57 protein-coding genes and 6 tRNA genes (1 of these 63 running past the window's edge) are annotated in these 56,264 nt (G+C 49.4%); 19 read left to right on the top strand and 44 right to left on the bottom strand.

The features are described from left to right. The 3 genes in view from CLFS41_RS05375 to CLFS41_RS05365 are tightly spaced (at most 42 nt apart) and all read right to left on the bottom strand, a layout consistent with a single transcriptional unit that may run on beyond the window. Positions 1-588, bottom strand: partial view of a guanylate kinase gene (locus CLFS41_RS05375; RefSeq protein ID WP_045091680.1) — the 5' portion only. It extends 9 nt beyond the left edge of the window; 588 of the gene's 597 nt are visible here — the first part of the coding sequence; it begins with the start codon at positions 586-588; its stop codon lies beyond the left edge, outside the window. Positions 589-630: 42 nt separating this feature from the next. Further along, positions 631-2,256 (bottom strand): decarboxylase, encoded by a 1,626-nt coding sequence (locus CLFS41_RS05370; RefSeq protein WP_347467679.1) that lies wholly within the window; start codon positions 2,254-2,256, stop codon positions 631-633. Next, a complete protein-coding gene (locus tag CLFS41_RS05365) occupies positions 2,247-2,789 on the bottom strand; it encodes a DNA topology modulation protein FlaR (protein WP_045091679.1) in 543 nt (180 codons plus the stop codon). Before CLFS41_RS05365 ends, CLFS41_RS05370 begins: the two co-directional genes overlap by 10 nt. A gap of 233 nt (positions 2,790-3,022) precedes the next feature. Here CLFS41_RS05365 and CLFS41_RS30035 point away from each other — a divergent pair, with 233 nt between their 5' ends. Next, positions 3,023-3,172, top strand: a complete 150-nt coding sequence (locus CLFS41_RS30035) for a hypothetical protein (protein WP_161797478.1) — start codon at positions 3,023-3,025, stop codon at positions 3,170-3,172. A gap of 57 nt (positions 3,173-3,229) precedes the next feature. Here CLFS41_RS30035 and CLFS41_RS05360 read toward each other — a convergent pair whose 3' ends face one another. The 3 genes from CLFS41_RS05360 to CLFS41_RS05350 are packed head-to-tail and all read right to left on the bottom strand — an operon-like array spanning position 3,230 to position 5,474. Continuing rightward, positions 3,230-4,792 carry a DUF4173 domain-containing protein gene (locus CLFS41_RS05360; protein ID WP_052665633.1) on the bottom strand — a complete coding sequence of 521 codons (1,563 nt, stop codon included), beginning with the start codon at positions 4,790-4,792 and terminating at the stop codon, positions 3,230-3,232. Beyond that, positions 4,785-5,012, bottom strand: a complete 228-nt coding sequence (locus CLFS41_RS05355) for a helix-turn-helix transcriptional regulator (RefSeq protein ID WP_007870602.1) — start codon at positions 5,010-5,012, stop codon at positions 4,785-4,787. Before CLFS41_RS05355 ends, CLFS41_RS05360 begins: the two co-directional genes overlap by 8 nt. A 15-nt stretch (positions 5,013-5,027) precedes the next feature. Next, a complete protein-coding gene (locus tag CLFS41_RS05350) occupies positions 5,028-5,474 on the bottom strand; it encodes a DUF2975 domain-containing protein (protein ID WP_007870603.1) in 447 nt (148 codons plus the stop codon). Between the two features lie 265 nt (positions 5,475-5,739). On the opposite strand from CLFS41_RS05350, the gene CLFS41_RS05345 reads away from it, so the two are divergent. The 5 genes from CLFS41_RS05345 to CLFS41_RS05330 all read left to right on the top strand — a co-directional run bounded on the left by CLFS41_RS05345 (position 5,740) and on the right by CLFS41_RS05330 (position 9,807). Next, complete coding sequence (locus CLFS41_RS05345) at positions 5,740-6,492, top strand: 4Fe-4S binding protein (protein WP_007870605.1); 753 nt, start codon at positions 5,740-5,742, stop codon at positions 6,490-6,492. Positions 6,493-6,750: 258 nt separating this feature from the next. Then, the gene (locus tag CLFS41_RS05340; protein ID WP_007870607.1) at positions 6,751-7,776 is read left to right on the top strand and encodes a uroporphyrinogen decarboxylase family protein; all 1,026 of its coding nucleotides are present in this window, start codon (positions 6,751-6,753) and stop codon (positions 7,774-7,776) included. A gap of 101 nt (positions 7,777-7,877) precedes the next feature. Then, positions 7,878-8,621 (top strand): GntR family transcriptional regulator, encoded by a 744-nt coding sequence (locus CLFS41_RS05335; protein ID WP_045091678.1) that lies wholly within the window; start codon positions 7,878-7,880, stop codon positions 8,619-8,621. A gap of 390 nt (positions 8,622-9,011) precedes the next feature. Further along, a complete protein-coding gene (locus CLFS41_RS30030; RefSeq protein WP_156200215.1) occupies positions 9,012-9,152 on the top strand; it encodes a hypothetical protein in 141 nt (46 codons plus the stop codon). Between the two features lie 157 nt (positions 9,153-9,309). Further along, complete coding sequence (locus CLFS41_RS05330; protein WP_007870611.1) at positions 9,310-9,807, top strand: L-2-amino-thiazoline-4-carboxylic acid hydrolase; 498 nt, start codon at positions 9,310-9,312, stop codon at positions 9,805-9,807. 122 nt (positions 9,808-9,929) lie between these two features. On the opposite strand, the gene CLFS41_RS05325 is transcribed toward CLFS41_RS05330, so the two are convergent. The 9 genes from CLFS41_RS05325 to CLFS41_RS05285 form a co-directional block, all read right to left on the bottom strand. Beyond that, on the bottom strand, positions 9,930-10,538 hold the full coding sequence (locus tag CLFS41_RS05325; protein ID WP_045091677.1) for a dihydroxyacetone kinase subunit L: 609 nt from the start codon (positions 10,536-10,538) through the stop codon (positions 9,930-9,932). Between the two features lie 23 nt (positions 10,539-10,561). Continuing rightward, positions 10,562-11,569 carry a dihydroxyacetone kinase subunit DhaK gene (locus tag CLFS41_RS05320; RefSeq protein ID WP_045091676.1) on the bottom strand — a complete coding sequence of 336 codons (1,008 nt, stop codon included), beginning with the start codon at positions 11,567-11,569 and terminating at the stop codon, positions 10,562-10,564. Continuing rightward, on the bottom strand, positions 11,566-12,360 hold the full coding sequence (locus CLFS41_RS05315) for an SDR family oxidoreductase (RefSeq protein ID WP_007870615.1): 795 nt from the start codon (positions 12,358-12,360) through the stop codon (positions 11,566-11,568). Before CLFS41_RS05315 ends, CLFS41_RS05320 begins: the two co-directional genes overlap by 4 nt. A gap of 33 nt (positions 12,361-12,393) precedes the next feature. Further along, positions 12,394-13,104, bottom strand: coding sequence for an ABC transporter ATP-binding protein (locus CLFS41_RS05310; RefSeq protein WP_007870620.1), 711 nt, complete (start codon positions 13,102-13,104; stop codon positions 12,394-12,396). Then, positions 13,097-13,918: an ABC transporter ATP-binding protein gene (locus tag CLFS41_RS05305; RefSeq protein ID WP_007870622.1), complete on the bottom strand. Its 822-nt coding sequence runs from the start codon at positions 13,916-13,918 to the stop codon at positions 13,097-13,099. Before CLFS41_RS05305 ends, CLFS41_RS05310 begins: the two co-directional genes overlap by 8 nt. Beyond that, positions 13,915-14,931 carry a branched-chain amino acid ABC transporter permease gene (locus tag CLFS41_RS05300; protein ID WP_085952490.1) on the bottom strand — a complete coding sequence of 339 codons (1,017 nt, stop codon included), beginning with the start codon at positions 14,929-14,931 and terminating at the stop codon, positions 13,915-13,917. Before CLFS41_RS05300 ends, CLFS41_RS05305 begins: the two co-directional genes overlap by 4 nt. Next, on the bottom strand, positions 14,928-15,815 hold the full coding sequence (locus tag CLFS41_RS05295; protein ID WP_007870632.1) for a branched-chain amino acid ABC transporter permease: 888 nt from the start codon (positions 15,813-15,815) through the stop codon (positions 14,928-14,930). Before CLFS41_RS05295 ends, CLFS41_RS05300 begins: the two co-directional genes overlap by 4 nt. Positions 15,816-15,941: 126 nt before the next feature. Then, on the bottom strand, positions 15,942-17,120 hold the full coding sequence (locus CLFS41_RS05290) for an ABC transporter substrate-binding protein (protein ID WP_007870635.1): 1,179 nt from the start codon (positions 17,118-17,120) through the stop codon (positions 15,942-15,944). 27 nt (positions 17,121-17,147) lie between these two features. Then, entirely contained in the window at positions 17,148-17,645 is a 498-nt protein-coding gene (locus tag CLFS41_RS05285) for an L-2-amino-thiazoline-4-carboxylic acid hydrolase (protein WP_007870638.1), read from the bottom strand. A 349-nt stretch (positions 17,646-17,994) separates the two neighbouring features. Here CLFS41_RS05285 and CLFS41_RS05280 point away from each other — a divergent pair, with 349 nt between their 5' ends. Further along, entirely contained in the window at positions 17,995-18,633 is a 639-nt protein-coding gene (locus CLFS41_RS05280; protein WP_007870640.1) for a GntR family transcriptional regulator, read from the top strand. 75 nt (positions 18,634-18,708) lie between these two features. Here CLFS41_RS05280 and CLFS41_RS05275 read toward each other — a convergent pair whose 3' ends face one another. The 11 genes from CLFS41_RS05275 to CLFS41_RS05225 all read right to left on the bottom strand — a co-directional run bounded on the left by CLFS41_RS05275 (position 18,709) and on the right by CLFS41_RS05225 (position 30,175). Further along, on the bottom strand, positions 18,709-19,824 hold the full coding sequence (locus CLFS41_RS05275; protein WP_200895080.1) for an extracellular solute-binding protein: 1,116 nt from the start codon (positions 19,822-19,824) through the stop codon (positions 18,709-18,711). Positions 19,825-19,932: 108 nt separating this feature from the next. Continuing rightward, positions 19,933-20,433, bottom strand: coding sequence for a hypothetical protein (locus tag CLFS41_RS05270; protein ID WP_052665632.1), 501 nt, complete (start codon positions 20,431-20,433; stop codon positions 19,933-19,935). Between the two features lie 15 nt (positions 20,434-20,448). Continuing rightward, a complete protein-coding gene (gene deoC, locus CLFS41_RS05265) occupies positions 20,449-21,120 on the bottom strand; it encodes a deoxyribose-phosphate aldolase (protein ID WP_045091675.1) in 672 nt (223 codons plus the stop codon). Further along, positions 21,083-21,967, bottom strand: coding sequence for a response regulator (locus tag CLFS41_RS05260; RefSeq protein ID WP_082082500.1), 885 nt, complete (start codon positions 21,965-21,967; stop codon positions 21,083-21,085). Before CLFS41_RS05260 ends, deoC (CLFS41_RS05265) begins: the two co-directional genes overlap by 38 nt. Positions 21,968-22,001: 34 nt before the next feature. Then, positions 22,002-23,687 (bottom strand): histidine kinase, encoded by a 1,686-nt coding sequence (locus CLFS41_RS05255; RefSeq protein WP_045091674.1) that lies wholly within the window; start codon positions 23,685-23,687, stop codon positions 22,002-22,004. Positions 23,688-23,710: 23 nt separating this feature from the next. Continuing rightward, positions 23,711-25,375 (bottom strand): iron ABC transporter permease, encoded by a 1,665-nt coding sequence (locus CLFS41_RS05250; RefSeq protein WP_045091673.1) that lies wholly within the window; start codon positions 25,373-25,375, stop codon positions 23,711-23,713. A 23-nt stretch (positions 25,376-25,398) separates the two neighbouring features. Then, positions 25,399-26,505 (bottom strand): ABC transporter ATP-binding protein, encoded by a 1,107-nt coding sequence (locus CLFS41_RS05245; RefSeq protein WP_045091672.1) that lies wholly within the window; start codon positions 26,503-26,505, stop codon positions 25,399-25,401. A gap of 21 nt (positions 26,506-26,526) precedes the next feature. Then, entirely contained in the window at positions 26,527-27,291 is a 765-nt protein-coding gene (deoC, locus tag CLFS41_RS05240; RefSeq protein WP_045091671.1) for a deoxyribose-phosphate aldolase, read from the bottom strand. A gap of 159 nt (positions 27,292-27,450) precedes the next feature. Next, positions 27,451-28,581 (bottom strand): iron-containing alcohol dehydrogenase, encoded by a 1,131-nt coding sequence (locus CLFS41_RS05235; RefSeq protein ID WP_052665630.1) that lies wholly within the window; start codon positions 28,579-28,581, stop codon positions 27,451-27,453. Then, entirely contained in the window at positions 28,574-29,239 is a 666-nt protein-coding gene (gene deoC / locus CLFS41_RS05230) for a deoxyribose-phosphate aldolase (protein WP_045091670.1), read from the bottom strand. The genes CLFS41_RS05235 and deoC (CLFS41_RS05230) overlap by 8 nt, the downstream gene beginning before the upstream one ends. Positions 29,240-29,278: 39 nt before the next feature. Continuing rightward, positions 29,279-30,175, bottom strand: a complete 897-nt coding sequence (locus CLFS41_RS05225; protein ID WP_045091669.1) for a dihydrodipicolinate synthase family protein — start codon at positions 30,173-30,175, stop codon at positions 29,279-29,281. Positions 30,176-30,404: 229 nt separating this feature from the next. On the opposite strand from CLFS41_RS05225, the gene CLFS41_RS28915 reads away from it, so the two are divergent. Further along, positions 30,405-31,352 (top strand): sugar-binding domain-containing protein, encoded by a 948-nt coding sequence (locus CLFS41_RS28915; RefSeq protein WP_048931074.1) that lies wholly within the window; start codon positions 30,405-30,407, stop codon positions 31,350-31,352. A gap of 68 nt (positions 31,353-31,420) precedes the next feature. Here CLFS41_RS28915 and CLFS41_RS05215 read toward each other — a convergent pair whose 3' ends face one another. Continuing rightward, entirely contained in the window at positions 31,421-32,614 is a 1,194-nt protein-coding gene (locus CLFS41_RS05215; protein ID WP_007870644.1) for a phosphopentomutase, read from the bottom strand. Between the two features lie 37 nt (positions 32,615-32,651). Next, a complete protein-coding gene (gene deoD, locus CLFS41_RS05210) occupies positions 32,652-33,374 on the bottom strand; it encodes a purine-nucleoside phosphorylase (RefSeq protein WP_007870645.1) in 723 nt (240 codons plus the stop codon). Between the two features lie 169 nt (positions 33,375-33,543). Between deoD and CLFS41_RS28910 the strand changes: the two genes are divergently transcribed. Continuing rightward, positions 33,544-34,251 carry a Crp/Fnr family transcriptional regulator gene (locus CLFS41_RS28910; protein ID WP_007870648.1) on the top strand — a complete coding sequence of 236 codons (708 nt, stop codon included), beginning with the start codon at positions 33,544-33,546 and terminating at the stop codon, positions 34,249-34,251. 82 nt (positions 34,252-34,333) lie between these two features. On the opposite strand, the gene thrS is transcribed toward CLFS41_RS28910, so the two are convergent. Beyond that, positions 34,334-36,088, bottom strand: a complete 1,755-nt coding sequence (thrS, locus tag CLFS41_RS05200) for a threonine--tRNA ligase (RefSeq protein ID WP_007870650.1) — start codon at positions 36,086-36,088, stop codon at positions 34,334-34,336. A gap of 450 nt (positions 36,089-36,538) precedes the next feature. On the opposite strand from thrS, the gene CLFS41_RS05195 reads away from it, so the two are divergent. Continuing rightward, positions 36,539-37,534, top strand: a complete 996-nt coding sequence (locus tag CLFS41_RS05195) for an MBL fold metallo-hydrolase (RefSeq protein ID WP_045091668.1) — start codon at positions 36,539-36,541, stop codon at positions 37,532-37,534. Positions 37,535-37,588: 54 nt separating this feature from the next. Here the strand turns inward: CLFS41_RS05195 and CLFS41_RS05190 are convergent, their stop codons facing one another. Continuing rightward, positions 37,589-38,581, bottom strand: coding sequence for a rhodanese-like domain-containing protein (locus CLFS41_RS05190; RefSeq protein WP_045091667.1), 993 nt, complete (start codon positions 38,579-38,581; stop codon positions 37,589-37,591). Between the two features lie 66 nt (positions 38,582-38,647). After that, a complete protein-coding gene (locus tag CLFS41_RS05185) occupies positions 38,648-39,562 on the bottom strand; it encodes a rhodanese-like domain-containing protein (RefSeq protein ID WP_007870674.1) in 915 nt (304 codons plus the stop codon). Between the two features lie 264 nt (positions 39,563-39,826). On the opposite strand from CLFS41_RS05185, the gene CLFS41_RS05180 reads away from it, so the two are divergent. After that, positions 39,827-41,407: a glycosyltransferase family 39 protein gene (locus tag CLFS41_RS05180; RefSeq protein WP_045091666.1), complete on the top strand. Its 1,581-nt coding sequence runs from the start codon at positions 39,827-39,829 to the stop codon at positions 41,405-41,407. A gap of 5 nt (positions 41,408-41,412) precedes the next feature. Here the strand turns inward: CLFS41_RS05180 and CLFS41_RS05175 are convergent, their stop codons facing one another. The 5 genes from CLFS41_RS05175 to CLFS41_RS05155 are packed head-to-tail and all read right to left on the bottom strand — an operon-like array spanning position 41,413 to position 47,234. Further along, entirely contained in the window at positions 41,413-42,132 is a 720-nt protein-coding gene (locus CLFS41_RS05175) for an ATP-binding cassette domain-containing protein (RefSeq protein ID WP_007870676.1), read from the bottom strand. Positions 42,133-42,159: 27 nt separating this feature from the next. Further along, positions 42,160-42,936, bottom strand: a complete 777-nt coding sequence (locus tag CLFS41_RS05170; RefSeq protein WP_045091665.1) for an ABC transporter permease subunit — start codon at positions 42,934-42,936, stop codon at positions 42,160-42,162. A 28-nt stretch (positions 42,937-42,964) separates the two neighbouring features. Further along, positions 42,965-43,939, bottom strand: coding sequence for an ABC transporter substrate-binding protein (locus tag CLFS41_RS05165; protein WP_007870678.1), 975 nt, complete (start codon positions 43,937-43,939; stop codon positions 42,965-42,967). A 24-nt stretch (positions 43,940-43,963) separates the two neighbouring features. After that, a complete protein-coding gene (locus CLFS41_RS28905; protein WP_052665629.1) occupies positions 43,964-46,054 on the bottom strand; it encodes a glycosyltransferase in 2,091 nt (696 codons plus the stop codon). A gap of 31 nt (positions 46,055-46,085) precedes the next feature. Continuing rightward, the gene (locus CLFS41_RS05155; protein WP_045091664.1) at positions 46,086-47,234 is read right to left on the bottom strand and encodes an aminotransferase class V-fold PLP-dependent enzyme; all 1,149 of its coding nucleotides are present in this window, start codon (positions 47,232-47,234) and stop codon (positions 46,086-46,088) included. A gap of 139 nt (positions 47,235-47,373) precedes the next feature. Here CLFS41_RS05155 and CLFS41_RS05150 point away from each other — a divergent pair, with 139 nt between their 5' ends. Further along, on the top strand, positions 47,374-47,589 hold the full coding sequence (locus CLFS41_RS05150; RefSeq protein ID WP_007870692.1) for a sulfurtransferase TusA family protein: 216 nt from the start codon (positions 47,374-47,376) through the stop codon (positions 47,587-47,589). A gap of 6 nt (positions 47,590-47,595) precedes the next feature. On the opposite strand, the gene CLFS41_RS05145 is transcribed toward CLFS41_RS05150, so the two are convergent. Then, entirely contained in the window at positions 47,596-48,495 is a 900-nt protein-coding gene (locus tag CLFS41_RS05145; RefSeq protein WP_007870694.1) for a LysR family transcriptional regulator, read from the bottom strand. Positions 48,496-48,715: 220 nt separating this feature from the next. Here CLFS41_RS05145 and CLFS41_RS05140 point away from each other — a divergent pair, with 220 nt between their 5' ends. The 7 genes from CLFS41_RS05140 to CLFS41_RS05105 all read left to right on the top strand — a co-directional run bounded on the left by CLFS41_RS05140 (position 48,716) and on the right by CLFS41_RS05105 (position 53,562). Next, a complete protein-coding gene (locus CLFS41_RS05140) occupies positions 48,716-49,432 on the top strand; it encodes a YeeE/YedE thiosulfate transporter family protein (protein ID WP_045091663.1) in 717 nt (238 codons plus the stop codon). A 28-nt stretch (positions 49,433-49,460) separates the two neighbouring features. After that, positions 49,461-49,688, top strand: coding sequence for a sulfurtransferase TusA family protein (locus tag CLFS41_RS05135; RefSeq protein ID WP_007870707.1), 228 nt, complete (start codon positions 49,461-49,463; stop codon positions 49,686-49,688). Positions 49,689-49,707: 19 nt separating this feature from the next. Continuing rightward, positions 49,708-50,256: a YeeE/YedE thiosulfate transporter family protein gene (locus CLFS41_RS05130; protein ID WP_007870708.1), complete on the top strand. Its 549-nt coding sequence runs from the start codon at positions 49,708-49,710 to the stop codon at positions 50,254-50,256. Between the two features lie 171 nt (positions 50,257-50,427). Next, the gene (locus CLFS41_RS05125; RefSeq protein WP_007870709.1) at positions 50,428-51,651 is read left to right on the top strand and encodes an FAD-dependent oxidoreductase; all 1,224 of its coding nucleotides are present in this window, start codon (positions 50,428-50,430) and stop codon (positions 51,649-51,651) included. A gap of 217 nt (positions 51,652-51,868) precedes the next feature. Continuing rightward, positions 51,869-52,282, top strand: coding sequence for a DUF3842 family protein (locus CLFS41_RS05115; protein ID WP_045091661.1), 414 nt, complete (start codon positions 51,869-51,871; stop codon positions 52,280-52,282). Further along, positions 52,279-52,521, top strand: coding sequence for a hypothetical protein (locus CLFS41_RS05110; protein WP_007870724.1), 243 nt, complete (start codon positions 52,279-52,281; stop codon positions 52,519-52,521). The genes CLFS41_RS05115 and CLFS41_RS05110 overlap by 4 nt, the downstream gene beginning before the upstream one ends. Before the next feature lie 114 nt (positions 52,522-52,635). Beyond that, complete coding sequence (locus tag CLFS41_RS05105; RefSeq protein WP_045091660.1) at positions 52,636-53,562, top strand: alpha/beta hydrolase; 927 nt, start codon at positions 52,636-52,638, stop codon at positions 53,560-53,562. Between the two features lie 6 nt (positions 53,563-53,568). Here CLFS41_RS05105 and CLFS41_RS05100 read toward each other — a convergent pair whose 3' ends face one another. The 7 genes from CLFS41_RS05100 to CLFS41_RS05070 all read right to left on the bottom strand — a co-directional run bounded on the left by CLFS41_RS05100 (position 53,569) and on the right by CLFS41_RS05070 (position 56,153). Then, positions 53,569-55,368, bottom strand: a complete 1,800-nt coding sequence (locus CLFS41_RS05100) for a hypothetical protein (RefSeq protein WP_045091659.1) — start codon at positions 55,366-55,368, stop codon at positions 53,569-53,571. Positions 55,369-55,540: 172 nt separating this feature from the next. After that, positions 55,541-55,613 (bottom strand) — tRNA-Phe (locus tag CLFS41_RS05095). Between the two features lie 6 nt (positions 55,614-55,619). Then, positions 55,620-55,692: transfer RNA gene (locus CLFS41_RS05090), tRNA-Lys, on the bottom strand. 27 nt (positions 55,693-55,719) lie between these two features. Further along, positions 55,720-55,793, bottom strand: a tRNA-Met gene (locus CLFS41_RS05085). Positions 55,794-55,845: 52 nt separating this feature from the next. Next, positions 55,846-55,927, bottom strand: a tRNA-Tyr gene (locus CLFS41_RS05080). A 43-nt stretch (positions 55,928-55,970) separates the two neighbouring features. Beyond that, a tRNA-Val gene (locus CLFS41_RS05075) sits at positions 55,971-56,043 on the bottom strand. 36 nt (positions 56,044-56,079) lie between these two features. Beyond that, positions 56,080-56,153 (bottom strand) — tRNA-Asp (locus tag CLFS41_RS05070). Between the last annotated feature and the right edge of the window lie 111 nt (positions 56,154-56,264).

Raw genomic sequence — 56,264 nt, 5'->3', positions numbered from 1 at the left:
ACTCCCCATAAACATCCCAATATCATCAATGATCTCTTTCAGACAATCTTCCAACACCACGTTCTGGTACCATTTTTCAATTCCGCACCGCTCCAGGTTTTCCAGCTTAAAATCTTCCTCATCCGCCAGGAACCTGCGGCACATTTCCTTGTACCGCGGCACCTTCTGCTGTTCTTCCCGCTCCAGGGCCCGCCTCAGTCTCAGCCCGTCTTCCACGTGAATGTAGAGGGGGACCAGTGCCTCCGACCCGTAAAACAGGCGCATTTTTTCGTAGGACTCCAAAGTACCCATGACCAGGTAGAAACCATGTTCCAGATCGATCTGCCCGTCATCCACTGTAAAATAGTTCCATGGCCCACACACCGTATCATAGGTCCTGCACTCGATCAGAGTACCATTTTCCCGGCACTGCTCCAACCGACCGTCATCCACAAAGAAATATTCCACGCCATCTGTTTCCCCGTCCCGGATGGGGCGGGTGGTATACATACGCACGGTCTTAAGCTCCGGCATCCTGGCATGAAGCTGCTTGTATATGGTATCTTTTCCCGATGCGCTTTTTCCCATTACATAAAATATCTTTCCCATTTCATTCTCCGTCTTTATATTCAGTACTTTTACTGTCCCATATCAGTCTGTTGTTTTCACTGCCTTCAAATACGTCAGTTCCTGGTCCTCAGGCCCCTGCACCGGCAGCTTTTTATCCATATATTCCAATATGATATCCAATGCCCGCCTGCTGATCCATTCCCCCGGCGCCACAATGGGGATACCCGGCGGATAGATATAAATAAATTCCCCGGAAATGCATCCGGCACTGTCCTTCAGCTTTACGTCATGCAGTTCCCCGTCCATGGCATCTGCTATGGTCATGGCCGTGTCGCTCCGCATACTGTATACACTGCTGGCCGTAGTGTCCCAGGATACCGGTTTCAACCGGCTGTCAATCTCACACAGGGCGTCCCCCAGCCGGCTGAGCCCTTGGTCATTGTCCATGACCGTGCTGATGGCTGTCACATAATCCGCACCGCACATCTCCATCTCCAGCCTGTACACCCTTCTCAGTATATCATCCAGCATGGCGCCTGTAAAACAGGGAAGGGAATCGCTGCCCGGCCCGGCCCCTGACACGCTGCCTGGTCCTCTCCCTTGGCCGCTCCCCGGTCCGTTATCCCCCCTGTTTATTCCGCTGTTTATTCCGCTCTTTATTCCGCTCTTTTCCCAGCCGGTCGCATCCGCCAGCGAAGTCCCTCTGGTAGATAGTACGATCTTGGAACAGTCCAGGTCAAATATACCGCTGGTTCCCTTCAGGTCCAGACCCGCAAGGCGCAGGCATTTAAGGCCCGAAAGCCTCTGCCTCAGCGTTCCAAGCCTCTGGCTGTATGGTTCCAGGTCCATGTGCTCCATCTGATAGATACTGTTCTCAATACTGGCCATCAGCACATAGGAGGGACTGGTGGTCTGCACCATGTGAATATAGCGGTCGATCTTTTGTGCATTGGCATAGCAGCCTCCCTCCGGCCGGTTGTTCTTAATATGAAGCAGTGCGGTCTGGGTCAGGCTGGGCATGGTTTTGTGCACACTCTGGATCACCACATCCGCTCCCAGATCCAGGGCGGAACACGGGAACATTTCCCCATACCTGAAATGTGCGCCGTGGGCCTCGTCCACAATAAGCGGAAGCCCTGCCCGGTGGACCACCTGGGCAATTCCTCTGATATCCGACACCACGCCGTCATAGGTGGGTGAAACGATGAGAACCGCCTTGGTATCCATGTACCGCCTTAGCATCTGATCCACATCCTGGGGCGTAATCCCTCCCTGTATCCCCAATCCGGGAACCTCCTGTGGATAAACATAGGACGCTTTCAGCTGGTTTAAAAAGATTCCATGATACACGGCCTTATGGCAGTTCCTGCTCACCAGGATCCGGCCGCCTCTTGGAACCGTTCCGCATATGGCCGACAGAATACCGCTGCTGCTGCCGTTTACAAGGTAATACGTCCTGTCCGCACCGTATACACCGGCCGCCCATTCCATGGATCGTTTCAGTATTCCTTCCGGGTGGTGGAGATTATCAAATCCGTCAATCTCCGTTATATCCACTGTAAAGGGATCCGGGAATCCCATGCTTCCGGTCCGTTTATGGCCGGGCATGTGGAATGGGTACATATTGGTTTTCCCATACCTTACCAGGCGGTTGACCAGCAGGTCTTCCCTTTGCATTTCCCTTTGCGTTTTCTTTTTCATTTCCATGCTTTTAACCTGCTTCTGGGTGCCAGACGGATCAGGCTGTCCGACATCTCTTTATGATTCCTGATGACCAGTGTCTTTTCAGGATAACATTCCTGTATCTCCCTGTACCTATTCTTATATTTCCGGCTTCTTCCATTCCTCAGGATCCACATGAGGAATGGAAGATCCATCTTTTCCTCACATCCGTCCGCAATGGAATCCCTCACCCTGCCCCGGTACATTACATAGCGGTGCATGGCCTGCCACAGACAGATCCTTCTGGGAAAATCCATGAACACGATCAGATCCGCCTCCTTCAGTCTCCGCTCCTGGCACAGACCGGAATAATTTCCGTCAATGATCCATCCGTTCTCCTCGTTCTCATCCAAAAAACCGGAGATGGTCCGCCTGGCATCCTCAGGATCGCGCTCCCTCCATTCGTGTTCAAAATTGATCCTGTCCAGATGCAGGACCGGGCACTGGTAGATCCGGCCCAGTTTCTTGGCCAGTGTGGACTTGCCGGAACCGCTGTATCCTATAACTGCAACCTTCATTCCCATACCTCCCTGTGTGACATGATCCGATCAAGCGTTTATTACCATATCATAGTATACATGAAAACCCATTGGATTCAAAGAGTTTTAATCAATAAACAGCGCCGTCCACTGACGTTACCCTTAATAAACAAGGGAACGCAGGCAAACGGCATAATAAATATGGGCGTCACTGCTCACAAGTACGGGGACCCTGTATTTCTTGCACAATGACAGCATGGCCAAAAATTCCGATGACGGTATTTCCAGCAAATCAGACCACAAGATCATGGCTCCTGGATATCCTCATCTTAACCCTGATGCACCAGCAGACCGGAAGCGCTGACAGCAGCCGGTATCCGGAAAGCCTTCGGGCCAGGTATGCATCCCTTATAAAGCGTTAACGGTTCTGAAGGTTGAAAAAGGGAAAACCGTTTCTCTCCGGTTTTCCCCCTCGATCATTACTCCTGTACCTGCACCCACAGCTTTCTTGCCTTCAGCGCAGAGAAATTACAGGTTCTAAGCCCCATGGCTCCATTGTCAACATAATCATATATGCGGGCGTACCTGCGCAGGAGTTCATCCCTTTTTTCCAGGTCCTTAAGACCGGCCACCGCAGGCGCGGCATCCGATGACAGCGCGGCAAAGTATCCCAGACCTTCCTCCCCCTGGCACGCACCGTGCTCCACATTGTATCGTGCAATGACATAGTCTGGTTTTATCCATGCAAATCCCAGATAAAATACGCTTATGGCCACCAGGCAGAAACGGAACAGCGGGAATGCGCGGTTGAATATCAGCAGCACCACACCTGCCATCAGAACCACCAGCATGGCCAGAAACCACAGTACCAGCACCCGCAGAAACGTGAGATGGTACTGCTGTACATAAAGCATCATCCTGTATACCGCCGATGCGATCATCACGTAGGTACAAAGGCTGATCACCAGAAGTATGGCTTTTAGCAGGACATGTTCCCTGCAATATTTAATGCACATCAAAACCATGACCAGGTTTAGGACCGCCACAAACAAAAGCTGGAAAAATCCCTGTCTTGCATAGTCCGAATAGGTCATCCCCCAGGGCAGGCTCCCCCGCCCCATGAACAGATATACGATCTGAATGCCGCAGAATACCAGATAAACGGCTGCGATCATGGACATGAAGCTGATGGCAGCCACAGGGGAACAGCACTGCCTGTCAGCCGTATCATCGCTTATTTCCCCGGCCCATGCGCTGCATACCAGGCAGTACAGGGTAAGTGTCCATGCAACGGCCTGAAGCGTCACAAGAAACAGGGTGAACGGGTTTAAAAATTCCTCTATGACCGTATCCAGCATATTCTGGAATACCATATCCGCACTGGCAAGCAGAAGGCTGAGGATGATCATGGCAGGGACCGCCGCACACACGCCCGCCAGGAGCCTTAACACAGTCCTGTATTTCCTGCTTTTAATGGATCTGATAAAATGGATCAGATGGGTAAAGGGACAATATATCATACTCAGCGCCTGGGCCAGATAGATAAGGATGGACGTAACATATTTTCCCACATTCCATTTCCCGTCCTCATGGAACTGGTGGAGGATAAAGATACAGAACAGCAGCACCATGGCAAGACGGTTCATATGATACCCCACCACTACATTGGTGGTAAAACAGGTGGACAGCCCGATCAAGAAGGTTACTGCCCCCAGGAACAGGGATCCTTTTTTGATCTTCACCTTTATCCTTTTTAGCACAAGGAATATGACACCGTAGGAAACCGCGGCAAACACAGGAACGGCAATCCCCAGCGGGTTGTGATACAAGCAAAAGCTGGCCATGATTCCATAAGCAATACTGAGAATGCCCAAAAATCCAAAATCATTTCCCAGTTCCCTAAGCCTCACTTCCCGCCTGGACAGCGCACGCCGGTCCGCCATAGATACCTGCCCGCCTGCATATCCGCCCTCCCGCCCCTCTGCCGCATCTGCCTGCCCCTGCACCGGGGGCGTCTTTTGTATCAGAATCTCATCATACATCAGGGTCATCTCCTTTCTCAGGTTCATATATGAGTATATCCCCGGGCTGGCAGTCCAGCGCCCTGCAGATTGCCTCCAGGGTAGAAAAGCGGACCGCCTTTGCCTTGTTATTCTTAAGGATGGACAGGTTTGCCATGGTGATATCCACCTCTGCAGCCAATTCCTTAAGACCTTTTTTTCGTTTGGCCATCATAACGTCCAGATTAATCACAATTCCCATGATATCCCTACCTTCCTATATAGTCAGATCATTTTCCTCTTTTAACCGAACCGCCTGCTCAAATACCTGGCACAGCACAAAACAGAACAGTCCTGCAATGGAAAATACAATGATCACAACAGCCGTGGCCGGGGTGGTTGCCAAAGGAAGCCTGACCAGGGACAGGGCCGCCAGGAAAAAGCTTAACTTTCCTATACGCTTCAGGGAATCGGCATTTTCCATCACAAAAGCGCGGTCCGCCAGCACTGTGTCAAACATCTTCCTCAGCTCCAGCACGATCAGAAGACAGAGGATTCCGGAGCCAATATACAGGATACACTGGGGTATATAGTGGATCCGGAAGGACTCCATATACTTCCCCACATAACGAAAAATCACGGGAATCCCCAGGGTAACCCCAAAACCGCCATAAAACATTACGTCCAACAACCATTTGGTAAACCGAACAAGACGAGTATTCATACCACATCCACCTTCCTAATATCATTATCTACAGTATTCACTATAGCACCTAAATTATTAATTATCAATATTATTTTATCGTTTATCAATAAATTAATATTGATTGTAGATAAATATTAAGAATCTTGTAAAAAACCGCTGTATGTTGTTCCAACAACATACATACGCGGCCTTCCATGGTATACTTATGTCAGAAAAACAAACGATTATCTTACCCTCAGTGGTTAAGGGTACCATCATTAAATTAAAAACAGGAGGATCTATTATGATAAGAAGAATTATTAAGATAAATGAAGAACTCTGCAACGGATGCGGCGCATGTGCGGCCGCATGTCATGAAGGCGCCATCGGTATGGTTGACGGCAAGGCCAGACTTTTAAAGGATGATTACTGCGATGGCCTGGGAGATTGCCTGCCCACCTGCCCCACCGGCGCCATTACATTTGAGGAAAGGGAAGCCGCTGCCTATGATGAGGCTGCTGTAAAGGCGCGCATGGCACAAAAAAAGCAATCCGCTGTAAACAGGGACCGCAGTGACGCTCCTCTTCCTTGCGGATGCCCGGGCACCCAGTCAAAGTCCATTTCCAGACCTGCCGGGAAACCGGCGCAGGAGGCATCCCCCTCACAGGCCCACGATCCTGACTCCATGGAAAGCAGGCTGTCCCAGTGGCCGGTGCAGATCAAGCTGGTCCCGGTCCAGGCCCCCTATTTTAAGGATGCCCGCCTTTTAGTTGCTGCCGACTGTACTGCCTTTGCCTATGGTAATTTTCACAATGACTTCATAGCCGGCCGCATCACCCTGATCGGATGTCCCAAGCTGGATATGGTAGACTACGCGGAAAAGCTGACCCAGATCATCCGTCTCAACGATATAAAGGATGTAACCATTGTCCGCATGGAAGTGCCTTGCTGCGGCGGGCTGGAGAACGCGGTCAGGAACGCCCTTCAGGCCAGCGGCAAGTTCATTCCATGGCAGGTGGTCACGGTCAGGACGGACGGTACTTTAAAGGAGTTGTAAAGAACAGTTTTATGTATAATGCCGGTCATAAAACCGGCATATTTTTTTGTGGTATGGGCTGTGTGCCCTGTGCTCCGGACATATAAAAACATTTCCCGGGAATTGAAATAATAATTGACATGTCAACTATACTGCTTTATACTTATATTAGAATTGTGATAACTATACTTGTCAATATGTCATTCGTAATTGTAGCGCCTTTGAAGACTTTGGCAGCTTATCAAACCTAAAATCCAAAAGCTTAAAGGAGCGTTTATTATGTGGACAAAAAAGGATCGAGTTTTAGCAGTATTAAATGGTGAGCTGGCAGACCGCCCGCCTGTTTCGGCATGGCGTCATTTTGTTGATAAAGAGCACAGCGGGTCTGCACTTTTTGTTGAAGCCATGCTGGACTGGCATCATACGTATGACTGGGATTATGTCAAGCTGCAGCCAAGGGCGTCTTACTATGAGGAAGCCTGGGGCGGCGTATTTGATTTTGATAACTATGAAGGGGTTCTTCCCAAATGTGTAAAAGGACCCATCGGCTGCGCAGAGGATCTGGAAAAGATTACTGTACTGCCCGGAGATCACGGCCCCTTTGCAGAGCAGATCGAGACAGTGAAAGCAATACAGGAGGGTGTGACTGACGGCGCTCCTATTTTCCAGACCATGATGTGCCCCACCAGTATCCTGCAGAAACTGTGTGCGGTAAACCCGATCGGACGTTACCGTGCTGCCAGCCGTGATGATCTTATGGTTACACTGATGCACGAGCAGCCGGATCTGGTACACCGTACCTTAAAGAATATCACCGATACCATGGCGGCTTACTCTCAGAAGATGATCGACAACGGGCTGTTCGGCGTATTTTACGGCGCAACCGGCCTTTCCCGTTCCACCTACCTGACAAAGGAGGAGTGGGAAGAATTTGTAAAACCCTACGACCTGATGTTGATGGAGGTACTGAAACCCTGCAAGATCATGGTGCATGCCTGCGGACTGGAAGTCAATCCGGAGTATTTTGCCCATTATCCCATTGATATCCTGCATTGGCCGGAGAGCGCAACAGGCAATCCTTCCCTGGACAGCGCGCCTTTATGGCTGGATAAATCCATAACGCCTATGGGCGGCTGTGACGAGAGGCTGTTCGGACAGCATAAGGCGGAGGAGATTGGCGCCGCAACCAGACACACCTTAAAACGCATGAAGGAAATACCGTTTATTTTAGCTCCGGACTGCTCTCTGGCCCTGAATACCTATGATGATGAGCTGAGGGCATTTATTGCAGCCGCACACGAATAAGACTGATCTGGCATATCTTCCGGCTATCCTGCTTTTACGTACTGTGCCTTGACGTCTTCGGTGCCTGAATAACAGGACAGTGATGAGAGAGGGGATAGTTGATGATAACCGAAGATAATATTTCTTACATACCAAAATATGTTCAGATACAAAATTATATCCTGCAAAAGATTAAAGACGGCATCTTTCTGCCCGGTGACAGGATTCCATCGGAAGCGGAGTTCTCCAAGCAGTTTGATGTCAGCCGGATCACGGTCAACACTGCCATCAAGGAGCTTGCAAGCGCAGGGGTGGTGGAGCGGATCCAGGGAAAGGGAACCTTTATCCTTTCGCCTGATAAGAACGGCGACAAACAGCCCTTTGCATTTGCCAGCGAAATCAAGATCGAACCCTTTGAGCAGTCGGCCCACCGGCCTCATAAGCTGCTTGAGCACGGCATTATACAGGCCGGTCCGGTGCTGTGTGCCAAACTCAACCTGGATCAGGGAGCTTATGTGTATAAGATCGTGCGCTGCGTGTGTCAGGACGGCCTGCCCATCGAGCTGGATTATAACTATATTCCTCTTTCCGTATGCAGCAACCACACCTTTGACAGCGAGGCGCTTGAACGGATATTCCTGCACGAATATGTGCGCAAATATTTCAACAAAAAGCCTACCCGTTTAAAGATCTTTATCAACACACAGATCACCAGGGATATGGACATCTCCCCTCTTAAATTGGAAAAAAATGCGGAACTGTTTACATGGGATAATTTTGTATACAAAGATACCGAGGTCCTGGCTATCACCACTACCGTTTGTGCATCACAGTTAAATAAGCCATTTATTACATTAGAATTTTAAAGCTTAAGGCAGGGCCGTAATGGCGCCTGCCTTTTTTGTATCCAGCCCTGTTTTCCTTCTATTTTCACTCCTGTTTGATACACTCCCCCTCCTGTATTTCCTGACAATTCATCAAACTGCCCAAATTAAAGCCTGCCAATTGTGCAACATTACAAAAATAAAACTTTTTGTTTACTTTCATTAGGATAATGTGTATAATGAATCCAGGTTGATAAGTTGCTAATACATATATTTGTTATGTCTACTTTACATATCCAGAAAAAGATAACAAATCGTTCATAAAAGGAGGTTAACGGCTGAGTTTTTAATAACAGCGGTGAGACCGGATCCAGAAGATTCCGGATCGCGTCAGGTATCTGCTTCAGATGCATTTTAAAGGGGGATTTTATTATGTTCAGTCAAGCAATACTTCTCAAATCGATCGGCGGCAAAATTTTAGGTGTCCTGGATAATACGAAAAAAGGATTTTTCCTTGGCATCAGTATCATAGCCAGCGGACTTTCCGTGTTCTTAAATGAGGGAATACTTTAACTGCGTTTTTCCACTCTGTATCTCTTTAGCCTTGTAGCAACAATTCTTTATGTAGTATACTATTTATAAGAACATAGGAAATACATATAACAATGTCATATTGCCGGAGTTTGGAATAAGCAATTATAGCTGTATAAACGAAAGGAGAATAAGTATTATGGGAGAAATCAAAAACGTAGCAACATTAACCGATGATGTTCAGGCAAACATCAACAGGTCGGCCATCGAATTCAGGGCATCCTGGATGGCTTTGATCTATGACGAGCTGAAGAAGGATGGAATTGATCCTGAGCCTGCGATCAGAAGGGCGATCTGGAAATGCGGAAAGATCCACGGTGAGAATTACAAAGCAGCCTGCGCAAATCCTGATGACTGCAGGGATTTTGCAAACGTATTTTTAAATGAGCTGGGAAGAAAGACCTTTGAAAAGGAAATCATCGAAATGAAGGAATCAGAGGTTCTTGTAGATTTCCATTACTGCCCGCTGTTAACTGCCTGGAAAAAGTTAGGCTTTGATGACGAGACATGTGCATTATTCTGTGACATTGCCATGGACGGGGACCGCGGTATTGCGGAAGGCATGGGATTACAGCTGGATCTGACCGAGACCCTGGCTGAGGGATGTCCGATCTGCAAGCTTCGCTTCTATAAATAATCGTACATCTGTTAAAACAAGTTGTAACTGTTCAGGACATCCAATGTGAAAATGGGTGCAAAAAGGATATCGCCTCTTATACACGAGGGATATCCTTTTTTTCTATAAAGATGCGGGAATATTTACTCAGATAAAGCCTCAAAGATCAATTTCCCTACCACGGATCCTCCGTCCAGGATACCGATGGATTTCTCCCCGTAGTAAGCAGCCCTTCCGTGCACGGATTTCATTTCCCTGGTTGCCTCCGATCCCTCTGCCGCTGCCTTTGCCGCTGCCCGGAAGGATTCTTCAAAGCTGCAGTCCCTGTGCTCCAAAAGGCTCTGGGCCGCTGGATAAATGGAATCCAAAATAGTCTTTTCCCCCGGCTTAGAACCGGCCTTGGCCATAATCTTTTCCACTCCGGCCATCACCGCCTCGGCAAACCCGGCCGGGTCTGTCTCGGTCTTGCCTTTTAAGGACTTTGCCATTCCCATAAAGGCAAAGGAGATAATGGTCCCCAGACTGGAGGGCGCCGCCTCATTAAACACACCGCCTGTCTGCATCAGGAGCTTGCCCAGGTCTGTCTCCTGGGTTTCCTCCACAAACCGGGCTGCCGCCGCAAACCCCTCGCTCATGGAAACTCCCAGGTCCCCATCTCCGTTCTGCTGGTCCAGCTTGATCAGGTAATCTTTGTTCTCAGTCATAATGCCGCTTATTTTTTTTATGCCTTTTTTTACAGATGATGCATCCATGATTCCAGTCTCCTTATTAGCGATTATTTGTTCAGGTTTGTGTAAAACGGTGTCTTTGCAGGTGCTGTCAAAAGCTCCTTTAACTGTTCATCCAGTTTAAAGATGGTCACGGAAAGACCTGCCATCTCCATAGAAGTGGCATATTCACCTATATGGGGCATGATGATCTTCACTCCTTTTTCCGTTAACAGTTCATGGACACAGCGGTACACGATCAGCTGCTCCTCCATGGGGGTTGCTCCCAGGCCGTTCACCAGCACGGATACCTCATCCCCCTGTGTCAGAGGCATATCCTGGGTGATCCTGTCCACCAGGGTTTTGGCCACCTCATCCGCGGTCATCATCTTTCTCACTTCAATGCCTTTTTCCCCGTGGATCCCCATTCCGATCTCAATCTCATCATCCCCGATCTTAAAGGTGGGCTCGCCTACCTGTGGCACAATACAGGGTGACAGGGCCACTCCCATGGTCCGGATATTGTCCAGGGCCTTTTCAGCCACGGCAGCCACCTCATCCAGGGACATCATCCGCTCCGCAGCAGCGCCCGCAACCTTGAACCCATAGACCATTCCGGCCACACCGCGGCGTTTTTCCTTTGTCTCCTTCGGGCTGCTGGCAACATCATCCTTTACACGCACGGTCCTGGTCTCAACATCATCCATTTCCACCATCTCACATGCCATGTCAAAATTCATGTTGTCCCCGCCGTAGTTTCCGTACAGGCAGAGTACGCCGCTGCCGTGATCACACGCTTTGATCATATCCGCCATCTTTTTTGCAGAAGGGGAGGCAAACACATTGCCCATCGCGCAGCCATCCAGCATTCCCTGGCCCACATACCCCAGAAATACGGGAAGATGGCCGCTGCCGCCTGCTGTGACGATCCCCACCTTGCCCTGTTCAACCGGGTAATTGGTGAGAAGGATCCTCTCATCACCGTCCAGCAGCCTTACCTTATCCCCATATGCATAGATAATGCCTTCCATGGTCTCTTTTACAAAATCTTCCGGTCTGTTGATTAATTTCTTCATGCTGATTCTCCTTGTTTTTTAAGATATGAGTATTCCGGATTCAATACAATGCTGCGTCCTCCTGAAACCTCCAGGCTGGTTCCCGTTATGTAGGACGCCTGTTCGCTGCACAGGAACACCACAGGCCCTGCGATCTCCTCAGGTTTGGCCACCCTCCTGAGAAGGGTGTCATTGGCATTTCGCTGCAAGTATTCCTCACTGATGTTTGCGGCCACCGCAGGCGTGGCTGTAAAACCGGGCAGTACGGAGTTTACCCTGACCCCATAAGCGGCATATTCGCCGGCAAAGGATACGGCCAGCTTGGCCACCGCTGATTTCAGGGGTCCGTACAGGGTGCTGGCGCCCACGGTGGCGCATCTGGCCGCCAGGGAACTGATATTCACAATACTTCCCCCGCTGTCCTTCATATAGCGGAATGCAGCCTGGGTCCCGTATATAGTACTGAAAAAACAGACCTTAGTTATCTGCTCAATCTCCTTTTCCCCATACTCTTCCCCCTTTTTTGGAAAACTGGCTCCCACATTGTTGACCCAGAAGTCCAGGGACCCAAACCGTTTAAAGGCCTGTTCTGCAGCTCTGTATACATCTTCCTCCACAGTCATATCGGCCGCCGCCGCACCCACAGGTCCGTATGGGCTGAGACGTTTGGCCGCGTCCTCCACCTCATCCGCTTTCCTGGCGCAGATCCATACATTGGCCCCTTCCTCCAGAAAGGTCTTAGCCACCGCATAGCCGATGCCCTTACTGCCCCCGGTGACCACGGCAGTCCTTCCCCTTAAACCTAAATCCATATATAACCCCCGCTTTCATCTTTCCCTTTGTCGCTAGGCGCCCAGGTATGCCGCCTTCACCTTTGGATCCACAAGGAGTTCCTTGCCCTTGCCCTCCATGATGATCTTGCCCGTCTCCAGAACATATCCCCTGTCCGCAATGGAAAGGGCCATGGAAGCATTCTGCTCAATGAGAAGAATGGTTTTTCCCATATCCCTGATCTTCATGATCAGTTCAAATATATCCTCCACAATGATCGGCGCAAGACCCAGGGACGGCTCATCCAGCATCACGATATCCGGATCCATCATAAGCCCCCTGGATATGGCCAGCATCTGCTGCTCTCCGCCTGAAAGGCTTCCTCCCGCCTGGCCGATCCTCTCCTTGAGACGAGGGAACAGGGCATACTGCTCCTCCACCAGTTCCCCTATCCTTGCCTTGGAAAGCTTGGGATTTCCAAGGGAACCCGCTATAAGGTTTTCGTACACGGTCAGGGCCGGGAAGATCTTCCTTCCCTCAGGCACATGGCACATGCCCATTTTAACCACCTTGTCTGGAGCCATCCTTGTAATGTCCTGGCCCTTAAAGGAAATACTTCCTCCTGCCTTTGGAACCAGTCCGGAGATCGCGCCCAGGGTGGTTGTCTTGCCCGCGCCGTTGGAACCGATCAGGGTAATGATCTCCCCTTTCTCCACATGGAAGCTGATGTTTGTCAGCGCTGTGATATATCCGTAATTCACCGAAAGATTCTCAACCTTAAGCATGAACCTTCACCGCCTCTCCTGCTATGATACCCTTTCCAAAATACGCTTCCTGTACCTGGTGGTTGGCCTTTACCTCGTCCGGCGTACCCTCACAGATCTTCTGACCAAAATTCAGCACCAGAATGCGGTTGCAGGAGTTCATAACAAATTTCATATCATGCTCGATCACGGCAATGGTATAACCGCCCTCGTTGAGCATTTTAATAAATTCCATCAGTTCCTGGGTCTCCAGGGGGTTCATACCCGCTGCCGGCTCATCCAGCAAAAGGATATACGGCTCCAGGGCCAGTGCCCTTGCGATCTCCACCTTCCTCTGCATGCCGTATGCCAGATTCCCTGCCATGGTATCCCTGTACTCAAACAGGCCGATGGCTTTTAATATCTCCTCGCTTTTGCTGACCGCATATTCCTCATCCTGTTTATACGTCCTGGTGTGGATAATGGCATCCAGCATATTGCTCTTTGTCCTGATGTGGCACCCGATCTTAACATTGTCAAGAACGCTCATGAACTTAAACAGCTGCAGGTTCTGGAACGTTCTGGCCATGCGCTTCCTGGCCACCTTTTCAGATGAAAACCCGGTCACATCCTCCCCCATCAGATATACCTTTCCTTTGGTGGGCGTATACATACCGGTGCACATGTTAAAGAATGTGGTCTTTCCCGCGCCGTTAGGCCCGATGATACCGAAAATGTCCCCTGCCATGACCTTCATATCCACGTTCTCAACCGCCTTCAGGCCGCCGAAATACTTGCACAGGCCCCTGGACTCAAGAATCGGTACATTTTTATCAATGGAATTAAAATCAATCATGCCTTTTTCACCTCCGGAGCCTTTTTGCCTTTTTTACCATTGTCCTTTTTCTGAATCTCACCTCCTGCAAGGATGGAATCAGATGCGCCCATCAGCCCCTGAGGGCGTACCCACATCATCAGGATAATGATAAATGCATAGATCACATATCTCCAGTTTTCCAGGAAGCGCAGGGCTTCTGTGAGTATGGTGACAATGGCCGATCCCAGAATGGGTCCCAAAAGGGTTCCCTGTCCGCCGATCACCACCATGGCCAGCACGTTAAATCCTGTATCCGTGGTAAACTGTGAGGACTCAATATAGTTTACAAAAGGAGCATAGGCCGCTCCGATGATCCCGGCCCAGAACGCGCCGTACATAAAGTTCATGCACTTGCACACGCTTGTCTCAACTCCCAGTGATTTAGCAGCCACCTGGTCCTCGCGGATCGCCATCCAGGCGCGGCCCACCCTGGATTTTAATACCCTTCCTGTGACAAACAGGAATACCACCCCAATGATAAGGAAAATAAAATAGTAGTATTTGGGCTTGAACATTTCCAGTCCAAAGAAATTGGGATAGGGGATCTGTTTGATCCCAAGGGCACCGCCGGTCACAGGCGTCCAGGTCTGGGCAATGATCCTGATGATCTCAGAAGCGCCCAAGGTTACGATGGACAGGTAGATTCCGGACAGCTTCAGGGTGGGAAGGCTTACGATCAGTCCCACAAGGGCTGCGAGTATTCCTGCAATGGGAAGCACGATCCAGAAATCAATTCCCAGATTCTTGGAAAGGGACGCGCAGGTATAAGCGCCAATGGCAAAAAATCCCGCCTGGCCCAGACAGGTCTGGCCGCTGTAGCCATTGATCACGTTCAGGGATCCGGCCAGGGTGGCGTACATCATAATGGTACAGATATACCGTAAGATCAATGCCTGTTTTACCACAAAGGGAAGAATGATGGATATGACAAGAAGGGCCAGCAATACAGGCAGCTTATGTTTTTCATAAAAATCCCTTGCCTTGTTCATCATACTCTCACCCCTTTCTTACTGACAAATCCCTGAGGTCTGATCAGCAGCACCAGGATCAGGAACCCAAAGGCGAACACATCCCTGAAGGTAGCGGCCGACACAGCGATCCCCAGGTTCTCGATCACGCCGATGCACAGACCGCCCAGGGCGGAGAACCGGATATCCACCAGGCCCCCCAGCACGCTGGCTGCAAACGCCTTCATGCTGTAGATACCGCCCATGGTGGCGGATACGGAATAATAATAGATACAGAGCAGGATACCTGCAATCCCGCCGAAACCGGAACCAATACAGTTGCCGATCATGGCCATGCGCTTTACATTGATGCCCACCAGGTATGCGGCATCCTTGTTCTGGCTTACAGCCCTTAAGGCAATTCCCCACTTGGTCCTGTTAAAAAACAGGGTCAGGGCAGACGCCAGGACCACCACAAGGACAATGACCACGATCTGAAGCAGTTTTATATCCAGCCGGACGCTGCCTAACATAAAGGTGAATGTTTTATTTTCAACAATATCAAGAACAGGTTTTGTCTCAGGCCCAAAGACGATCTGAGCCAGGTTTTTGATCAGCATACTGATACCAATGGTACACAGCAGTGAAATGTGCCTGGGCGCATTAAAGAATTTTTCATAGCAGAGCTTGTAGACAACAATTCCTATTAAAAATGATCCGGTAAATGCCGCCAGGATCGCCAGCGGAAGATTGTTGCCAAACAGTAAAAAAATATAATAGGAGGAGAAGGCTCCAATCATCATGATCTCGCCATATGTAAATGTAACCATCCCTACCACACCGACTATAACAGAATAGCCGATTGCCATCAGTGCGTATATTGCGCCCTGGCACAAGCCGTTAACCAGCTGATTTAATATATATTCCATATCCATACCTCCTCGTCACACGCAGAAGCCCGCTTTTTAGAAAAGGGCGGCAGACAGGAGCATCTATATGGTATCTTGTTCCTGTGCGCCGCCCCAGAGCGTGTCTGCAATTGCCCTTAGCCGTTCTTAAAGGCCTTCTGCGCCGTATTCAAATCCTTCCAGCACCACCCACTTGGCATCCTTAACGCCGCAGATCATGTACTGGCGCTCAATATCGCCGTCCGGTGTAAAGTTCAGTGCCCCTGTCACGCCTTCGTTCTCGCTCTCAGCCAGCGCCTGCTGGATCGCGTCACGGGTAATCTCCCCATCCCCGATCCTCTCCACTGCATTGGCGATCAGATATACACAGTCATATGCACATGCAGGGTGGATGGTTGGCTTAAATCCGGCTTCCTCCTCAAAGGATTTGGCCCAGTTGGACAGGGTCTCATTGTTCTCATCAAAGAAGAAAGGAGAAGTCACGATCAGGTTATCCGGAGTGGTCAGCTGGTTAATCAGCTGCTCAGAGGTGCCAGGCCCTAAGGAAACATGCTGGATATCCCAGCCCGCGGCATCCGCCTGGTTAAAGATGGCTGCAACGGCGTCTCCCTGGTCCATCACTACCAGACAGTCCGGATCAATGGATCTCATCTTTGTAATAAGGGAGCTGAAGTCCTTTTCGCCGGTGGCGTACTTTTCTGCGGTCACATCCAGTCCTTCCTTTTCCGCCTGCTCCATGAAGTTATCATAGCAGGAAAGGCCCCAGTCACTGTCCACACGGATCACTGCGATCTTCTGCGCGCCCAGATACTTTTTAAGTATGTATTTTGCAAGGTAAGGAGCTTCCACATCCTGGCGCCCCATGATACTGAAGCAGTATTTGCTCATATTTGCATAGTCGGGAGCGGATGCGGTGGGGCTCAGCTGGACGATTCCGTACCGGTCCACGATCTCCGCATTGGCCTTACAGGCACCTGAGGTGAAATCCCCCAAAATAGCCATAACGCTTTCATCCTCTGCAAAGTTGGTTGCCATATTGGAAGATACCACAGCATCTCCCTGGGTGTCCTTGATTTCAATCTCAAACTTATGGCCGTTTACCCCGCCCTTTGCATTGATCTCGTCTATGGCTTTCTGAAATCCGATCTGGAATCCCTTTCCGTACTCGGCATAGTTGCCTGTAAGGGGTGCCAGGCCGCCCAGCTTAATGGTTGATTTCTCTCCAGCCTCTGTCTTGGCTCCTGTTGTGCTTGAACACCCTGCCAGCAGACCTGCTGCCAGTGCTGCAGAAAGGGCCAGCGCTGCCATTGATTTAAACCTCTTCATAAAAAACTCCTCCTTTTTCCTTTTGATTTATTTGTGGAAGCAAAGCTTACATGTAGGACATCCCTTTGCCAGTGTGTCTGTTAATTCCAGATCCAGTCCCATTGCCTCTGCAATGCCCCGGTCCCCATCCATGGCAATATCGCAAAGAACAGCGCATGTCTCATCATCAAATCCCAGCTTTTTCCAAGCATTTAACAGCGCGCAGTAATGGAAATCCACAGGAACCTCAGTTTCAGTCACTTGATGCACCTCCTGCTCAAAGGTTTTTCTTCCCAAATCGTTTAAGAACACCTTTGCAAAATCCCTGCAGTCCTCCGGATCAGAACAGGCCGCCTTAAAATTCTCACCGTGGATGTTTCCGCATTTGCGGATCGCTTTTCTGAATATAGGCTCAGGATCGATCCCCGCTTTTCTGAACTCATCATAGATAAGGCCCATCCACGTTGCCCTGTGCTCAATGGCCGCCCTGTTGATATTTGCCTGCTCGTCCTTTGTCAGTGTTGCTACATTCTTGATCTCTCCCATGATTTCTTTTATCTCCTTTCATTTATACAGTTTTTTTCATATGTCATACTGTATCTCACAAAACTAATCATATCAGTTTTCATCTAAATGTCAAGCATTTTTAGTTAATATTTACATGGAACCTCATATAATAAAGTCAAAACTATCAATATTACCTACTTATATCATGTTTTTCTCTATATTTCAGCAAAAACTGATATGACTATTTACTTTTCAGTCCAGGGGGGTTATAATATATTTCTTGCCTTTTTATATATTTTATCAAAGTCTTGATTTTCATCCGGATATAACCTATACTGAGTTCATACACATAATTCATGACCTAAGATCAAGAAAGGATGCATCTGATATGATTAGTTCAGAGCTGAACCTGAAAGAGCAGATACATGATAATTTATTTTCAGATATAGTAAATGGAGTATACCAGCCCGGAGCCATTCTCCACGAGAAATCCCTGATGGAGAAGTACGGCGTCAGCCGCGCCCCCATCCGGGAAGCCCTGATCCAGCTGTGCAGTGAGGATGTGCTGCGCAACTATCCTAAGCGCGGTTATGAAGTGACTGAGATAAGTGAGGGAGATATACAGAATATCATACGGTACCGTATTTCTCTGGAATGCGGCTTTATGCAGCAGTATGGCGGATACATTGATGACGGACTCATTGAAAAGCTGGAACATCACAATCTGTACCACCAGCAGCGCCAGGGAGAAGGGCTTACAGCACTGGAACACTGGCTGGACAACATTGGATTCCACCTGCTGTTATTTTCCAACTACCAGAACGACTATGCATACAAAAAGCTTCAGGAATCCATGACCACCCAGACCCGCTTCTATGCCCAAAAGCGTTCCCGCCAGTGGCATTCCCCCATTTTTTATGATGCGGACGGGCTTCATGTGGCGATTGTGGATTACCTGAAGCAGAAAAACTACAGTATGGCCTCCAATATTTTGAAGGCTGATATTGAGGACCGGACTACCATGTAAAAACGGACGTGGGGTTCAGGCAAAAAAACAGAAAGAGGAGATCAAAATTCCTCTTTCTGTTTTTATATCAGGTATTTACTGGACATTGGTATAAATATCCGTAAAGTGCTCGATCCAGTTTGCCTTATTGTCAATGGCAATGGACTCATCATCCTTGATCACATTGACCTCACTGTAAGGTTTCAGTATGGGGGAATCGGGAAGGTCATTGCGGATCCCCCGGTTATTCAAATCCACCACCATCATTGTCTGGGCTTCTTTTCCGGTGATAAAGTCAACAAACTTCTGCGCATTTTCCATATGGGGCGCATCCTTTACAATACAGATATTGGTGCCTCTGAAGATAACGCCTTCCTCCATGTAGACCAGCTTTACGGGAGCTCCTGCCACCACGTAATCAGCGCCGCCTGTTTCGTATGTAAGACCTACCGTGTACTCCCCGTCTGCCACGCCTTTATATACGGCTGAGGAACTGCTTAACAGCTTGCCGTCCAGGTTTTCGCAGAACTTTTCCACAAAGTTCCATGCCTCATCCGTGTCCCCGCCTCCCATTGCGTAAAGCATGTTCACCAGGTGCTCCCATCCGGATGCTGTCTGGGCCGGGTTGGCTGCTGCTATCTTTCCTTTCAGTTCAGGATTTAACAGATCTTCATAACCATTGATCTCCAGATCCCCGATCAGATTGGTGTTTACCATCAGCACGCTGGGCATCAACGTGGCCCTGGTTATGGATTTTTCCACGTTCTTGTGCTCCTCGGAGATGACAAATTCCTCGTTGGGGCTTACATAGTCCTCAAACAGATATGCCTGGGGCGCCACTGTGGATACCGTGCCTGCAAACAGGATATCTCCCAATGGGTTGCTGGTTTCTGATTCAATACGCTTAAGAAGTTCACCTGTACCTGCTGCGATCAGGTCCACCTTCACACCTGTCTCTTTTTCAAACTCCTCCACCAGGGGATCCAGAAACTCCAGGGAATAGGCACTGTACACAACAACCGTATTGTCTCCCGATTCCTTTTTCTCTCCTGATTCCTTTTTCTCCTCTGTCTCCTTCTTTTCCTCCCCCGACTGGGCCTTTGCCTCTGTCTTTGCCGGTTCCGCCTTACCCGCGTCCGCTGTTTTAGACCCACATGCGCTTAAGCCTGCTATAAGGCTCATTACCAGAAATACTGACAACATTTTCTTCATTCCGACTTCCTCCTTTATCCGGATCACTGTTTTTCATACCATTATTATATCAGGGCTGTCCCTTCCGGCTCAATCCGACAAACCGGTCATAGTATCTAAAATCATGAACTACCATGTCCATCCCTGGGATGAAACGATACCGTCCGCCCCCAGGCCCTCTGCAAGAATCCTCACATCCTCTGCCTGCTGACCGGTTATAAGGGGAGTCTCTATGAGAAGATACATCTTAGCCCCCTTGCCGTGGGCCATATCCGCGCATCCCTTCAGTTCCCGGATCATGGTGTGGATATCCCCTGACTTAAATGCTCCCGCATTAAAGGTCACGCATATATCAGTCGCTCCCCGGTCTGCTGCGTCCTCTGTTTCCGCTATCTTCACTTCCGGGCAGTCCATTCCCAGCGGATAGCTGACCACGGTCCCCAGACTGACCCCTGACTGTTCCAGAACCCGCCTGGCATTCTCGATCATGTTGGGAAATACCCATACGGAACTTTTTTTCTGTCTGACCGCTTCCCTGCACAGCCCTGCCAGGGCATCTTCACTCAGGCCGCACGTTAATAATCCCATGGACGTCCCTGAATCAAAGAAGTTTTTGTCCGTTATATTCATCTTCCCTTACCCCCTTTATTCCGGCAGCTGTTCAAGGATCCTAAACGGTGTGCTGGTGGCAATACGGTCCGCGCCCGCCTCCACCATGGCCATTGCGTCCTCCGCAGTCCTCACGCCTCCGGATGCCATCACCTGTATCATCCCTGCATAGTGCTGTTTTATGAATCTGATCTGACCAGGGGTTGTCACTGCCCCAAACCCCGGATTTGTCTTTAAGAACGGGATACCCAGCTCAACCGCCATTTGGGCCGCCCGTTTCTGGTCATCCGCTGAAAGACGGCTGGCAAAATAGATCATTTTCATAAGCACGTTATGTTCCTGGGTCAGGTGCACAAACCCTTTCATATCCTCCTTGGCTTCCTCATATCTGCCGGATAAAAACAGGCTCAGGTCCATGGATATATCCAGCTCATCGGCGCCATCCGCAATGGCCGTCCTGGCCTGGAGCATTTTTGTCTCATGAGTCATACCCGCAAGAGGATATGACAGCACCGTACACACCTTTTTTCCCAGCGGATGGAGTATCTCTGCCGCGGTTTTAACATAATATGGTTCAGCCAGGGTAACGGCAAACCCGTAACCACTGGTCTGTTTTACAAATCCCCTGAATTCTTCCAGCATGGGCGCCGGTTTATTTCCAATGGAAGCGTCAATCATCGGCTCCAGCCTGCTTTTTGTCAGTTTCATTTTTCCCCTTCCCTTCTTCCGCCTTTTCCCTGTCCTTTTTATTGCTGATATGGTATATGGCCTGGTTTGTACTCTTTACAAACTCCGTTGGGGACATCCCTGTATACTTTTTAAAAACAGAACAAAAATATTTGTAATCGCTGAATCCCACCCGGTTTGCAATCTCATATACCTTCCATGTTCCATCCTTTAAAAGCTGAACTGATTTTTGGATCCGGTATCTGTTAAGGATGTCCAGAAATGTCTGGTCTGTGAACTCCTTCAGCTTACGGCTGAGATAGCTGATGCTGATCCCCAGTTCCTCGGCCACCGACTCCACGGTCAGTTTTTTGTCATACTGTTCACAGATCATATTCATTGCCTTCACCACATAGACATTTTCAAAACTGTCCTTGTACCGGTAAATACTCCAGTCCTCCAGCTCCTGCATGGTCTTGTTCTTAGTAAGCTCCATGATCTCCATGTAAGTCTGGCTGTACTCAATCTCCCTGTGGATGTCCGCCATGACATGTTCCAGCTGGATCTCATCCACGGGCTTTAACAGGTAATCCGATACCTTCAGCTGAATGGCTGATTTGGCATATTCAAAATCTGAATAACCGGTCAAAATGACCGTACGGAAATGGCATTTTTTCCGGGCCTGCCGGATCATCTCGATCCCATCCATGACCGGCATCCGGATATCGGTTATCACCACGTCCGGATGTTTTTCACAGATCATTGTAAGCCCCTCTGCCCCATCCTTTGCCACGCCGGACAGGGTGCAGTCCATTTTGATCCAGTCGATCATATACTCCAATCCCGTCCGGATCAGCTCTTCGTCTTCCACAATCACTACTTTCAGCACTTATTCCTCCCCCGCAGTCCTGTGATAGTGAATCTTATCTATGTACCGGCAGCCGTATCTTTACAACCGTACCGCTTTCCATTTCACTGCGTATTTCCAGTCCATAGTCCGGTCCATACATCAGGTGTATCCTTCGATGGATATTATACAGCCCCAGTTTATTTTCAGGATTACTGGATTCTTCCAGGGAATCGGTCAGACGCCGAAGCGCCTCCTTCTCCATACCTACCCCGTCATTATAAATGGCAATGACCAGGTCCCCTTCCATTATCCGCGATGTAACCATGACAGTAAGTGTTTCCCTGTCCCCAAACCCATATTTTACCGCATTTTCTATAATGGGCTGGAACAACAGTTTTGGTATGATACAGTCTTCTGTATCATGATGGATATTGATGTGATAACAAAACCGCTCCTTGAACCTGGCTTCCAATATCTCCAGGTAATGATATGTATACCCCATATCCTCCATTATGGTGACTTCTTCCTTCTTGTTGTCTACCGAATACCGCAGCAGGCTGGACAGATTGATGATCATCCGCTCTCCCCTTCTCGGGTCGATCCGTATAAGTACCCGGATTACCTCCAGGGTGTTATACAGAAAGTGTGCGTCAAACTGGCTTTCCAAATGCTTGATCTCAGCCATCACGGTCTGCCTTGTCTTCTCCTTATTCAGCTGGATCAGATTGTCAAACTCGGAGAGCATCACATTGTAGGAATCCCCTATGATCTCAAACTCATCACCTGTTTTAATATTCAGGGGAACATTGAGATTCCCCTCCCGGACACAGTCAAATGCCCTGGTCACCTCGTCAATGATCTTGGTCTTGCTGGCCGCGATCTTGTCCGTACTCAGAAAAATGGTCATCACCATAACGGCAAAAACAAATATAAGGATAATGGTCAGCAGGGTAAACAGGGTTCGGATGATCTGTACGGAAGACAGGGTGTAGATCACGATCTTTCCATCCTCCACCTCATCCTTAACAGTCGAATACACGTCATCCTCAAAATGCAGATATTCCTCTGCTTCCATTACCTTTGCATCCAGGTTATCCATCTCATCCTGGAACTGATAGGCATTGGATACAAAAATATTGCCGTACCGGTCCGTAATAATGAGCAGCGCGGGAAGCGCCCCCGCAGAGCGCAGGAAATCCGAGCCCCTTATGGTAAACAGCAGATATCCCTTTATGGATCCTGATTCATAAAGAGCCTGTCCCACTTCCAGCTCCAGATTGCCTGAGTCCTTTGTGTCCAGCCTGGAGAACGACACCATGGACTGCCCCGGACCGCGCTCCATCTGTCTCATGATCCCACAGGCAGGCCTGTCCGGGTCCGATAATATCTGGGGCAGAAGCCTGGTGCTGGCCGCGATCAGCTGCCGTTCACTATCCAGCACAAAAAAATCAGCTTTGCAAGGCATGTCGCCCACAACCTCATATAACTGTGCGCTGATGGACGGTACGTCCCATTCCGGTCCGTCCAGATCCCATCCGGACGCTGCCTCACAGGCACTGCGAAACCTTGCGATATAGTCCTCCAGGCTCTGGGATATCTGTGTGTTGCACTGGTTATTGCGCTCGCACACCCCCTGGTTCCATGCGAAATAAAAGATGAGTTCCACAATGAGGACCATGCACATGGCGGGAAAAAGGGCATAAAGAATCAGGGTCCTGCGAATACTTCGTCTAAATTCCCCATATCTGATATCTTTCATGTCCCGCCATGCCCGCCTTTCTGTTACAAACTAACATCCCTTCCGCCTGACAACTTAAAGAAAATCAACAGTGATATGATCGTTGTCATTGTTAAGATGGTTGCCAGGGCTGCCGCTGTTCCGTAACTGGCCCTGATCACCTCCTGGTAGATCGCCACCGACATGGTAAGCGTCTTACCTGTAAAGAGGATGATGGATGCCCCCAATTCATTGATGACCGTTATCCAGCTCAATATGGCCCCTGACAGTACGCCCGGCATCATCATCACTACGGTCACTTTGAAGAATGTCTTTACCGGGGAAGCCCCAAGGCTGATGGATGCCTCCTCCATGCTGGGACTGATCTGATACAGTATGGCCGCGCTTGAGCGCAGGGTATAGGGCAGTCTCCGCACAATAAAAGCAATAATAATGATATATGGCGTGCCGCTGAGCAGCAGCGGCTTGTGATTAAAGGCCAGCAGCAACGTGATTCCCAAAACAGACCCCGGTATGATATAAGGGAACATGGTCAGGGTATCGATCATGCTGGTAAACACATTCTTGCGCCTGATGGAAAGATACGCGATAAAGATCCCAAGAAGCACAATAACGATAATGGCGGCCAGGCCGAATACATAGGTGTTGCGCACAGCCTTGCCCAGGTTTGAAAAGATCATCCGGTAGCTGACCAGGGAATACCCCTCCAGGAATACCGCCCGCTTTGTGTTCAGGAATGATGTGTAGATAACCGTCAGCTGAGGCAGGATCGCCAGGCCTACTACGGTGTACACAAACCCGTGGATCAGAACATTTTTGATCCCTGTCACCTGTTTGGCCTTAATGGGCCTTAAAGAGGACATGGTAAAGGACTTCTTGTTCACAAAATACTTCTGGGCCGTAAACATCACCGCTGTCACAAGAACCATGATCGCTGCCATGGCCGCTGCAAAGTTGGCTTCCCCACCTGTCTCACTTACAAACTCGTTGTAGATCAGGGACGGCATGGTCTGATATCCCTCTCCAATCAGCATGGGAGTGCCAAAGTCTGCCAGTGAATTCATAAAAACCAGGAGGGCTCCTGCAAACACGGTGGGCATGATCAGGGGCACAATGATGGTGGCCACTTTCTTCACCCCGTTGCAGCCCAAGCTTTCCGCTGCTTCACTTAAAGAGACATCGATCTTTTTCAGTGCTCCTGATACGTACATATAGATAAACGGATATAGCTTTAATGTAAATACAAGAAGCATTCCTCCAAACCCGTAGATGGATGGGGTCCTGATCCCAAAATGGCTTTCCACAAATTTGGTGACCCACCCGCTTCTTCCGCACAGTAGGATCCATGAATAGGCTCCGATAAAAGCAGGGGACATCATGGATATGATAATTAATATCTCAACCAATCCTTTTCCCCTGATCTTACAGGTTGTCATAAAGTATGCCAGCGGGGTCCCTATCAGGACTGTAAACGCGGTTACGCAGACCGTTAGCTTAAAACTGTTTTTCAGCGCGCCAAAATAGTAACGCTTACCAAAAAATTTCTGGAAATTGCTCAGACTCCACTGTCCGCTGGCTGGGTCCTTAAACCCGCTGATAAACAGTGAAAATAATGGATAGATCAAGAATAATATAAATACAAGCAGGATGACAACTGTAACTGATTTCCAGAAATCCCACCTGTAACGGGATTTAAATTTTTGAATCATACCTACCCTCCGTTCTGTACGCCTCATACCGCTGCTTTGATCAGACTGTGTTCCTGGTCTTCTGTAAACACATTGATCTTAGCGGCATTTGGTTTAAGGTCAATGAGGTCCCCCACATGATGCAGCAGCTCCGAATGCCCCAGATCCTGTGTGAACTCAATGCTGGGCTGTCCCGCAAGCACCATGGAATCCTCAAACTCCAATACATAATTAATATATTTTCCCAGGAAGGTAGTTTCCGTGATCCTGGCTCTGACCCCCGGCTGCAGGGAGAATTCTTCCGGCCGGATGGACACCACTGCCCTCTGGCCGTTTTGGGCCTCATCCGCCAGGTTATCCATCCCGATCCTGTAACCATTGGCCAGGCAGATTCCTGTAAATCCTATTTCCTTACATATTGTAGCATGGAACAAATTACTGTGTCCAATAAATGTGGACACAAAGGTGTTGGCCGGACGTGAATAGATGCGCTCAGGCGTGCCCACCTGTTGGATGACACCGGATTTCATGACCGCGATCCTGTCTGAGATAGCCAGCGCCTCCTCCTGGTCATGGGTGACGTAAACAGTGGTGATCCCTACCTGATGCTGCACTTCCCTGATGGCGGAACGCATTTCGATCCTCAGCTTTGCGTCCAGGTTGGAAAGGGGCTCATCCATTAGCAGCACGCTGGGATGGATCACAATGGCCCTGGCAAGGGCAACCCTTTGCTGCTGTCCACCGGACAGGTTCTGGGGCAGGCGGTCCTGGTACTCCTGGATCTGCACTACGCTTAAAATCTCATCTATCTTTTTCTTCATGGAATCCTTTGGCTCTTTTCTAAGTTTCAGCCCGTACTCCACATTTTCCCTCACCGTCATATGGGGAAATATGGCATAATTCTGAAATACCATGCCAATATTCCGCTTGTGTGCATCGATCCGGTTGATGACCTTGTCGTCAAAGCAGATTTCTCCCCCCTCTATGGTGTTAAAACCCGCGATCATCCTGAGAAGGGTAGTTTTCCCACAGCCGGACGGACCTAAGAGAGTAAAAAATTCCCCGTTTTTTATCTCCACGGACAAATCCGGAATGATCGTATTTTCACCATATTTTTTTACTACATGATTAATCCCAATCGAAACGCTCATCCTGTGTCTCCTCCTATGACTTTAATACCCTTCGCCCAATGTGCCTTCTTCCCGGACAACCAGAGTACCTTCCTTTTCCCTCCTGATTGCTTCCTCCATGATCTCCACCGTGCCCCTGGTCCCGATCCGTATGGTTCCTGTGGAAAGGACTGCCAGCGCTGCGTCAAGTGTCCTCACCCCTCCTGCAGCTTTCACACTCACATGCGGGGAGCAGCTTTTCCTCATATTCTTAAGGTCCTCAATGGTTGCCCCTGTGGGTGCATAACCAGTGGATGTTTTGACGAAATCCATTCCCGCTGCCTCCGCGATCCTGCACGCATGGGTAATCTGTTCCGGACTCAGATAATGGTTCTCAAAGATCACCTTTACCCTGGCTCCCAGATTGTGGGCAGCCCTTGCCACTTCCCTCAGTTCCTGCTCCACATAGTCATATTCGCCGGAAAGGAAGCGGGCAATGTTCATCACTACATCCACCTCCACTGCCCCGTGTACAATGGCGTCCATGGTTTCAAATATCTTGCTTTTGGTGCTTGCCGTTCCGTGGGGAAATGCTGCTACCGTGGTCACCAGGACGCCGCTTCCCTCCAGCTCCCTTACCACAACCGGCAGGTCCGAAGGTCTGACGCACACTGAAACACAGCCGTATTTCTTAGCGATACCGCATCCTTCTACCAGCTCCTTAACCGTAATGTCCGGCCTCAGCAGGGAGTGGTCGATGGTCATAGCCACATCCCCGGCAGTAATGTGATCCCCCGATTTCCATACATTTACGTTACCTTCCATCATATTTACCTTCTTCCTTTTTATTATGGTTTCATTGTATCATTGCCCTATGGCCGCCACAATCCGACAAACCTGGCAAAACATCTAAAAACATGAACTAAAAATGGATCCCACAAGCATCCGTCTGTTTGTGGGATCCATTTTCTATTTCAGACTCATGTTCTATTTCATCATGACCTGGAGAAATGTCTCTGTAATCTCATCACTGCCAAAATCACCCGGGGATTTTACAAAATTTTTGTGAGGACCCATCCTCCACCGCTCTGCGGCTTTTAACAGTTCCTCCTTTGTACAGGGCCACGGTTCATGGGCTGTCAGGCTTTCGATTAGCACGCAGATCTCCTCCATGTCTATGCCGCAGCGCTGTTGGTAATAGGCTGCTTTATCCGGGCATAAACGGGCCGAACGCCGGATGTAATGGGGCAGGAATTCTGCACAGGCCATTCCGTGAGGTGTGAGGAATGTCTCTGTTAGGTAATACCCAAATGCATGGCAGTAAGCGGTGCCTGTTTTATTGATCACCATGCCTCCAAACAGGGAACCGTAATACAGCTGTTCCCTCTGGCCTGCGGTCAGCTCCTTCCCCCTCTCCATCCCTGCCAGGACCGGCAGGATCAGCTGTGCCGCGGACATTGCCGCCATGTCTGTCATAAGGTTGGACGCCTTGCAGAAAAAACCTTCTGTCGCATGGCACAGGGCATCCAGGGCAGTGGATACCGTAATATCATAGGACAGAGACATGGTATAGCGCGGGTCTCCGAACACCACCCTGGCATATCCGTGATCAAAGCCAACGGATTTCTTGCGTCCTGTAATATCCGAGGTAAGGACACTGTAGGGATTGATCTCACTTCCAGTCCCGGCCGTGGTCCCGATCTGCACCAATGGCAGTGGAACGTGCTCCCAGTGGGGCGCAGCCTGGTACAGAGAGTCTCCGGGCATCTGGTTGCGGGCAAACACCGCGGCCATTTTACTGCAGTCAATGGCAGACCCGCCTCCGATCCCCATGATAAAGCCGGCCCGGATCCGCCGCGCCTCATCCCCTGCCCTGCGCGCCGTGGAGATCAGGGGATTGGATTCCACCTGGTCAAAGACATCCCATGATATCTTCTGTGAATCCAGGGCCTTTACAGCATCCTGCAAGGCGCCGGAATCCTTTGCCCCATGCTGTCCGGTGACAATCAGGCAGCTTGTTCCCAGCTCCTTAAACAGCTTCCTTCCCTCCCACACGCATCCCGGCCCTGTTACCAGACGTACAGGAAGGAAATAATCCATGTTCAGACTATTATCCATGAGCCTCAGCCCCGGCAAGGATCTCCAGGGTGGCGCTTACACCCAGACGGTCCGCCCCTGCCTCAAGTACGGGCAGCACATCCTCATAGGTCCTCATGCCTCCGGATGCTTTTACCTTCATGGAATCCCCCACAGTCTCCTTCATCAGCCGCACATCATGGGCAGTGGCTCCTCCTGTCCCAAAGCCGGTTGACGTTTTAACAAAATCAGCCCCTGCCTTTTTGGCAAGAAGGCAGACCTCCCGCTTTTCCTCATCCGTGAGATAGCATGTTTCAATGATCACCTTTGTGAGGACTCCGGCGGCAGCATCCACCACTGCCTTTATATCCTCATACACCAAATCCATATGGCCGGATTTTAATGCTCCCACATTGATGACCATATCCACTTCCTCTGCCCCCTTTGAGATCGCATCCCTGGTCTCAAACGCTTTTGTGTCGCTGGTATTAGCTCCCAGAGGAAATCCGATCACGGTGCAGACCCTGACATCAGACCCCTTTAACAGCTGTGCCGCCTTTGCCACATAACAGGGATTTACACACACGGACGCCACCTTATTCTCCACAGCCTCCCTGCACAGCACCTCGATCTGCTTCTCCTCTGCAAATGCTTTTAACAATGTATGGTCACACATTTTTGCAATTTTATTACGATTCATCATTCATTCTCCCTACTCTTATTATTTTACCTTATTATTTTAAATTAAGTTAAGTTTCTGCAGTCCTGTATGGATCTTATCCTTTTCACCCTGGCTCAGCCCGCTCAATGGTCTTCTCACCATTCCGGCCGGGATTCCCACCAGTTCACATGCATACTTGTATCCTGCCATAAACGGGCCTGTCTTTAAAGTCTCCCTGATCGCAAGGATCTTATCCTGGGTATTCCTTGCCTGTTCGGTCTGTCCGTCCTGGATCTCACTCCACAGCTGGAGTATGATCTCAGGAAATACCGCAGAGATCAGTGATATCACGCCCTTTCCCCCCAATGAGGCCACAGGCAGGATGGATGCATCGCTTCCTGCCAGAAATTCATACTCTTTGTCCCGGTTGATCAGCCTCATGGTATTCTGCATATGGACCACATCTATGGTGCTCTCCTTATAGTAGAGTACCTCCTCATGCTCATTAAGCAGCCTTGCAACCGTGGACGGCGAAAGTGTATTGCAGGTCTGGGGCGCATTATAGATGCAGACCGGCAGGTCCGATTCCCTGATCAGGTCCGAGAAAAAATCATAGATCCCATCCTGTGTGCAGCTGTAGACCAGCGGCTGGGTCAGCGCCACAGCGTCAGCTCCCGCCTCCTTGCTGGCCTTTAGAAGTTCTTTGCACTCCTCATAGTGGTTCCCCGTAATATTGGACATGACAGGGATCCTTCCCTTTGTCTGGCTGCATACGATCCTGGTGGCCTCTTTCTTTTCCTCCATGGTCATGGACAGACACTCACTGGCCAGCCCGTTGGTAAACAGCCCCTGTACCCCGCTTTTGACCTGCTGTTCCACCTCTTCCCTCAGCAGAGCTTCGTCCAGTTCCCCATTTTCCCCAAATGGTGTAATAATCTCAGTCACAACCCCTGCAAATGACGGCTTCACATTCATATTGCCTCCTTCTCCTGAAACGGATGAATTTTATGAACCTTTGATCATATATGAAATATTGTTCACCTAAATTATATCGAATATAAATGATACCGTCAAGCTAAATCTAATTTTTGTTCAAAAATGAATTTATGTTCATTTTTTAGTTCTTGCTTTTTTATTTTTTTCATTGTACTATTGTTCTTAAGGAACACAATCAAACAAATTACAGCACAGATGCGAGGGGATTATGAAAACCGACTTAAATATGGAACTGATGAAGAATATAGCAGATTTATATTACAACAGTAATCTCACCCAGTCAGAGATCGCGCACCGCTACAACATATCCCGTCCAAAGGTGTCACGGCTTTTGGCTGATGCCCGGGAAAACGGGATCGTAAAGATATTCATAGACGGCAGGAATGAGATCAGCCGTTTTCAGGAAGAACAGCTGTTAAAGCGCTTTCCCTTAAAGGCTGTCAAGGTTATTTCCGTACCCCATGATGACGATCAGCTTGCCTTACAGATCACGGCCCAGGAGACAGCCCGTTTTTTCTCCGGCTTTTTTAGGCCCCATGACAGGATCGGGATATCCTGGGGATATACATTATATACCATGGCCAGATATTTTCCGGAACTGTCCCTGGATGATATTTCCCTTTATCAGATCATCGGACATATTGATAATACCAGCACAAGGAACCATGCCAGTGAGATCATTGACCTGATGGGACAGCGTCTCCACACCCAGAACGCCTTTATATTCCCATGCCCGGCTGTCTTTGACTCACCCCTGATCCTGGAAATGCTGCTCCATGATTCCAAAGTAAAGAAGCTGTATGAATCCATGCTCCAGTGCAACAAGCTGATCGTAAGCCTGGCCCCCTCCGACACCTCCTGCTGCCTGTACCGGTCGGGATATATCAATTACTCGGACCTGGATCTGATGAACCAATGCGGCTCTGTGGGCAGCATATGCTGTCATTTCATCGACCAGAAGGGAAAGCTGTGCGATGAGGGGCTGGATCAAAGGACCCTGGCCATCCCCCTGGATGTTCTCAGGGAAAAGGAGTACCTGTTCGCCTATGTCACCAGTTCCGAAAAGGTGCCTGTCCTTTATTCCGCCCTAAAGGCCGGCTATGTCAATGTTCTGTCCATAGACTCCATATCAGCCAGGCTTTTGTTGGAATTATAGAAAACGAATCAGTTTGGGGCCAGGATGTATACATCCTGGCCCCCTGGATCATGTTTGGTATAACAGTGTTAAGACAGCTGACCCAGGATCGATGATCCAATGGTACCCTCCGGCATCTTTACCCCAAAGTTCTCTGCAATAGTAGCTCCCACTGCCGCAAATGTATCGGTCTCCTTAAGCGCTCCGCTTCCCTCAAACTGTTTGGAATAAATCAAAAGTGGAACCTGCTCCCTGGTGTGGTCGGTGCCTGAATAGGTGGGATCATTTCCGTGATCGGCTGTGATCATCAAAAGATCGTCCTCCCGTAAGTCCGCCAATGCCTCTCCCAGCTTCACATCGAACATTTCCACTTCCTTTGCATAACCCTGGGGATTCCTGCGATGTCCCCACAGAGCGTCAAAATCTACCAGGTTCACAAAACAAAGTCCCTCAAAATCCTCATCCTTGATAATATCAATGGTCTGCTCCATGCCATGGACCGAACTCTTGGACTTATATGCCTTTGTAATGCCCTCTCCGTCAAAGATATCGCGGATCTTGCCAACAGAGATAACCTCAAATCCATGTTCCTTCAGCGCGTCAAGAGCCGTCTTGCCCGTGGGCTTAAGGGCATAATCGTGGCGGTTGCTGGTACGCTTGAATTCACCTTTTTTCTTTCCCACATAAGGTCTTGCAATGACGCGTCCCACACGCCATTCGTCCTTCATGGTCAGCTCCCTTGCAATCTCACAGCAGCGGTACAGCTCATCCAGTCCAAATGTCTCCTCGTTGCCACAGATCTGAAGTACGGAATCAGCGGAGGTATACACGATCATATGGCCGGTTGCAATCTCTTCCTCTGCCAGTTCATCCAAAATTGTGGTTCCACTGGAGCTCTTGTTTCCAATCACCTTATGACCGGTGCGCTTTTCCAGCTCCTCAATCAGCTCCTTTGGAAATCCAGTCTCCGTAAATGTCACAAAAGGTTTCACGGTCTTGATCCCCATCAGCTCCCAGTGTCCGGTCATGGTGTCCTTGCCGCAGCTGTTCTCATTCATTACCGTGTAGTATCCCATGGGCTTTTCCACGGGCGCAACTCCCTTAAGGGGATGCATATTAGCCATTCCCAATTTCTGCAGGTTGGGGATTTCCCAATGGTCCACACTCTCGGCAATGTGCCCCATGGTATCAGTGCCCTCATCCCCATAAGCCTTTGCATCCCTGCCGTTTCCGGCGCCAAATGAATCAACTACGATCACAAATATACGTTTGAATTTTCCCATTCTTTCCATTCTCCTATCCATCAATACAACTTGTTACTTAATCCGCCATCATGGCCGCTGTCTTTAAAGCAACCTTCATCATATTGCCAAATGCTTCCTGACGTTCCTCCACAGTGGCCTTTTCCCCGGTAATAAAGGAATCGGAAATTGTCAGCAGGCACGCCGCTTTTTTTCCCAGCACCTTTGCGTTGTGGAACAGGGCAAAGCTCTCCATCTCCACACATTCACTGCCGTGCTTGGCATAGATCTCCTGGAAGCTGTCCATTCCCGGCTCACTGTAAAATACATCACTGGAATGGATTTTTGCTGGTATCACTTCGATCCCGCATTTATTTCCCGCTTCCAAAATCACCTGATTCAACTCAGGATCCGGATATTTGATGTCTGAGGTATCCCCATTCTGGGTCTGTCCGAAACTGGACTCGCTCCAGCACTCCTCTGCCAGAACCACATCATACAGTTTCAACCGTTCACTGTAAGCACCTGCTGAACCAATGCGGATGATTCTCTCCACACCATACTGTGTAAACAGCTCATAAGAATAGATGCCGATACTTGGCATTCCCATTCCGCTGGCCATAACAGTTACTTCTTTTCCTTCAAATTTGCCTGTGAATGCATAAATATTGCGCACCTTACTCACCAATTTTACATCAGTCAGCCAGTTCTTTGCAATAAATTCCGCTCTCAGCGGATCTCCCGGCATTAATACGGTCTTGGCAATCTCTCCCGGCATTGCGCTGTTGTGTGGTGTTCCCATAAGAATAACCTCCTCTTTCTCTTGCAATTCATATGCTTTTATTTTAAACTGTAAGTAAATAATAGAAAATGCCAAATGTCACTTTTTTTATAAATTATTTTGGTAACAGTTCAGGACGGAGGGACAATGGGTGTTCTGAACAGTTACTAATTTTGTATAGGGAGATACTATGAAATGGGATAACATACTATCCGCCTGCCGCAAATACGAGTGTTTTCCATCCGTGGAACGCCTCTTTTCAGCATGCCCCATCCTGATCCGCAACTATCTGACACTCAGTTCTTTCCCGGCAGGGCAGCTTCTCATTGAAGCAGGCTCCCCCTGCGGTACTGTATATATCCTGGTATCCGGACGGCTGCAGGCCATTGAGGAAAAAGCAGGTGAAGTACCGTACAGCTTTTTTGATATTGTTCCCTTTGATATTGTAGGTGACTACGAGCTGTTTTCAGAGGACACGGAAAGTTTTGTCACGGTCCAGGCCAGGGAACCCTCAGTGTGCCTTACCATTCCTGCCAGATTTTACCTTCAGTGGATCAGCGCTGACAGCGCGGCGCTGTTCTTCCGCACCAGGCTGCTGATGAAAAAGCTTTCCCTGCAGCTGAATTCCAGCCGCCGTTACCTGCTCATGTCCTATGAAGAGAGGTGTACATACGTTATCTGTCAGGAAGCCGGCAAGGTTTCCCCTGTGGACGGCATTTTCCGGCTGAAACTAAACCGGGAGTTCCTGGCCACCAAGACCGGATGTTCCCTGCGCACAATCCACCGCCTTCTAAAGGAAATGGAACATAAGGATATGCTGGCCCTGTCCGGCGGAAAGATCCTTCTGACCTCAACACAGCTGGAGAACATGATGAACGGCCTGGATCCGTACTCATAGAAGTGCAGTCCTCCTAGATCGTATTTCCATAATCAATAGGGCTGAGCTTATATTTTTCAGCCCAGCCCTTAAATCCAGAACCTTATTTCTCTTTTGCTTCAACCATCCTCTTAATATCAGCAATAAAGTCTTCCAGCTGTGCGGCGCCCAGATCACCCTTGTCACGGCTTCTCACCGTAATGGCGCCCTCGGCAGCTTCCTTCTCACCCAGAACCAGCATAAACGGAACCTTTTCCAGCTGAGCCTGACGGATCTTATATCCCACCTTCTCATCCTTGTGATCCAGCTCTGTGCGGATACCGGCAGCCTTCAGCTTTTCGTACACGCCTGTTGCGTAATCCATGGACTTCTCAGACACAGGGATTACCTTTACCTGTACTGGAGCCAGCCATACCGGGAACTTGCCTGCAAAATGCTCGATCAGGATACCGATAAAACGCTCAATGGATCCAAAGCATACGCGGTGGATCATAATAGGACGCTTCTTTGAACCATCCTCTGCCGTGTACTCCAGGTCAAATCTCTGAGGCATCTGGAAATCCAGCTGAATGGTGCCGCACTGCCATGTCCTGCCCAGGGAATCCCTCAGATGGAAATCAATCTTAGGACCATAAAACGCGCCGTCTCCCTCGTTTACAATATACTCCAGGCCCATGTCCTCCAACGCCTTTTTAAGTCCGTTGGTAGCCATCTCCCAATCCTCGTCAGATCCCATGGAATCTTCCGGTCTTGTGGACAGCTCCACAAAATATTCAAATCCAAACTGAGTGTAAACTTCATTGATCAGCTTTGTTACGCCCTTGATCTCATCCTCAATCTGGTCATCCCTCATGAAAATATGAGCATCATCCTGTGTAAAGCAGCGCACCCTCATCAGGCCGTGAAGCTGTCCGCTCTTCTCATGGCGGTGAACCAGACCCAGTTCGCCCACGCGCAGGGGCAGGTCACGGTAGGAATGAGGCTGGTTCTTATATACCAGCATACCGCCCGGACAGTTCATTGGCTTAACCGCGTAATCCTCCTCATCGATCACCGTGGTATACATGTTATCCTTGTAATGATCCCAGTGGCCGGAATTCTCCCACAGCTTACGGCTCAGGATGATCGGTGTGGATACCTCCTGATATCCATCCCTCTGATGGATCTCGCGCCAGTAATCAATCAGTGTATTCTTAAGTGTCATGCCCTTTGGAAGGAAGAACGGGAATCCGGGTCCTTCCTCAGCAAACATAAACAGTCCCAGCTCCTTGCCCAGCTTTCTGTGGTCCCGCTTCTTGGCCTCCTCCATCATGGTCAGGTAGCTTTCCAGGTCTGTCTTATTGGAAAATGCAGTGCCGTAGATTCTGGTCAGCATCTTGTTCTTCTCGCTGCCCCTCCAGTAAGCGCCGGCAATACTGGTCAGTTTAAATGCCTTTACGCCCTTTGTATACATGATATGGGGTCCTGCGCACAGGTCCACGAACTCCCCCTGCTGGTAAAAGCTGATGGTTTCCTCATCAGGAAGATCCTGGATCAGCTCCACCTTATAAGGCTCGCTCTTCTCCTCCATAAACTTAATGGCCTCGTCCCTTGGAAGCACAAAAGGCTTCACCGGAAGATTTTCCTTGACGATCTTTGTCATCTCTGATTCCAGCTTCTCCAGGTCCTCAGGTGTGAATCCTCCCTCTCTGTCAAAATCATAGTAAAATCCATCGTCAATGGCCGGTCCGATTGCCAGCTTTGTCTCAGGATACAGCCTCTTTACTGCCTGTGCCAGCACATGGGATGCAGTGTGGCGGATCGCCCTTAACTCATCCTCTGCTTCCTGTACGCTTCCGTCTGGTAAAATAATCTTCATTAGAAACTCCTTTCATCCTCTTTGGGAAATTAAAAAACCCCTGGACATATCGCTATGTCCAAGGGTGCATCTACACGGTTCCACCTTGATTTTCACTCATTCATCCCTTAACGCGGGACACGGTGCCATTTCCCTCCCTGGTTCCTCCCGAATCACTGCGGTCCAATGATTCCTTCTGATCATTCCGGGACATCCCTGACACGGCTCCGGACTGGTCTTCATCAATCTCATGTATACAGCCCTTCCACCACCTGGGCCGCTCTCTGGATACATTCCACTGACTACTGGTTCCATCAACGCCATTTTATGCATTTCTGCTAACCTTGATTATAGCATCTGGGGATGATTTGTCAAGGATAGTTTTATCCCGCTCCGCTTTACACCACCCCAAAACCGTGATAAACTACAAATTGCAGGCATGTCTTATTTCAAATTGGAGTATCAACTATTATGGTAAAGCAAATTACAGAAGATATCTACAGTATCGGCGTACCGCTCAGCGGCAACCCTTTAAAAGAATTAAACAGTTACTGGATCCGCGGAACACAGCGGGATCTGCTGATCGACACCGGCTTCCGGTGCCGGGAATGTGAGGATGCGCTGAGGGAAGGGCTTAAGGAACTGGGAAGCGGTTCCTCCCGCCTGGATATCATCACCACCCATTTGCACTCGGACCACACGGGCCTGTGTCAGCGCATTGCGGGAAAAGACAGCAAAATCTATATAAGCAAGACTGATTTTACGATCATGAAGGACCATCTGTTTGGGGATGGCTCCCATTTGCGCCATCAAAGATATATCCGTGAAGGTTTTCCCAAGGATCTGCTGGAATATGCCGATTCCATTAACCCGGCCTCGGAGATGGCCATTGAATCACCGGAAGGCAACTTCTGTTATATTGGGGATCAGGATAAGATTGAGATTGGAGACCATATACTGACAGCGGTTTCAACCCCGGGCCATACGCCCGGACACATGATGTTCTGGATGGAACAGCCTGGGATCATGTTTACCGGTGATCATATCCTCTTTGATATTTCACCTAATATCACTGCATGGAATGGTGTGGAGGACTCCCTGGGAAATTATCTGGACAGCCTAAGGGCTGCCGGCACCTATCCTGTAACCCTGGCTCTCCCCGGACACAGGAAGGAGGGGGACTACCACCAGAGGATCCGGGATCTGACCGCCCATCATCACAGAAGGCTGGATGAGGTCATACAGATTCTTTCCCAGACCCCCGGCATGAACGCCTATGATATTACAGGTCTGATGCGGTGGAAGATCCGTGCCAGGAACTGGGATGACTTTCCGCCTGTACAGAAATTCTTTGCGGTAGGTGAATGTCTGGCCCACCTGGATCATCTTGTAAAGCAGGGCAAGGTCATCTGTGATAAGGGCAATCACATCTGGACATATGAATTAAGCGGGCAAGCCCCTCACTGATGAGGAGCCTGCCCGCTTATCGCATTTTATTCTTTTCACTTGCCTGTTCGTTGGCTATTCCGTCACCACCGGATAACCGCCGCCCAGCCATCCAGCTCCGCCTTCCTTGCCCATACCGCCCTGAAGAGAGTATGCCTCATATCCTAAAAGACGCAGGATCGCCGTTGTCTGGGAAGATGTCTGGCCTGTGTAGCAGTAAACCACCACTGGTTTATCTGTTGGAATCTGGGAGAACTGCTCCTGCATTCCCTTTGCAAATGGGATGTTAATTGCTCCCGCAATGTGGCCCTTTGCATAATCCTCTGCCTGGCGCACGGACAGGATGGTGTAATCCTCACTCTCGGCATCTACCAGTTCCATCAGAGATTCAGGCTTAAAATTAAAGGATGAAATAGTATTACTGGTGGCCTCTTTGTAGTAAGCCGCAATGGCCTCTAAAGCAGCAGGGTCAACCTCATATGTATCCTGGGGAAGATCTGTTTCCTCCGTATCAATATATGCCTCATATCCTTCTGTCTGGGATATTCCGTTATTCCACCCGCTCTGGATATTGGTTGCATATTTCCCTGCCACATTGAGAAGGGCAACGGTCTGGGAAGAGGTCTGGCCCGTATAGCAGTTTACATAAACCGGAACATCATCAGGGATCTTATCCAGATTATCCGCCACATCCGCTCCATAGGGCAGGTTGACGGCGCCTTTTAAATGTCCCTGGGTATAATCCTCCGGCCTTCTGATGTCAATAATAAACATATCCTCGCCTGCATCGATCTTCTCAAACAGGTCCGGCACAACAATCATATGCTTATCATCCGGAAATTCTGCAAAGTAAGCCATGGCAGCTTCCTTTACCGTATCGGTCTTGCTCTCCTCTGCCTTAGTTTCTTCCGCCGCCTCTGTCTCTTCCCTTGTATCTGCGGAAGTTTCAGCAGGGGCCTCTGTGGCTGCCGGGGCAGCTGTGGCTGTCTCTGTCACGGTCTTTGTGGCACATGCGCTTAATGAGACAGCAGCCATGGCCGCCAGTAAAACAGGAATCATTTTTTTCATAATAAAATCCTCTCTTTAATCGTCCTTCTCTATTTACTCGTTACTATTAACCATGTATCCCAAATCCTATGATGCATTCTTTTTAACGGGCGCAGCTCCTCCTGCAGGCATTTCCACAGGATTGTCACTGTTGGAGGACCACTCCAGATAAGCGCCGTCATAAATGCGGATATTCCGGTATCCTGCCTCATAAAGCTGGACAAATACAGGCGCCGCCCGCATGGATGTCTGGCAATATACAATGATCTCATCTTCCGGATAGATCTTGTCTTCCAGATAATTGATCCTGGTGATCTGTGTTGTCTTAAAGGTCCCGTCTGAGAAAAAGTTAGTCTCATAGGGGATGATAACAGAGCCGGGAACCTTTCCCTTTTCAGCAAACTCCTCCTGTGTACGCACATCCAGCAGTATCACATGGGAATCCGGCTGCTCCGCCTGCTTTCTCACATCATCCATATCAGCCAGCCAGCTGCGTGACGGTTCGCGGGCAGTAAATACTGCCGGTTCCGGGGCGGATACATCCGTTGTCATGGGAATCCCCGCGCCCTGGATCGCATCAAAGCCTCCATCGATCACCTTCACGTTCTGGTGCCCGTACATGAATAAAGACCATAACAGACGGGACGCGCCCATCCTGTTGGAATCATAAGCAAGTACAAGAGTATCATTGGAAATGCCGTTCTCCCCCATCACCTTTTCAATCTTCTTTTTGCTGGTAAGCATATTCTTTACCGGAACATTGATCACAATATCCTCGGTGGGAATATTTACCGCGCCTGCCACATGGCCTGCGCCGTACTCATCAGCGGTCCGTGTATCCACGATTACCACCTTTTCCTGTCCTGTGTAAGCGGTCAGGTCCTTGGTTGGCATGATCAGGGATTCACCTTGAACAAATGTGTGGGAGCTGCAGCCTGTAATCACGGCCGCCAGCACTGCCAAGAAGGAAAAGATTGTTAATTTTTTAGCAATCGAACCCATAAAATCCTCCCTCTTAAAGCGGATTGTTTCTAGTATTAGTTGTAGTCAGCGTTCCATCATAAGCACAAAATAAGGGCCTCAATCTTATTTCGTACAGATTTCATCTTTCATTATACTTGATATTTGTAATAATGTGGCATAAGACTTCTTTATATTGCATCATTTAATTGGATAGTAGCTTTTTTATGCCGGAATGCTATGGTAAAATAATAACAATAATTGTTGAACATTCAAAGGTAACCGGCGGATGTGCAGAAAGGAACAATGATGAATCGGAACGCCAAGCACCAAACATTTGAATTGATCCCCATTCTCATATACATTTTATTCTATGGCCTTATATCGGGCGCTTTCCTGACCCGATTCCCCTTTGTCCATTCCGATGAGGCATGGCTGGCCGGGCTAAGCCGTGATATGCAGACAGCCGGCGGATTTGGCGTGACAGAGAGTTTTTTTGACCTAAAACCCCGGGTCCCCCACGCCGTCCGTATACTGTTCCACGCCCTCCAGACTGTGTTTATCCGCTTATTTGGGTATGAGATCAGCTCGGTCCGGCTTTTGTCCCTGGCAGCCGGTCTGGCCTGCCTTCTGATCCTCTATTATATAGGTAAAAGGCTGGGAGGAGCATGGATAGGCGCCGGACTTATGATCCTGGTAAGCCTGGACATGTCTTTTATCTATGCCTCCCACTTTGCCCGTCAGGAGATCCTTTTGGGAATCAGTCTTCTTAGCTGCCTGTTTCTCCTGCTGAAATGCCAGGGTCTTCCCTCCCCCAGGCAGTCTCTGTGCCTGGCTGCGCTCACCGGCATTTCCGTGGGTATACATCCCAACAGCTTTCTGTGTGCAGCGGTCTGCGGCTCTGTGATGTTATGTTCCTGTCCACGGCCCCATAACCGTCCTCTCATTCTTTACACCTGCGCCACCGGTATATTTGCGGCCCTGTTTATAGGGATCAGCTTTCTTTATGACCCCCGCTTTATTCCCAACTACTTCCTGTACGGGGAACAGGAATTTGAACTGAGCCGAAGCGCATCCGGGCGTATTGCCCAGTTCTTATATTACTTTAAAAGTATCTTCCGTCAGGAGAGCGGAACCTATTACATACCGGATCTGCGGCTGGAGCTTATCCTTATTCCCATTTTCCTCATCCTCCTGCTGCTGGCATGGCTCTTTCTCAAAAGCAGCCTGGATGAGGATGTGGTTTCCTGGTGCAGCCATACCAGGGTTCTTCTGTCTGCCATGGCCGGCCTGGCGGCTGGTATGGTGGTCATTGGGCGGTATAACCAGACCTCCATTGTTTTCTTTATCCTGTTAGGCTGGATATTGGTGATGCAGCTTCTGCTTTTGTTTGGCCCCGCAGGACGTCTCCTGTCCATCGCCGCCGCCATGGCCGGCCTTTTGTGGAACGGCAGCCTTCAGTTAACTCCCTATATAAACATGCCCGCCTATGACTCCTATCTGGAACAGCTCAGCCGGCTGGTTCCCCGGGATGCCGGAGTTATTGCCAATCTGAACACGGAATTTTACTTTGACCAGGGAGTGCTCAGGGACTACAGAAACCTGCCCTACATGGCAAGCCGCCGGGAGCTTGAGAACTATCTTGAAATAAATAAGATCCAGTACATCTGTTTCACGGATGAACTGGACTATATCTATGAAAACCGTCCTAATTACAATGTTATTTATGGAAATGCCTCCTTTATAAAGGATCTGCAGTCCTACTGCGAATCAGACTGTACCCTGGTAGGAACCTTTGAAAATCCCATGTACGGTCCCAGGATCATCTCCCTGCTGGGCACAAAAGAATACGCATCCATCCGCGTGTACAGGGTTGAGGAGCCGTAAATCCCCTACAGACATGCCTCAAGCCCATTTCTGGTCTCCGGGGCAAATCCCTCCGCTCCCCTGTTCCACACACCTGCAAACCGGCCTGTCTCAGGGGATAATACCCCAATGGAGGTGCCCAGGACCAGCGCCTCCTCAATATCATGGGTCACCATCACAACCGTTGCCTCTGTCTGATCTGCCATTTCCCTTATGCTCTTATATAATCCCTGTTTTGTCATATAGTCCAGGCTGGAAAACGGTTCGTCCATCAGCAGCAGCCTGGGCCTTAAGCAAAGTGCCCTGGCCAGCGCCCCCCTCTGCTTCATACCTCCTGAAAGCTGATGGGGATAGCTGTCCTGAAACTCCTCCAGACCAGCCATTGTAAGATATCTCACAGCACATTGGCCATAGTCATTTCCCTCAGGTAAGATTCCTGCCTTTTTTAGGGCATAGACCAGATTTCCCTTCAGGGTAAACCATGGAAACAGCTGGTCAAAGCTTTGAAACACCATCATCATATCCTTGGAGGGGCCTGATACAGCCCTTCCATCCAACAGTATCTCCCCTTTGCCAGGCTTATTAAATCCCCCGATCATCCTGAGCAGCGTGCTCTTTCCGCAGCCGCTTTGGCCAAGGATGATATAAAAATCCCGGTCCTGAACCGTAAAACTCAGGTCGTCTAACACCATGTGCTCCGTGCCGGACACCTCAAAGGACTTATAAACATTCCTGACTTCCAGCATTTTTCCTACCTCCTTTGATCCGCCTTATTATGCTTTCATTCCCCACTTTTCCAAGGTATGCTTTTCGATTGCGCCAAACAATACGTTCTCCACCAGCATTCCCACAATAATGACCAGGATAATGCCTGCAAACAGCCCCGCCGTGTTCATAAAGGTGCGCTGGGTCAGTATGTACCACCCGATTCCCCCTTTTTCCCCCACTGCGCCAAATACCATCTCCGCACTGATAAATGCCCTCCATCCCCTGGCCCAGCCTATCTTCAGGCCGGATATGAGATATGCCATGGATGCGCGCAGGCGTATCTCCAGTGTAATGGCAGCCGTGGACATGGAAAGGCTTCTGCCTATGTCCTCATAAATAGAAGGCATGGACCGGAAACCGCTGAGCAGGTTTACCAGAACCGGCCACAGGGCGGAATGGACCACAATGGCAGTGACCGCACCGCTTCCCGTGCCAAACCACATGATGATCAGGGGAAGAAGCGCCAGTCCGGGCAAAGGATGGGCCAGGGCAGTGAGGGTGTCTATCAGGCTTTCCATTACGTTGGACCAGGTGGACAAAAGCGCCAGTACCACTGCCAGCACTCCGCTGATCACCAGGGACCATCCAATGATCCCCACGGAATATATGCTCTGCCAGATCAGATCCCCATGGACCGCACCCTCATACAGGGTGCGCATCACTTCCTCCACGGACGGAAATAACAGCGGGGATACGTGAAATAGTTTCACGCTCCCCTCCCATAAAACCAGAAATACCATGATCCAGCCCATGCGCTCCAGCCATTTGTTTCTCATTTTCATTGTGTAACTCCTTATGCACTGAGATATGTCACCGATACACCACGTTGTCAAATACCAGCTCGTCCATGGGCCTGGCCTGGCTGATAAATCCCATCTCCGCCATCCGCTGGCTAAAGCGCGCCACACCGTTTAGATCAGTGGAGTAGATGGTCCCATGATACCCCATCTGACGGCTGAGCTCTTCCTGGGTTATTCCATACACAGGCGCCAAAAGCCGGACCGACTCCTGTGGATTTTCATTGATAAAATCCACAGACTCCTTTAGAGCCTCCTGGAACGCGTCATAGTAATCCCTGTGGTCCTTATAAAAATCCTCCATGGCCACACAGGAGATAAAGGTAAATGGTTCACCCATGATATCCTCCCCTGTAGCCACCACAGTTCCCCCTCCGTCCACCTCCTGGGAAATGTAAGGGGGCGTGGATACATGGGCTGTAATCTCCGTTCCTGAAAGCAGGGCATTGACCGAATCCGGATGGCTCATGGACACCAGCTGGCTGTCCAGGGCATGGGCATCCCCCAGCTGTTCCTCTGCCAGCATGCAAAGCAGTACATGCTGTGTGCAGGCCGGAGAAAGAATGGCAATGCGGTCCTCCTTTGTCATGTCCCTGAGGGACCTGACCTCTTGTCTGGAAGTGACAATGGCCACCTCATTAGAGCTCAGTCCCGCTGCATAGCGCCACTTCATTCCATTGTCAATTCCGATCAGAACCGGGGACACTCCCATGAATCCAAAATCGATCTCCCCGTTAAGCATCCCCTCCCGGATCCCCGTAGGTCCGCCGAATTGCTTCCAGTTGATCTGTACGCCAGGAAGCCTGCGCTCCAGAAATCCCTTTTCCTTCATAATCTGAAGGGGGGCGTATGCGATTCCAAACTGTTCTGCGATCCCAATGGATTCCTGTTCCTGTTTTTTACATCCCGCTGATAAAAATACCGCCGTACAAAAAGCCAAAAGGGCTGTTATATAAACCTTGTTTTTCTTTCTGCTGCTGTTCCTCAATGATGTCCTTCCTTTCCCTGCGCTTTATGGATAAAATCTGCATATCATTTCTTCCCCTGACTGAGACTTAACAGACAGGCGCCTGTAAAAATCATCCACCCTTTCCCGGATATTCTCTTTTGTGCCGCAGATCACACAGTGTCCAAAACGGGCCGTTGCATTTTCCATGACCGGGATCTCCTGACCTATTTTATAATTGTATCCCGCGTCCAGCACATAGGGCAGGGCAAGTATATCCTTAACAGGCGTGATATGGCCGATCGTTCCCGGCCTGCAAAATAGCAGCTGTACCGCCACACACCCTTCCCGGTGGTCCGCCCTGTACCCATCCGGGACTTGGACCTGATCCCGGCGCCCCATTGCGCTGTCCATCACGGCTCCCAGAATATCAAACCCGCTTACCCATGGGATGAACACATCCTCAAACGCCCCTCCGATCCTGGCTGCCAGTTCATTCACCTTAATTCCCTCAGCCCCAATTAGGATCTGCAGGTAAAACGGCCCGTTCTCCAGTTCAAAGGCATCTGCCACCCTTTTGCTTATGTCCTCTATCTCCTCATACAGATCCATGTGCACGGAGGGAAACCTGTGCCCTGTACAGACCCCTATATGGGTCTGGTCCGGATACAGCAGCCGGTCCGTGACCGTAAGGATATGAAGCCTGCCGTCTTTGATCCACCCGCTTACCGTCACCTCGTCACTTTCATAGAATTCCTCCGCCAGCGCCTGACTGCATCGGGAAAATGACAGGGTATGCTCCAGATGTTCCATTACCTCCAGAGGCGTATCTAACTTATAGATCCCTCTCTGTCCCTGGGAATCCAAAGGTTTAATAACCAGAGGCGTCTTAAGTCCCTTAAGCTCCTTCTCCCCGGTACTCCTGTCCACCAGCCTGTACCTGGCTGTGGGGATCCCCGCCTGTGAAAGGATCTGTTTCATCTGCTTTTTATTTGTGACCGAATACGCCTGCTCCACTGTCAGCAGACCGGGCAGCCCCAGCTCCCTGCTGATACATGCGCACGTATAAACAGGCTGGTCCGTGCCCATGGTCATGACCCCTGTCACCCCGTACCTCTTCGCAGCCCTGATGCATGCCTGCACATCAAAGGTACTTATCTTCTCATGCACGCCGCAGACAGACGCTGCCAGGGGATTCTTGGTATAATCAGCCAGAACCGTGTCCACTCCCATGGACCTGGCCCTCTGGGCACCGTGAAGCTGACAGTTGGATCCTCCCAGCATCAAAAGCTTTTCAGGGCGTATCAGGTCCCTGATCCTGTAAACCGTCTGTCTGCGCCCATTTCCGCCTTGTCCGCATTCCTTCTCATCCTGTCCGAGTCCCTTTCCGCCCCGGTCCAGTCCGTAATACCATGCAATATTTCCATACAGCCGCAGCAGCTTTCCCAAATTATATCCGCTGAAGCCGTATTGTCTTCTGCCCGGTGTGTAATACAGGTTTTCCACCTTCAGTTTCCTGCCCTTTATTTCCGCGCTTTTTAAAGCAGCGGCCGACAGATAAAAAAATCCCCGGGGCTTCATGGCCAGGGCATCCTTTACAACTTGCGCCGTCATGACTCTGAGGCTGCTGACCTTCATTCCCCGCGGCGCTCCGATCAGGCGTGAGAACAGCAGATCCCTCATCCCGCTCCCCACCCTTCGGTATACAGGACGTCCGTTCCTCTTCCTGCCTTTGGAAACATCATGATCCCGCCCATGATGCAGCATCTTGTGATCCGATATCTTATAAGCCGGTATCCCATAGGCCAGATCACATTTCCCATCCGCCACCTGCCCGTACAGCTTTCTAAGCATCCGCGGCGGCTGTTCCAGATCGTCATCTATGGTTCCATAGGTCCGGCAGGGCCCCACATGTCTCAGTCCGCACAGGATGGCTGCCTGTTGTCCGAAATTTCCGTCCAGCACCGCCAGGGTCACCTCGGGCCTCAGGCAGTTCTCCATCAGATACCGGGCCGTATCTTCGTCATTGCTGTCATCCACCAGGCAGATCCGTATCTTGATATCCGGAAGGAACGTCTTTTCAAGCTCCAATACCAGCTTTTTCACCGATTCGCGGGACCGGTAGACCGGTATCACAATTCCCAAATCATATGCCATATTTCTTGCCTTTCCCTTCTGCCCTTGGGGCTTAATGTCCTGTGCACGCCCGTATCACCATATCGGTTGTATATTCCACCTGTTCCATGGTCATCAGACCATGAATCGGCAGGGGGAGCAGTGTACAGGAACACTTGGCAGATTCTTTTAGATCCTGCTCTTTATATCCCATGGCTGCGCCCTGGGGAGACATATGGAGAGGTACGTAGTGGGTCCTGCACTCAACTCCGTTTTTTAAAAGGAACTCCCTTACAAGGTTTCTCTGCCTTTCATGTTCAAACCTGAGATAGAAAATGTGGCCGTTGTACCCGGCATACTTCGGGATCCCCATAAGGCGTATGGTCCCGCCTTTATCCAGCGCCGTAAGCCGTTCCCTATACCCCTGTGCGATCTCCCTGCGCTTTAAGGTAACCCTTTCAAGTATCTCCAGCTGGGAGGCCAGCATGGCTGCAGGCAGCTCTCCCATGGCCGTACATGACCCAGGCATGTTCCAGGTATAACGGTCCACCTCTCCCCGCAGATACATGGACCGGTTGGTCCCATGGAGCCTGTACTGTCCGGCTTTTTCATACAATTTCTGGTCCCCTGTCATCAAAACACCGCCTTCCCCGCAGGTGAGATTCTTTGTGTGGTGAAAGCTTATTGCCCCAAAATCCCCCATTGTGCCAAGTGCGTGCCTCTGATCGTCCCGTCCTGTATAGAAGGCTCCGATTCCCTGTGCAGCGTCCTCTATCAGGGCGATCCCTGCATCCCCGGCAGCTGCCAAAAGTTCTTCCATGGGACAGGATACCCCTGCATAGTGGACCGCCACCACGGCTCTGGTCCTTGGTCCGATCTTTCTCGCCATATCCCTGACAGATATGTTCTGGGTTTCCTGATCAATGTCGCAGAACACAGGAACTCCTCCGTGTAAAAGCACGGCATTGGCCGCCGAGGGGAAATTAAAAGAGGGCAGGATCACCTCGTCCCCCTGTTTTAACCCCAGACATCCCACCGCTGTTTCCAGGGCAGTAGTGCAGCTGGTTGTAAAAAGGGGATTGGTCCCCGGAAACAGCATATTCCATTTATTTATAACCATGTTCATAATAAAACCATCTGTCTCCAGGTCAGAGGATAGACAGTTATTAACATACCTGCTTTCTGCTTCCCCGTGACAACGCCCATAGAAGTTTACTTTCATGCCAATCCCCCTTTCATACGCTGTAAAATTGTGATAAACTGTTATCAATCCCTATAATGTGCACTCCCATAGATTCATCGGCCCCATCTTCGCGACTGACTTTACGGGAGCACACGAACCCCAAAAGGAGGACGCCTGTATGTACGAACTGGATTGCCTGGGCGACATGTGCCCCATCCCTATCATGAAACTAAAACAATGCAAACAGATCAAGGAAAAAGGCGGGCAGTTAAAGCTGGTCACAGACCACAGCTGCGTGGTGGAATCCATCTCTGACTACTGCAGGAAGCAGAAGCTTCAAATCCATGTGGTAGAACCCATGAACGGGATCTGGGAGCTGTACATAGAAAACTGATCTGCATCAGCAGATACTTTTGCTTACAATGGAGATAAAATACTTAACGATCTCCTCCAATGTCTGGTTCTCTTTGGCTTCATGCATATGGTATATGGAATACACATCATAATTCAGATCAAAATCCGTCACCGGAATGATCTTGATCTGCTTTTGGTACACTTCTTTTTTGATGGTAATATAGGGCAGGAAGGCTACGCCGTGGCCTGCCATTACCGTGCTCTTTACCGACTCCGTGGAATCCAGCTGGAACATGACCTTAAATTTCTCTACCGGATGCCCCTGCTGGTCCAGATACTGCCTCAGCAGACGGTAGGAACTGAACTGCTCATTGAGCATCACCATGGGGATCCGCTTCAGGTTATCCAGGGTGACCCGGTCCGGTATGTGAAACCCGTGGCTGGCCACCAGGCAGATTTTATCGCTGAACGCAGGGCTGCACACAATCTTTTCCTCCTGGATCTTACCCACGATAAATCCCAGGTCTGCCTGCCCCCTCTCGATCCTGTGTATCACCTCATTGGAGGAGACGGAATTCAGGCTGAAGGAATAGTTGGGATATTTGTGGTTTACCTTGTAAAGACAGCAGGGAAGGGCATAGTTGCATGCCACCGGGGTGGCTGCAATCCTGAATGTTCCGCTGTATGTCTGAAGATTATCAAGCTCTTCCCTTAAATCCGAATAAGTTTCCAGAAACTGGGCCGAATATTTATTCATTACTTCCCCGGCCTTTGTAAGGGTGATTCCCCGATTGGACCTTTCAAACAGTTTAACCCCCAGTTCCTCCTCCAGCCTCTGCATCTGCTGGCTCAGGGCAGGCTGGGATATATGGCTGGCCGATGCAGCCTTGGAAATGCTCTTTTCTCTTGCGATCCGATCAAACATGATTATCTGTTCTATCAACATATTATTCATTCCCCCATACGGAAACCGGTTTACACGCGCTCTCATTTACTATTATATATGTATGTTAAAAAAAACACAATATCAGCTATTGCATCTGCTTATAGCAAAATCTTATACAGTATAAGAATTTAAAATAGTGAAATTTTTATCAATATGCTATAATGAAATCTGTAGATAAGCGTTCTGATCCTCAAATCTATACAAAAAGGAGGTGCATTGAATGCAGAATAATGCAACTGAGACAACTGGAAGCAGCATCCGGCGCAGTTCCGGAAGCTCGGGCAGTTCCCGGCCAAGGAAGAAAAAGAAAAACCAGCTTCCCATTGGCTTTGGCGTGCTGCTGGCCATGATCATCATCGGCCTGCTTCTAGGTCTTAAGAATGGCACACTTGCACTATACTGGGCATTTGGCTGTTGTTTCGGTTTTATCCTGCAGAAGTCCCGATTTTGTTTTACCGCCTCGCTAAGGGACCCCTGTATAACCGGCTCCACATCCATCACCCGGGCGGTGCTCATTGCATTCGCTATTACCACGATTGGATTTACAGCAATTAAATACGGCGCATTTGTAAATGGCCAGGAAATCCCAGGCCAGAGCTACATCATGCCCATCAGCCTTGCAACAGCAGTTGGAGGCATTATGTTCGGGATCGGTATGGTCATTGCCGGCGGCTGTGCGTCCGGAACCCTGATGCGTGTCGGCGAAGGATTTGCCATGCAGATGTTAAGTCTTTTGTTCTTTGTCATCGGTTCCCTCATTGGCGCGGGCCACATGGGATGGTGGACCGAGAATTTTATTGCGACTGCTCCCAGGATCTTTCTTCCGGATGTGTTCGGATGGGCGGGCGCAGTGGTCTTACAGTTAGTGATCATCGGGCTGCTCTACATTGCAGCTGATTTGTACGAAAAAAAACGTATGGGAAACACAGAGGACTAAGGCCCTGTGTTCATGAAAGGAGATTATTATGGCAGAATTTACAATTGATTGTTTAGGCGAGGCTTGCCCCGTACCTTTAATGAAGGTTCAGAAACAGATTGAAAAAATGGCGGTTGGTGATGTTCTGGTCGCACAGATCGACCACAGCTGCGCAATGAAAAATGTTCCCGAGTGGGCAAGAAATCAGGGATATAACGTTGAAATCGAGGAAGTGGATGACGGCGAGTGGGAGATTGTGATCGAAAAGACAAAATAGAAAGGATACAGGTGGTATTTTGAAAGCTTTTTGGGATAAATTAAGTTCTAACCCATATTACAAACAAATTTTCAAAAATCCATTTACATATGTAACCGGCGCTGTCCTGTTATCCATTTTCCAGATCGCCATGTTTGCATCCACCGGCTCTCCCTGGGGAGTGTCAGGGATCTTTGCCAACTGGGGCGCATGGCTGTACCGGCTGGTAGGCGGGAACGTGGATAAATGGTATTACTTTTCCTCTGAAGGTGCCCAGAGCACATTAAACGCAGGGATCATGAACCATCCCGGCTCCTGGCAGAATTTCGGCATCATCGCGGGAGCCCTGGCAGCGGCCCTGCTGGCATCCCAGTTTAAATTTAAGAAGATCAAATCCTTAAAACAGGTAATTGCCGCAACCCTTGGAGGGCTTCTCATGGGTTATGGCGCCCGTCTCGCCGGAGGATGCAATATCGGAGCGCTGTTTTCAGCCATTGGCTCCATGTCCGTATCCGGCTGGGTATTTGCGTTCTTTCTTTTTATCGGGGCATTTATAGGAAGCAAGCTGCTGGCAAAATTCTTCATGTAAATAACGGGATAACCCAAAACCTTAAAATATGGGGACATCAATGCAGACACAGAATGTAGAAAAAGCCGCTATATTTTGTGTCTGTATTTCATTACGCATTTTACGCCTTTTCGGTTTATGATCTCATTCATGACCAGTTGGGCGATCTTATTTGAAAGGCAGGTTTTAACATTGGAAAAAAAGACTGAACAATATGACGTTGTGATTATAGGAGGAGGTGCAGCCGGTCTCACCGCTGCCATTTACTGCGGGCGCGCCCGTTTAAAGACCCTGGTAATTGAAAAAGCGCTGGTAGGCGGACTGGCCACATACACCAATGAGATTGAAAACTATCCGGGATTTCCCGAGGGCAGCACCGGCCTTGGTCTGATGGAGCTGTTCCACAAGCAGGCTAAAAAATTCGGCGTAAAATTTAAGCTCACCGATGTGCGCGCCGTACAGCTGGAAGGGGACACTAAGGTGGTGGAAACCTTCCGCACCAACTATGAATGCCGCAGCGTCATCATTGCCAGCGGCGGAAAACCAAGGCTTACAGGGGCGCCGGGTGAGGACAAATTCCTCTATGACAAGGGAATTTCCTTCTGCGCAACCTGTGACGCGGCTGCCAACACAGGTAAAACCGTAATGGTCATTGGTTCCGGTGACGCGGCCATAGAGGAAGGCATGTTCCTGACCAAATTTGCCAGCAAGGTGATCGTCAGCGTCATGCATGAGGAAGGAAAGATGGACTGCAATGAGATTGCAAGGGAGGAAGCCCTGGCCAATCCCAAGATGGAGTTTATCTGGAATACCCTGCCTGAGGAATTCAGAGGCGATGAGGAACACCTTCACAGCGTGGCGCTGAAAAACTTAAAGACCAGCGAAATAATCGATGTGCCTGTGGACACCTGTTTCCTGTTTATCGGCTATGTTCCAAACACTGAAATTTTTAAGGGTATCATTGACATGAACCGCTCCGGTTATGTGCTTACCAATGAGAAGATGGAAACAAATATGCCCGGCGTATTTGCAGCAGGGGATGTGCGCGACAAATTCTTAAAGCAGGTGGCCACCGCGGTGGGCGATGGTGCAATTGCAGGATATGCAGCTGAGAAATACCTTGCAGAAAGCGAAATATTTGAAAATCAGATCATGGACCCGTCCCTTCCGGGCCTTGTGTACATCTGGAACGCGGTAGAAACTGCCAGCCGCGGCCTTCTGCCTGTCATTGAGGAATTTGAGCAGGAACACGGCCGGAGTGTTAAGGTGACCAAGGTGGACATTTATAAATCTGCCGGCATTGCCAACCGCCTGGGCATTACCACGGTCCCCAGCGTAGCATTTATCAAGGACGGCAAACTTGCAGGAGTCCTTACGGAGGACATTACAAAAGAAGCGCTTAAAGCTGCTTTATAGTATTACCACATATAAATCCATACAGCCCTTTCTGCCCTGCGGATCCCTTATTCCCGCACACAGATCCAGGGCTGTTTTTATAACTTTTCCACCGGTGTGAGTAAAATACCGTTCAAATTGTGGATAACATTTACTTTCCTTCTTATTTCTGTTAAAATATATCCTCAGAAAGCCTGTTATCATTCGGGCAAAACATAATACAAAAGAAGGTGATACCATGAAAATTGTAATCATAGACGGCCAGGGCGGCAAAATGGGAAAATCCGTGATCGAGCAGTTGAAAAAGCGTTTTCCTAATCTGGAGACCTATGCCATAGGCACCAACAGCATTGCCACATCCGCCATGCTGAAGGCAGGGGCCACTTACGGAGCCACGGGTGAAAATCCAGTGATCGTAAATTCCCATGATGCCAATATCATTATAGGTCCCATCGGCATTGTCATGGCCAATTCCCTGTTAGGCGAGATCACCCCTGCCATGGCCACAGCCATAGGGTCCAGCAGCGCATATAAGATACTGATTCCGGTTAACCGCTGCAATCACTATATTGTCGGCTGTCAGAACAGTACCTTATCCGATTATATCAATATGGTTTGTGATGAGGTTGGAAAGGAAGTGAATTCCAAATGAGGACCATTGAATTTAAAATGGAACGCCAGGGCCTTGTAAACAAAGGCGACAAGGTTAGGATCATTGAGCGCGAGGGTACCAGCAGCTACAGTTATATCATTGACCCGGCAGTGGCCATGTCCGGCTGTTTTGCCGCACGCTACCGCATCAAATCCGAATACGGCATTGTAAAGGATATCCGTGAAAATTCCAGGGGATTCTACGTGATCGTGGACTTTGATGAGGATGAGCCTGACTAATACCCTGTACCAATCAAACCTGGTACCCTATACCAATCAAACCGCCGGCAAACAAAGGGGGTATGGAACATAAAGCAGTTTCAAAAACACAGGAAATCCCAGGCGGCCAAATCATTGCTGGCAACGTCCCTGACTGCAGGCGCTGCCTGCCTGATCACAGGTACATGCCTGTACCATATGGCCCTAGATGCACATACAGACAAATCCGGGCTTTTAAAGCCTTCTCCCCACGCCAATCCGGTTCCCCAAAGACACCCCCTGGACCTGGAGAAAAGCAAAAAGCTTAGGGAGCAGTACCAGGATGTGGAAATTCTATCCTTTGACCACCTAAAACTCCACGGATACCTGTGCACACAAAAAGGATCCTCCCAGGATACAGACCGCTGGGCCATTCTGGTACATGGCTATGACGACTCGGGTCTGTGGTTTCATGAGGAAGCCCTTGCATTTTACAGACAGGGTTTTCATCTTCTCCTGCCCGATGCCAGGGGACATGGAAAAAGCCAGGGCACTTATGTGGGAATGGGCTGGCATGACCGCCTGGATATTATAAACTGGATACATTGGATCATCCGTCAGGATTCCCGTGCTAAGATCGTCCTTTACGGCGTATCCATGGGTGCTGCCGCCGTAATGATGGCTGCAGGGGAAACACTCCCTGATCATGTAAAGGCTGCGGTGGAGGACTGCGGATACACATCTGCATGGGATGTCCTGAAATACCAGTTAAAAGCCCAGTTCCACCTTCCTGCATTTCCCGCCCTCACCTGCGCGGGCCTGATGACCCGTCTGAAAGCCGGTTACGGGTTAAAGGAAGCTGATGCCCTGAAAAGCGTGTCCAGGACAAAACTCCCCATACTGTTCATCCATGGAACAGAGGACCGGTTTGTCCCCTTTGAAATGTGCAGAATGCTCTATGATGCGTGTAAAAGCGAAAAGGAATACCTTGCAGTAGAAGGCGCCGTCCATGTAAGATCTGCCATGGTTGGCGGCCCAGCATACTGGAACAAGGTATTCCAATTTATCAACAGCTATATATAAACAATCCTACCCAATGGGTATAATCTGCACATTGCCCGAAGGCTCTGAAACAGGAGGAACCGTTGGCGTGGGAAGTGTCTCCTGACCCGGCTTATCCGTGCTGATAAGCGGGTCATTATTTATGGAGGGATTAACAGGCGCCACCGTGGGGGTATTGGATGGTGATATGTCGGATGGCGGAGTAATAATGGGCTGTACAATTGCGTCCGTCTCCTCCGTAGCACTGCTTTCCTCCGGTGCGGTACCGGCCGCCATATCAATAAGTACCCGATCCCCGCTGTTTAACTCAATAGCCTTACTCCAAAGCACGCTGGTAATCCCGCTGCTTCTGTTCCAGTCACAGTCATGCCACAAACAGATGACTTTACCGTCCCTGGCCATCACGATCTCCAGCATGTCATTGCCATCCACATGTTTTCCTGTTCTGGCGGAACTGTCATTGATCCTGTAAATATTTCCATCGCGGGAAATAACGGCAGCCACACCATATGCCTGTTTCCAGATTGCAGGATGGTATTCCCCATAGATCTGGCCCTCATCCTCATAGTAATACATATTCTGCATCACTCCCGGGAAACGCTCCGATACAGCCTGCTTATTCTGCCCATCCATGTCTGTCTTGAATATCTGACTGTACCACTCTCCGCTGGCTGTTTTTTCCACATAACTGCTGTAATAGATCTGGTTATCCACAATACAGTAACTTTGTACACCATAGGTTTCCTTGATAATCCCCGTATCCCTTCCATCCTGCTTCACATTCACAGATGTATTCGTACCGCTTCCTCCCAGATAATATGTTTTGCCGTCAATGGTCAGCTGTCCATGTTTTACATATTTGATCAGGCCGTCTTCCTCGATCCTGTAGATACGGTCCCCAACATTCACACTGTTTCCGCTTTCAGCCACAGCCGGATTGCCCATCTCATCCACCAGATAACAGCTGTCATCCTTAATGACCACAGAATACCTGGCTTCACCGGTTGCCATTTCCGTACCCGAGGTGGCGGAAAGGATCTTCCCTCCCTGGGAATAATAAATAATATCATCCAGGACCAGATACCCTTCTACGTTCTCTGCAATCAGCTCCTTTGTGTTCCTTCCCGGCATCATGCGGAACAATTTATTACAAAGTCCCTTCTCAGCCTCACTGAGACGTGACAGCTGGCTTTCTTTGACCTTAGGCAGGAAATATACGTAATCGCCGTAAGCTCTCATAGAATTCTTTGTAGTGCGTTCTGGCGCCGATTCTCCCCCCAGCACCATGATCTTATTCTCAACTGTCCTGCGGTACATGATGGTCTTAAAAAGACCTGTCCCCTCTTCATCTTTTAAAAAGCACCAGAAGGCATTGGTGCGCACCAAACTGTCCAGGTTCTCTCCCGTGCTCTCCGGCACATAATCCAGATCCGTCTCGATCTTCTTTAAATAACCCTTTGTATCATGGAATGTAAATATCTGTCCCTCCTGTTTCCATTCCCCTGTGATCATAAAACCGTCTTCACCGAAATGGTACAGATATCCTCCAATCTCTTTCCACGCATCTGTAACAAAATTCTTTTCATCCAGATAATACCTCCACCCCTCATCTGTCTCATACCATCCTGCTTTTGGACCCTCGTCCGTATCAATCTCAATGTGGGTCGTCTCCTCAGCCTTTGAAAAATCCAGTTCCTTATAATCGGAGCTGATCTTACCAAATACTCTGACCACCACATAGATGGCGGCTGTCATAACCAAAACAGCTATGAGAATCAGAAATATCATCTTAACTGCCGACTCTTTCTTTTTACGTTGTCTGTTCATCTGATTTTCCTCTGGTCTCTTTTGTTTCATTGCCATTTGTTCTATTCAAAAATACTTTTAAATGTTGAAACATAATTATAGTATCAGACTTCGCTTTGTTTTACAATGAAGGAAATCTTACAATAATACAAAAAACAAAAAAAGCACCCACCCATAAAGGATAAGTGCTGCGTGCCCAGAGCCGGAATCGAACCAGCGACACGAGGATTTTCAGTCCTCTGCTCTACCAACTGAGCTATCTGGGCATCTGATGAGCGTGCCGGGGTTCGAACCCGGGACAACTTGATTAAAAGTCAAGTGCTCTACCGACTGAGCTACACGCCCAGAGTTTTTAAGTTTTTGCAAAAAAAATTGCGGGGGCAGGATTTGAACCTACGACCTTCGGGTTATGAGCCCGACGAGCTTCCAGACTGCTCCACCCCGCGCTAATATATAATTATAAATGTTTTAAAATGTTTTGTCAAGAAACATTTTAAATGGGCGAAGGTGGATTCGAACCACCGAAGGCATTGCCAGCAGATTTACAGTCTGTCCCCTTTGGCCACTCGGGAATTCGCCCTTATTAAGTTAGTATATACACATTTCTAAGAAAAATACGTTAGTGGGGCCTACAGGGCTCGAACCTGTGACCCTCTGCTTGTAAGGCAGATGCTCTCCCAGCTGAGCTAAGACCCCATAGGTATTTTCTTCAGCGTGTATATGAAAGAAAAACGACCCGGAACGGGTTCGAACCGTCGACCTCCGCCGTGACAGGGCGGCGCTCTAACCAGCTGAGCCACCGGGCCATTAAAGGCATATACATACCTTCAAAACCACATATTGAAAACCGAATTGAAACTTTCTTCTTTTCCCTAAACCTTTTGGTTAAGCCCTCGACCGATTAGTATTAGTCAGCT

Source organism: Clostridium sp. FS41 (assembly GCF_000954015.1).
GTDB lineage: Bacteria > Bacillota > Clostridia > Lachnospirales > Lachnospiraceae > Enterocloster > Enterocloster citroniae.
Note: the sequence above shows the minus strand (reverse complement) of the source record. Positions and strands in the feature narration are given on the sequence as shown.

Bases quoted from the DNA above. Each gene is read 5' to 3' on its own strand.
- CLFS41_RS05360 (WP_052665633.1), bottom strand. From the start codon at position 4,792: ATGTATGATGAGATTCTGATACAAAAGACGCCCCCGGTGCAGGGGCAG.
- CLFS41_RS05235 (WP_052665630.1), bottom strand. From the start codon at position 28,581: ATGGATAATAGTCTGAACATGGATTATTTCCTTCCTGTACGTCTGGTA.
- CLFS41_RS05245 (WP_045091672.1), bottom strand. From the start codon at position 26,505: ATGAGCGTTTCGATTGGGATTAATCATGTAGTAAAAAAATATGGTGAA.
- CLFS41_RS05280 (WP_007870640.1), top strand. From the start codon at position 17,995: ATGATTAGTTCAGAGCTGAACCTGAAAGAGCAGATACATGATAATTTA.
- CLFS41_RS28905 (WP_052665629.1), bottom strand. From the start codon at position 46,054: ATGGCATATGATTTGGGAATTGTGATACCGGTCTACCGGTCCCGCGAA.
- CLFS41_RS05270 (WP_052665632.1), bottom strand. From the start codon at position 20,433: ATGAATATAACGGACAAAAACTTCTTTGATTCAGGGACGTCCATGGGA.
- deoC (WP_045091670.1), bottom strand. From the start codon at position 29,239: ATGAATCGTAATAAAATTGCAAAAATGTGTGACCATACATTGTTAAAA.
- CLFS41_RS30030 (WP_156200215.1), top strand. From the start codon at position 9,012: ATGTTCAGTCAAGCAATACTTCTCAAATCGATCGGCGGCAAAATTTTA.
- CLFS41_RS05195 (WP_045091668.1), top strand. From the start codon at position 36,539: ATGGTAAAGCAAATTACAGAAGATATCTACAGTATCGGCGTACCGCTC.
- CLFS41_RS05190 (WP_045091667.1), bottom strand. From the start codon at position 38,581: ATGAAAAAAATGATTCCTGTTTTACTGGCGGCCATGGCTGCTGTCTCA.
- CLFS41_RS05180 (WP_045091666.1), top strand. From the start codon at position 39,827: ATGATGAATCGGAACGCCAAGCACCAAACATTTGAATTGATCCCCATT.
- CLFS41_RS05185 (WP_007870674.1), bottom strand. From the start codon at position 39,562: ATGGGTTCGATTGCTAAAAAATTAACAATCTTTTCCTTCTTGGCAGTG.
- CLFS41_RS05250 (WP_045091673.1), bottom strand. From the start codon at position 25,375: ATGATTCAAAAATTTAAATCCCGTTACAGGTGGGATTTCTGGAAATCA.
- CLFS41_RS28910 (WP_007870648.1), top strand. From the start codon at position 33,544: ATGAAATGGGATAACATACTATCCGCCTGCCGCAAATACGAGTGTTTT.
- deoD (WP_007870645.1), bottom strand. From the start codon at position 33,374: ATGGGAACACCACACAACAGCGCAATGCCGGGAGAGATTGCCAAGACC.
- CLFS41_RS05320 (WP_045091676.1), bottom strand. From the start codon at position 11,569: ATGAAGAAATTAATCAACAGACCGGAAGATTTTGTAAAAGAGACCATG.
- CLFS41_RS05140 (WP_045091663.1), top strand. From the start codon at position 48,716: ATGCAGAATAATGCAACTGAGACAACTGGAAGCAGCATCCGGCGCAGT.
- CLFS41_RS05365 (WP_045091679.1), bottom strand. From the start codon at position 2,789: ATGAAGGTTGCAGTTATAGGATACAGCGGTTCCGGCAAGTCCACACTG.
- CLFS41_RS05170 (WP_045091665.1), bottom strand. From the start codon at position 42,936: ATGAAAATGAGAAACAAATGGCTGGAGCGCATGGGCTGGATCATGGTA.
- CLFS41_RS05325 (WP_045091677.1), bottom strand. From the start codon at position 10,538: ATGGATGCATCATCTGTAAAAAAAGGCATAAAAAAAATAAGCGGCATT.
- CLFS41_RS05145 (WP_007870694.1), bottom strand. From the start codon at position 48,495: ATGTTGATAGAACAGATAATCATGTTTGATCGGATCGCAAGAGAAAAG.
- CLFS41_RS05255 (WP_045091674.1), bottom strand. From the start codon at position 23,687: ATGAAAGATATCAGATATGGGGAATTTAGACGAAGTATTCGCAGGACC.
- CLFS41_RS05315 (WP_007870615.1), bottom strand. From the start codon at position 12,360: ATGGATTTAGGTTTAAGGGGAAGGACTGCCGTGGTCACCGGGGGCAGT.
- CLFS41_RS05285 (WP_007870638.1), bottom strand. From the start codon at position 17,645: ATGGGAGAGATCAAGAATGTAGCAACACTGACAAAGGACGAGCAGGCA.
- CLFS41_RS05335 (WP_045091678.1), top strand. From the start codon at position 7,878: ATGATAACCGAAGATAATATTTCTTACATACCAAAATATGTTCAGATA.
- CLFS41_RS05310 (WP_007870620.1), bottom strand. From the start codon at position 13,104: ATGCTTAAGGTTGAGAATCTTTCGGTGAATTACGGATATATCACAGCG.
- CLFS41_RS05110 (WP_007870724.1), top strand. From the start codon at position 52,279: ATGAGGACCATTGAATTTAAAATGGAACGCCAGGGCCTTGTAAACAAA.
- deoC (WP_045091675.1), bottom strand. From the start codon at position 21,120: ATGAAACTGACAAAAAGCAGGCTGGAGCCGATGATTGACGCTTCCATT.
- CLFS41_RS05300 (WP_085952490.1), bottom strand. From the start codon at position 14,931: ATGATGAACAAGGCAAGGGATTTTTATGAAAAACATAAGCTGCCTGTA.
- CLFS41_RS05225 (WP_045091669.1), bottom strand. From the start codon at position 30,175: ATGAATGTGAAGCCGTCATTTGCAGGGGTTGTGACTGAGATTATTACA.
- CLFS41_RS05215 (WP_007870644.1), bottom strand. From the start codon at position 32,614: ATGGGAAAATTCAAACGTATATTTGTGATCGTAGTTGATTCATTTGGC.
- CLFS41_RS05275 (WP_200895080.1), bottom strand. From the start codon at position 19,824: ATGAAGAAAATGTTGTCAGTATTTCTGGTAATGAGCCTTATAGCAGGC.
- thrS (WP_007870650.1), bottom strand. From the start codon at position 36,088: ATGAAGATTATTTTACCAGACGGAAGCGTACAGGAAGCAGAGGATGAG.
- CLFS41_RS05100 (WP_045091659.1), bottom strand. From the start codon at position 55,368: ATGAACAGACAACGTAAAAAGAAAGAGTCGGCAGTTAAGATGATATTT.
- CLFS41_RS05150 (WP_007870692.1), top strand. From the start codon at position 47,374: ATGTACGAACTGGATTGCCTGGGCGACATGTGCCCCATCCCTATCATG.
- CLFS41_RS05350 (WP_007870603.1), bottom strand. From the start codon at position 5,474: ATGAATACTCGTCTTGTTCGGTTTACCAAATGGTTGTTGGACGTAATG.
- CLFS41_RS05155 (WP_045091664.1), bottom strand. From the start codon at position 47,234: ATGAAAGTAAACTTCTATGGGCGTTGTCACGGGGAAGCAGAAAGCAGG.
- CLFS41_RS05345 (WP_007870605.1), top strand. From the start codon at position 5,740: ATGATAAGAAGAATTATTAAGATAAATGAAGAACTCTGCAACGGATGC.
- CLFS41_RS05340 (WP_007870607.1), top strand. From the start codon at position 6,751: ATGTGGACAAAAAAGGATCGAGTTTTAGCAGTATTAAATGGTGAGCTG.
- CLFS41_RS05135 (WP_007870707.1), top strand. From the start codon at position 49,461: ATGGCAGAATTTACAATTGATTGTTTAGGCGAGGCTTGCCCCGTACCT.
- CLFS41_RS05175 (WP_007870676.1), bottom strand. From the start codon at position 42,132: ATGCTGGAAGTCAGGAATGTTTATAAGTCCTTTGAGGTGTCCGGCACG.
- CLFS41_RS28915 (WP_048931074.1), top strand. From the start codon at position 30,405: ATGAAAACCGACTTAAATATGGAACTGATGAAGAATATAGCAGATTTA.
- CLFS41_RS05355 (WP_007870602.1), bottom strand. From the start codon at position 5,012: ATGGGAATTGTGATTAATCTGGACGTTATGATGGCCAAACGAAAAAAA.
- CLFS41_RS05295 (WP_007870632.1), bottom strand. From the start codon at position 15,815: ATGGAATATATATTAAATCAGCTGGTTAACGGCTTGTGCCAGGGCGCA.
- CLFS41_RS05330 (WP_007870611.1), top strand. From the start codon at position 9,310: ATGGGAGAAATCAAAAACGTAGCAACATTAACCGATGATGTTCAGGCA.
- CLFS41_RS05305 (WP_007870622.1), bottom strand. From the start codon at position 13,918: ATGATTGATTTTAATTCCATTGATAAAAATGTACCGATTCTTGAGTCC.
- CLFS41_RS30035 (WP_161797478.1), top strand. From the start codon at position 3,023: ATGACGGTATTTCCAGCAAATCAGACCACAAGATCATGGCTCCTGGAT.
- CLFS41_RS05290 (WP_007870635.1), bottom strand. From the start codon at position 17,120: ATGAAGAGGTTTAAATCAATGGCAGCGCTGGCCCTTTCTGCAGCACTG.
- deoC (WP_045091671.1), bottom strand. From the start codon at position 27,291: ATGATGGAAGGTAACGTAAATGTATGGAAATCGGGGGATCACATTACT.
- CLFS41_RS05370 (WP_347467679.1), bottom strand. From the start codon at position 2,256: ATGGAAATGAAAAAGAAAACGCAAAGGGAAATGCAAAGGGAAGACCTG.
- CLFS41_RS05115 (WP_045091661.1), top strand. From the start codon at position 51,869: ATGAAAATTGTAATCATAGACGGCCAGGGCGGCAAAATGGGAAAATCC.